This window comes from Mitsuaria sp. RG, from assembly GCF_028369275.1.
In the GTDB taxonomy this organism is placed as follows: domain Bacteria; phylum Pseudomonadota; class Gammaproteobacteria; order Pseudomonadales; family Pseudomonadaceae; genus Aquipseudomonas; species Aquipseudomonas peradeniyensis.
Window position 1 is genome coordinate 1 of record NZ_JAQMYQ010000032.1, and the last position, 57,671, is coordinate 57,671.

Sequence of the window (57,671 nt, forward strand, 5' to 3'; positions counted from 1 at the left end):
CGGCGCGCGCCTCCCCCTGGACCAGGTCGAGCGGGTGCAGGTGGCCCGAGCCCATGTCCACCAGGCCGCCGGCGTACAGGTCGCTGGCGACGATCTCGCGCATGCGTTCGGGGTTGACCAGGCGGGTCTCGTGGCGATAGCCCAGCTCGGCCAGGTCGCGCTGCTCGTCTTCGAAGGCGGCGAACTGGGCGGGGGTGTTGGCCAGCTCGCAGAAGCCCCAGCGCAGGTCGCATTCGATACCGTACTGTTCGATGCGCCGGGCCACCAGCGCCACCGAATCGATGCCGGCCTGCTTGAGGTAGCGCACGCCGTCCTGGCCGACGTGACGGGCGAAACCGGACACGTCATGGCCGATGCCGCGGATCAGCTGGCCGCCGTTGCGCCCGCTGGCGCCCCAGCCGATGCGGCGGGCTTCCAGCAGGATCACCGAGAGGCCGCGCTCAGCCAGTTCGAGGGCGGCGTTGACCCCGGTCAGGCCGCCGCCGACCACGCAGACATCGGCCTGCAGGTCCTGGTCGAGCGCAGGGTAGGTGGCCGCCAGGCGCGCCGAGGCGGCGTAGTAGGAGGCGGTGTGTTCGTTCATCTGTGGCATGGGCGGGCTCGGCTCAGCGGTTGGACTTGATCTTGCTCCAGGAGCGGGTCATCTGCCGCAGGATCCCGGGGCTCTGCATGGTCGAGACATACAGGTTGTCCAGCACGTCCTGGGGCGGGTAGATCTCGGGGTTGTTCACCAGCGCCGGGTCCATGTCGGCCTTGGCATCCGGGTTGGCGTTGGCGTAGCCGACCGTGGCGCTGACCTTGGCGATCACCTTGGGGTCGAGCAGGTAGTTGATGAAGGCCAGGGCCTGCTCGGGGTTCTTGGCGTCCTTGGGGATGGCCAGCAGGTCGAACCACAGGTTGCTGCCTTCCTTGGGAATGCTGTAGGCGACCTTGACGCCATTGCCGGCCTCCTCGGCGCGGTGGGCGGCCTGCAGCACGTCGCCGGAATAGCCGAAAGCAATGCAGACGTCGCCGTTGGCCAGGTCCGAGACGTACTTGGAGGAGTGGAAGTAGGTGATGTACGGGCGCAGTTCCAGCAGGCGGGCCTCGGCCTTGCGGTAGTCGTCGGCCTTCTCGCTGCGCGGGTTCATGCCCAGGTAGTTGAGCATGGCCGGGAACAGTTCGTCCGGCGAGTCCATGAACGCCACGCCGCATTGCTTGAGCTTCTTCAGGTTCTCGGCTTCGAACAGCACCGCCCAGGAGTCAATCCGGTCGATGCCCAGCACCGCCTTGACCTTGTCGACGTTGTAACCGATGCCGTTGGTGCCCCAGAGGTACGGCACGGCGTACTGGTTGCCCGGATCGTTCTGCTCCAGCTGCTTGAGCAGTTGCGGGTCCAGGTGCTGCCAGTTCGGCAGCTTGCTGCGGTCCAGCGGCAGGAACGCGCCGGCCTGGGCCTGGCGCGCGAGGAAATGGTTGGAGGGCACGACCACGTCGTAGCCGGTGCGCCCGGCCAGCAGCTTGCCCTCCAGGGTCTCGTTGGAGTCGAACACGTCATAGACCACCTTGATCCCGCTGCTGGCCTGGAAATCAGCCAGGGTGGTGTCACCGATGTAGTCGGTCCAGTTGTACACGCTGACCGTCGGCTGGGCCTGGACGGCGGCGCCGAACAGCAGGGCGAAGGTTGCGGGGATCAAAGCTTGCGGATGACGCATGTCGACACCTCGTTGGTCTTGTTCTTCGAATTCGGTGGTGTAGGGGCTGCTGCGCAGCCCATTCGCGGTACAAGGCCGCTCCTACTGAACGCGCGCAGCCCCTGTAGGAGCGGCCTTGTGCCGCGAAAGGGGCGCAAAGCGCCCCCGAGGGGGCTTAAACGCTCAGCAGCAGGAACTCCCGCTCCCACGAGCTGATCACCCGCTTGAAGTTCTCATGCTCGGCGCGCTTGACCGCGACGTAGCCCTGGACGAACTGCTGCCCCAGGTACTGCTGGACCTTCTCGCAGTCTTCCATGTGCTGCAGTGCGTCCTCGATGGTGATCGGCAGGCGCAGGTTGCGTCGCTCGTAGGCGCGGCCCTGCACCGGGGCGCTGGGCTCCAGTTTTTCGACCATGCCGATGTAACCGCACAACAGGCTCGCGGCGATGGCCAGGTAGGGGTTGGCGTCGGCACCCGGCAGGCGGTTCTCCACGCGCATCGCTTCGGGGCTGGACGTTGGCACGCGCAGCCCGGCGGTGCGGTTCTCCTCGCCCCATTCGACGTTCACCGGCGCCGAGGTGTCGGGCAGGAAGCGGCGGAACGAGTTGACGTTCGGCGCGAACATCGGCAGCAGCTTGGGGATGTACTTCTGCAGGCCGCCGATATGGTGCAGGAACAGTTCGCTCATGCTGCCGTCGTCATTGGCGAAGATCGGCTTGCCGGTGGCGATGTCGACCACGCTCTGGTGCAGGTGCATGGCGCTGCCCGGTTCGTCGGTGATCGGCTTGGCCATGAAGGTGGCGGTGACGTTGTGCTTGAGCGCCGCCTCGCGCATCGTGCGCTTGAACACGGTGATCTGGTCGGCCAGGTCCAGGGCGTCGCCATGACGGAAGTTGATCTCCATCTGCGCCGGGCCGTCCTCGTGGATCAGCGTATCCAGGTCCAGGCCCTGGATCTCGCACCAGTCGTAGACGTCCTCGAACAGCGGGTCGAATTCGTTGGCGGCGTCGATGGAGAACGACTGGCGGCCACTCTCGGCGCGCCCAGAGCGGCCCAGCGGCACCTGCAACGGCAGGTCCGGGTCTTCGCAGCGCTGGGTGAGGTAGAACTCCATCTCCGGCGCGACGATCGGTTGCCAGCCCTTGTCGGCGTAGAGTTTCAGGACCTTCTTCAGCACGTTGCGCGGCGACAGCTCGATGGGGTTGCCCTGCTTGTCGAAGGTATCGTGGATGACGATCGCGGTCGGTTCGATGGCCCAGGGGATCTGGTACACCGCCGTGGGGTCGGGGCGGCAGACCATGTCGATGTCGGCGGCGTCGAGCAGGCTGTAGTAGATGTCGTCATCGACGTAGTCGCCGGTGACGGTCTGCAGCAGCACGCTCTCGGGCAGGCGCATGCCGCGCTCGTGGAGGAACTTGGCGGTCGGGGCGATCTTGCCGCGGGCGATGCCGGTCAGGTCGCTGATCACGCATTCGACTTCGGTGATCCGGTGTTCTTTCAGCCAGGTGGACAGCTGATCGAAGGGGGCGTTCATACAAACCTCTTGGTTGGGTAGTTGTGGTGGGACGCAAGGCGTTCATCGCCGCAGGGCACTTCCCACAGGTGACGCTGAGGACTATCTTGGTCGCTGCCCCCCGGGGTGATCTATCCACTTTCTTCAGCTATCAATGCACCAAAAGAGTGCAACTAGGACAGCGCGTGACAACGCCAACCGCCTTGCAGGTCCAGGACATCCGCACCACCGACGTGACCGAACAGACCCGCGCCACCCCTGGATGGCAGCAGCAGTACCGGCAGATGTCCCCCGGGCATTTCAACGGCCAGCTGCGCTGGCTGGGGCTCGACGGCGTCGAGGTGTACGAGGAGCGCCTGAACACCCGGGTCGAGCAGTTCTTCCGCGCCCCCAGCGGTGCCCTGGCGTTCTGCTTCGACCGTAGCGAGAACAGCCTCTACCTGCTCAACGAAGACAGCCGCAACATCTGGATCACCCCGGAGAACTACCAGGAAGTGGCGGTGGTGTTCGAGCAGCCGTTCCTGGCCAGCCATGGCCTTGACCTGGAGCGTCTGCGCGGCCTGTTCATGGTGCCGCTGACCTGCCAGCAGAATGCCCTGTTCGGCAACTGGCTGAGCGCCACCCTGACCCGGCTGGGCCAGGCCGATTGCCCGCTGGAGGGCAGGGCGCTGGCCGAGCAGTTGCTGGAGGACTGCCTGTTCATCCTCGACAACGCTGGGCAGCGTCTGCAGGGCGAGGCGCTCGGACGGCGCGACGAGGAGCGGGCGATCATGCGCCGGGTCAGCGAATGGGCCGCCGACTGCCCCGACGAGACCCTCAACCTGGTGGAGCTGGCCAAGGTCGCCGGGGTTTCCGTGCGTCAGTTGCAGCAAGCCTTCAAGGGCTTCACCAACCTGCCGCCGGCACACTGGTTGCGCCTGCGGCGGCTGAACGGCGCGCGGCGCGACTTGCTGGCAGGCGACGCGACCGTGGCCGAGGTGGCTATGCGCTGGTCGTTCTGGCATCTGGGGCGGTTTTCCGAAAGCTACCGCCAGCTGTTCCGCGAACTGCCGAGCGAGACGCTCAGGCGTGGTCGGGGAAACTGATTACGAAAGGTCTGCTTGGGCGGTTTCCGGCAGTTGCCGAACTTCCTGTGTAGGAGCGGCCTTGTGCCGCGAACGGGCCGCAGAGCGGCCCCGGCGATCTGTCTTGTGGCGCAGGCCCTGGGGGCGCTACGCGCCCCGTTCGCGGCACAAGGCCGCTCCTACACAGGGATCGCGCAGGGTTTGAGGCAGAGGGTCAGTTGCGGTCCAGCCACACCGTCTGGGCGTTGGTGAACTCGCGCACGCCGAAGTGCGACAGCTCACGGCCGAACCCGCTCTTCTTCACACCGCCGAACGCCACGCGAGGGTCAGAGGCGCAGTAGCCGTTGATGAACACGCCACCGGTGTCCAAAGTCGCGGTCATGCGCTCGGCCAAGGCATAGTCAGCGGTGTAGATCGTTGCGGCCAGGCCGAATTCACTGTCGTTGGCCAGCTCCACCGCGTGGTCTGCATCGCGGGCGCTGATGATCGCCGCCACCGGGCCGAACAGCTCTTGCTTGAAGGCGGTCATGTCCGGGGTGACGTTGGCGAACACGGTAGGCGCGTAGAAGTTGCCCACGCCTTCGATCTTGCTGCCGCCCAGCAGCAGGGTGGCGCCCTCGGCCAGGGTTGCCTGGACCTGGCCGTCGAGTTCGTCGCGCAGGTCGTAGCGGGCCATCGGGCCGATGTAGGTGGCGTCGTCCAGTGGGTTGCCGATGGTCAGCGCGCGGGTGGCCGCGACGAACTTCTCGGTGAACGCTTCGACGATGCTTTGCTCGACGATCAGGCGCTTGGCGGCGGCGCAGACCTGCCCGGTGTTCTGGTAACGGCCGATCACGGCGGCCTTGACCGCGGCATCGAGGTCGGCGTCGGCCAGCACGATGAACGGGTCGGAACCGCCCAGTTCGAGCACGCACTTCTTCAGTGCGGCGCCGGCCTGCGCGCCGATGGCCATGCCGGCGCGCACGCTGCCGGTAAGAGTGATGGCGGCGATGCGCGGATCGTTGATGGCGCGGGTGACGCCTTCGGGGGTGACGTTGAGCACCTCGAACACGCCTTCAGGCAGGCCGGCGCGCTTGAACAGGTCGGCCAGCAGATAGGCGCTGCCCATCACGTTGGGCGCGTGCTTGAGCACGTAGGTGTTGCCCGCCAGCAGCGCCGGTACCGCGCCGCGCAGCACCTGCCAGACCGGGAAGTTCCACGGCATCACGGCGAGGATCGGGCCCAGCGGGCGGTATTCGATGCGGGCCTTTTCGACCTGGGTCGGCTCCGGCGCCAGCATGGCCGGGCCGTGTTCGGCGTACCACTGGCACAGGCCGACACACTTGTTGACTTCGCCGCGGGCCTGGCTGATCGGTTTGCCGATCTCGCGGGCGATCATCTGGGCGAAGGCCTCGGCGTTGACCTGCAGGGCTTGCCCGAGCGCGACCAGATACTCGCTGCGCTGCCCCAGCGACACTTTGCGCCACTGGTTGTAGCCCGCCTTGGCGCGTTGCAGCGCCGCGTCCAGTGCGGCGTCGGTGTCGAAGGCGTAGTGGCCGATCCGTTCGCCGCTGTAGGGGTCGACGGAAATGGCGTGGGTCAGGCTGCTGATCTCGCTCATGGCAGGACTCTCATTGTTTTGATCGGGTGAGCCCAGACTAGGGGTAGCGTGCTTTAATGAAAACTGAATAATAATGAGCGAAACATTCACGTTTGGAGAATGACCGTGGACCTGGTGCAACTCGAGATGTTCAAGGCCGTGGCCGAGCACGGCAGCATCAGCGCCGCCGCCCAGCAGATCCATCGGGTGCCGTCGAACCTGACCACCCGCATCAAGCAGCTGGAGGAGGACCTGGGCGTCGAGCTGTTCATCCGCGAGAAAAGCCGCCTGCGCCTGTCGCCGGCCGGCTGGAATTTCCTCGAGTACACCCGGCGCATCCTTGACCTGGTGCATGAGGCGCGGCTGACCGTGGCGGGCGAGGATCCCCAGGGCACCTTCGCCCTGGGTTCGCTGGAAAGCACGGCGGCGGTACGCATCCCGGCCTTGCTGGCGGCGTACAACCAGCGCTACCCCAAGGTTGACCTGGACCTCTCCACCGGCCCGTCGGGGACCATGCTCGAAGGCGTGCTGTCCGGGCGCCTGGTGGCGGCCTTCGTCGATGGCCCGGTGCTGCACCCGACGCTCGAGGGCATGCCGGTGTTCGAAGAAGAGATGATGGTCATCGCGCCGCTCAACCACCCACCGGTCACCCGTGCCCGTGATGTGAACGGTTCGAGCATCTACGCGTTTCGTGCCAACTGCTCGTACCGCCACCATTTCGAGAGCTGGTTCGTCCATGACCAGGCGGTGCCGGGCAAGATTCACGAGATGGAGTCGTACCACGGCATGCTGGCCTGCGTCAGTGCCGGCGCGGGCCTGGCGATGATGCCGCGCAGCATGCTCGACAACATGCCGGGGTGCAGCACGGTCAGTGCCTGGCCGATGGCCGAGGACTTCCGCTACCTGAAGACCTGGCTGGTGTGGCGGCGGGGCACGGTGTCGCGCAGCCTGAGCATGTTCATCAAGCTGCTGGAAGAGCGTCGAGAGCTGCCTACGCCCTGACGGACTAACGGTGCGCCGGGATGCGAACCCCAGCCTCGGAAAATCCTCCAAATTGTGTAGACCATCCCCCAAGCGGGAGGAATGCACCATGTGTACCCATCATTACGGCCTGTGCGCGGCGCTGTTGCTGGCCTTGGCCATGCCCTGGACATTGGCGGCGGCCGCCGACCTGAACGCGCCCATCGATTCGCAAGGCGTGCAGCTGCAGCCCCAGGAACAGAACGGCATCCGTTACCTGCAGGGCGGCATCGGCCAGGACGAGGCCAATGCCCTGCGCCGCACGCCCGGCTATGACTTGCACATCACCCTCTCGACCGGCCCGGACGGCAAGTTCCAGAGCGGTGCCGCGCTGGATATCCAGTCGGCCCAGGGGCAATCGGTGCTGGCGCTGCAGGACGTCGGGCCGCTGATCTTCGTGCAGTTGCCTGCGGGGCACTACCGGGTGATCGGCAATGCCGATGGCCGTACCGTGCAACAGCAGGTGACGGTGGATGGCAAGGCGCCGGCGCGGGTTGATCTGAACTGGCGCTGAGGGCCAGCCCTTTCAAGGTCTTTTGGGCGCCAGGCGATAGACCGATTGAGGGCTACCACGTGTCCGCCGTCAGGCTGGCAGCGCCTGTGAGATCGAGCGCCGCCCGCGCGGCACAAGGCCGCTCACACAGGCATAGCGCGTGGCTTGAGGGCCGCGCGGTCGCTGTGGGAGCGGCTTCAGCCGCGAACACCGGCGCAGCCGGTGCCAGGCACCGCGTCGCCTGCTTCGCGGGTAAACCCGCTCCCACAGGGATCGCGCCAGATTCTAAAAATTGAGCAAGACAGTTGCTCCCACATTTGTTTCGGGCCCATTTCTCCTGTGCCATTACCTGGTCCGCTCTGTTGGTACGACGCGGTTTCAGCGTGGTCGCTACCGCCGCTCCACATGGCTCAAGACATGCGCCAAAGCGGGCAGCGGTACCCTTACAGGACTCACTGGCCCGAAACAGATGTAGGAGCGGCCTTGTGCCGCGATGCGCCGCGCGGGCGGCGCTCGATCTCATAGGCGCAGGAGCCTTCGCGGCGAACACCAAGACGAATGAACCCTTGAATGGAACGCAGTGTCCTTAGCCAATAGTGGCAAATCACTTTTCACTTTCAGAGCATTCGGACAATAATCGAGGAAGTATTACCACTTGTAACCCGGTTGGATGTGCCGGGGCGCTGGTGCACAACGAGGGGCGCAGCCCCCACTTGCCCGCAGGCACGCGCCAGGTCGCGCGCCTGCCCGTGAAGACCATCAGGAGAAGTCATTTGATGAAGACCCGTCTCGCCACTACGTTGGCTGCCGCTGTGCTGGCATTCGCCGGCGCCAACCTGGCCCAGGCCGCCCAGGTGTCCGGTGCCGTCGGCGCCACTGGCCAGGGCGACATGACCTACCGTATCGGGATGTCGTTCGACTGGGACAAGAAATGGCTGGAAAGCAGCACCGGCCACCTGACCGGTTACTGGGACGCGGCCTACACCTACTGGGAAGGCGGCGAGGCCAGCGGCGCTCACTCGCTGTCGTTCAGCCCGGTGTTCGTCTATGAGTTCAGTGGTTTCACTTACACCCCGTTCATCGAGGCCGGTATCGGCCTGGCGGCATTCTCCAAGACCGACGTGGGCGACCAGCGCCTGGGCTCGTCGGTGAACTTCGAGGACCGGATCGGTTTTGGCCTGAAACTGCCGGCGGAGCAGAAGGTTGGCATCCGTGCGATGCACTATTCCAACGCTGGGCTGAAGCAGCCTAACGATGGGATCGAGTCGTACTCGCTGTTCTATAGCAAAGGGTTCTGAACCGAACAAACCCGCTCCCGCAGCGTGGGAGCGGGCTTGCCCCGCGATGCTGCCTCAACGCACCGCCTTGATCGCCAGCACATTGCACAGCGGGTGCTCCAGCACATGCGCCGTGGTGCCGCCGAGAAACGCCTGCAAGGCATCGTGCCGGTGGTTGCCCATGACGATCACATCCACCCGGTGGGCGGCGATGTACTGGGTGATCGCCTTGACCGCCGGGCCTTCGAGGAAGTGACGACGCTCCAGGTCAATCTGGTAGTGGTCGCCCAAGCGGTTGAATGCCGTGCGCTGGGCCGTGCGCACGCTGGTGTCGAACCCGGGCATGGTCACGGTGCCGGCGCCGAAGTCGGCGATATGGGTCCTGGTCGCATCACACACGTGCAACAGGTGCAGCTCGGCATTGCACTGCAGGGCCAGGGCGTGGGCGCTGCGGATCACCTGGTCGTCCAGATGCTCGCCGCTGCCATGGCTGTTGAGGTCGACCGCTGCGGCGATCTGTCGGGGCAGGGGCAGGCGGATGTCGCTGACCAGGTGCACCGCCACCGGGCTGTCCTTGAGCAGTTGCCAGTCCAAAGGGGTGACCAGCAGGCGCTTGAGGATGGGTTCGTGCTGCACGTCCTTGACCAGCAGGTCGCAGCCCAGGCGCTCGATCTGCTCCAGCACGCTGCTCAATGGATCGCGGGTCAGCAGCAGTTCGGTGGAGACATCCAGGCCGGCGTTGCGCAGTCGCTCGGCCTCGTCGGCCAGCCACTGGCGGTTGTCCTCGAGCAGGCGTTCGCGCTCGCGGCTGTCGCTCATCAGGCCGAAAGTGTCGACATCGTCGACGAAGACATTGAGGTCCAGCAGGGCCCCGCTGGATTCGGCCAGCGCCGCGGCGCGCTGCAGGGCAGGCGTATGGCGCATCTGCGGGCCGAGCATGACCAACAATCGCTTGAACTGGCTCATCTCACACCTCCACGTGTGGCAGCCCCCTGTTCAGTCTAGACCCGCCGCCGGTGAAATCCTGCGCAGCGACGGCGGGTCGTCTTTCAGTGCGGCGCGCGCGGGATGGTCTTGAGCAGGTCTTCCGGGCTGATGTGCCCGACTACCTGGGCCACCGCGCTGCCCGGGGTCGGCAGGTCGATGATGTGGCTCTTCATCTTGCCGATCACGTGCATCTCGCAAGGCTTGCAGTCGAACTTCAGGGTCAGCACTTCATCGCCCTGGATCAGCTGCATCGGCGCCACCTTGGTGCGCACGCCGGTTACGCCCTTGGCCTGCTTGGGGCACAGGTTGAAGGAGAAGCGCAGGCAGTGCTTGGTGATCATCACCGGCACTTCGCCGTGCTCCTCATGGGCCTCGTAGGCGGCGTCGATCAGCTGCACGCCGTGGCGGTGGTAGAAGTCGCGGGCCTTCTGGTTGTAGACGTTGGCCAGGAACGACAGGTGCGACTCGGGGTACACCGGCGGTGGCGTGGTCTCGGCCTTGCGTCCGCCCCGTGGGTGCGCCTGGATCCGTGCTGCGGTCAGCGCCTCGATGGCTTCGCGGCGCAGGGCCTTGAGCTGCGAGTTGGGGATGAAGTAAGCCTGTGGTGCATCGAGCTCGATGGCCGTGGCGTGGTACATCGTGGTCCCCAGCTGACCAAGCAGGTCGTGCAGTTGGTCCAGGGCCTGCTGTGGCTTGTTGGCGGCACCGAACGGCCCGTCGAGGGCCACTTGCACACTGACACCCTCTTCACTGCTGAGGGTGAGCATCAGGCGCTGTTCGCGCAGTACCGCATGCCACTCGACACCGACCCGACGCTCGGCGGAGGTGCGCTGCAGCGCCTGCTGCCAGTTGTGGTCGAGGTTGCGCGACAGCGGGTGGTTGGGGCGCAGCTTGTACAGGCCCTCGGGCATCTCGTTGGGCTCGACGCGGTAGCGGTAGCGTTTCTGGCCGTCTTCCTCGGATTCGCTTTTCAGCTCGGCGATGTTGGCGCGGAAACCCACGACCTCGCGCTTGACCAGCACGTTGAGGCCGTCGCCGTTGGTCAGCGGGACATCGGTGGCCACCAGCAGGTCGCGTTTGCCGACTTTCTCCACCACGCCCACCGGCAGGCCGGTGAAGGTCGGCGAGTCAAAGGCGCCGATGTCGATCTTGCGATCACTGACGAAGTAGTCGGTGCTGCCACGGTGGAAGGTCTTGTCCGGGTCCGGCACGAAGAAGTGCTCGGTACGCCCGCTCGAGGCGCGGGCCAGTTCAGGACGGTCCTCGAGGATGGCGTCGAGTTCCTTGCGGTAGTGGGCGGTGATGTTCTTCACATAGCCCACGTCCTTGTAGCGACCCTCGATCTTGAACGAGCGCACGCCGGCATCGACCAGGTCGCGCAGGTTGGCGGTCTGGTTGTTGTCCTTCATCGACAGCAGGTGCTTCTCGAAGGCCACCACGCGGCCCTGGTCGTCCTTGAGGGTGTAGGGCAGGCGGCAGGCCTGGGAGCAGTCGCCACGGTTGGCGCTGCGACCGGTCTGGGCGTGGGAGATGTTGCACTGGCCGGAGAAGGCCACGCACAGCGCACCATGGATGAAGAACTCGATGGCCGCGTCGGTCTCGGCGGCAATGCTGCGGATCTGCTGCAGGTTCAGCTCGCGGGCCAGCACCAGCTGGGAGAACCCGGCCTGGTCAAGGAACTTGGCCCGCTCCAGGGTACGGATGTCGGTCTGGGTGCTGGCGTGCAACTCGATCGGCGGGATATCCAGTTCCATCACCCCCAGATCCTGCACGATCAGCGCATCGACACCGGCGTCGTACAGCTGGTGGATCAGCTTGCGGGCAGGCTCCAGCTCGTTGTCGTGGAGGATGGTGTTGATGGTGGTGAAGACGCGGGCATGATAGTGCCGGGCGAACTCTACCAGTTCGGCGATATCGCTGACTTCGTTGCAGGCGTTGTGGCGCGCGCCGAAGCTCGGGCCGCCGATGTAGATGGCGTCGGCGCCATGCAGGATCGCCTCGCGGGCGATGCTCACGTCACGGGCAGGGCTGAGCAGTTCCAGGTGGTGCTTTGGAAGGGACATGTCGTTATAGGTTCGGGCTGTCACGGTAAGGCGGGCATTGTAGCGGTGAATCGGGGCGGGGGCATCCCATAACCGATGAACTTGCCCGGAACGACGGTCAGGAGCTTGTTAACCCTTGGAGAAGAGGTGGCGACTGACATTTTTGCCAGTTTTGCGGGCCAGGTAACGGTGATAGCCTCATGGCCACCATTTCCTGGCAAAAGGTATTGCCATGACATCCACATGTTCGTTGGCCATGGTCGATCAGCAGCGATCGGTATTGGGTGGCTCCGGTCCGGCCAGGGCCTATACGCCCTATGGAGGACATTCCGACAAGCGGGGAGCCGTGTTGGCTTATTGCGGCCAGGCTCGTGATCAGTTGACGGGTCATTATCATTTGGGGAATGGGCATCGGACCTTCAGCCCGTTCGTGATGCGGTTCAACTCACCTGATCGGTTGAGTCCTTTTGGTATGGGAGGTATTAATGCCTATGCCTATTGCCATGGGGATCCTGTAAATTTTTATGATCAAAACGGTAAGGATGAGACCCGGTTGGGCTTTGCGATTTCAGCCGTGGCCTTAGGTGGATGGGGGGCAGAGAAGTTCTTTAATCATATTGAAATGGCATCAAAGTTAAGTAGGGTCGAGGCGCTTCAGAGGATATTAACGGAAAATGGAGTTCCGGCAGGGCCAAAAGTCCTTCCTTGGGAAAAAAGTGACCGCATTAAGGGCGCCGTATCAAGCAGTATGGCGGCGATTGGAGGCGTGGCGGCGGCTGCATATTTCTACACTGTGCCGGCTAGTTGGTCTGGGGCGAAGTACACTGATGTTGCTGCGGGAGGTGCAGTGACAGTTTTGACTATTGGTTCCAAAGCACACGACCGAATAATCGGTAATAATGGCGCTGAAATTGACAAGAAGTTGGAGTTCTTAATGAGGAGCTTCGAAGGTATGGATGACAGTCTAGTGGAGGTCGTTACAGTATCTCGCACTGAACAAGCCTCGCAACGTGCAGCTGAGTGGGTAGCAACTCAAACCAATACACTAGTGCGCAGTATGAGTGAGCAGACGTCATACGGAAGTTTCCAGAACATACCGGGTAGTGAATCCTAAAAGGGCCGCATTATAGGTGCGGCCCTTGAGCGACCAATCAGCCTTTTGCCGCCATCGCCGTCACTTCCACACGCATCCCCTCGACCGCCAGCGAAGCCACGCCCACCGCCGCGCGCACTGGCCACGGCTTTTTGAAGAACCGCTGGTACACCTCGTTGAACGCCGCCCGGTCGGCCATGTCGGTCAGGTAGATGGTCAGGTGCAGCACCCGGTCCATCGAACTGCCGGCCCGTTCCAGGGCGACCTTGAGCGCCTGCAAGGTACATTCGCATTGGGTGGTGATGTCGCCCAGTTCGAGGCTGCCGTCGGCCTGCACGGGGATCTGGGTGCTGACCAGGACGCCGTTGTACTCGGCAACGTCCGAGGAGATCGAGTCGGCGTCCGGGTCGGGGGTGTAGATGATGTCGCTGTTAGCCATGGGGTTTCGCCTTGCAACGGAAGGAAACCGCCAAGCCTACGCGAGCGGGTCAAGCAGGTCGAGGCGTGGCGGCCGGTCGCGGGCATTTGAAATGCGCGGCGCGGGCGGTCAGAATCGCGCCCCGACCCGGCCACAGGCGCCGGGCCTAGGTTGTCAGAAGAGGCTTGCGTTGAACGAACACACATTGTCCATGCGTCTGGAGCGCGTGGCCGCCCATGTGCCGACCGGGGCGCGGTTGGCCGATATCGGCTCGGACCATGGCTACCTGCCAGTGGCGCTGGTGCGCCGCGGTGCGATTGCCGCAGCGGTGGCCGGCGAGGTGGCGCTCACGCCCTACGAGGCCGCACGGCGCACGGTGCGCGAGAACGGCCTGGAGGATCGCATCACCGTGCGTCATGCGAGTGGCCTTGCGGCGATCGAGCCGGGCGATGGCGTCACCGCGATCAGTATCTGCGGCATGGGCGGCGAGACCATTCGCGACATTCTCGAGGCTGGCAAGCAGCATCTGGGCGGGCACGAGCGCCTGGTCCTGCAACCCAACGGCGGCGAGCCGGCGTTGCGCCAGTGGCTGATGGACAACGGCTACCGGATCGTCGGCGAGGAAGTGCTGCGGGAAAACCGCTTCGACTACGAAATCATCGTCGCCGAACGTGCCGAGGCGGTCGCCTATACGGCCGAGCAGCTGTACTTCGGCCCGCTGCTGATGCAGGCACGCAGCCCGGCTTTCCTGTTCAAGTGGCAGCGCATGCTGCGCCAGAAGCAGCAGAGCCTGGACAACTTCGCCCGGGCACGCCAGCCGGTGCCCGAGGACAAGGTGCGCGACATCACCCGCCAGGCCGGCTGGATCCGCGAATTGCTGGCCTGAGCCTAATGCCAGTCAGTTAGTGCTTCATCGTAGTTATTGGGGCTGCTTTGCAACCCTTCGCGGGTAAACCCGCTCCCACAGGATCGCGCAAACGCTGAATAGAGCGCTGTACTTGTGGGAGCGGCTTTACCCGCGAAGGGGCGCGGAGCGACCCCAATTGGCTTTACTGACTGGCATCAGGCCTGAGCCCATTCATTTCGGGTTGACCACGCTGGCCGGCACCTTCAGCACCAACATGCCACCGAAGACGATGGCCACGGCCAGCACCTGCAGGGCCAGGCCAGGGTTGGCGGTGCTGTCGCGCATCCAGCCGATCAGGTAGGGCGCGGCGAACGAGGCAATGCTGCCGAACGAGCTGATCATGGCGATACCGGCGGCCTGGGTGTCACTTGCCAGGAACGCCGGCGGCAGTTGCCAGAACATCGGCAGCGCGGCGCTGGCGCCCATGCCGGCGATCACCAGCCCGGTCATTACCAGCAAGGCATTGCCCGGCGCCGACCCGGCCAGGGCGATGCCGGCGGCGGCCATCAGCAGCGGCACGCACAGGTGCCAGCGGCGTTCGCGCTGGCGATCCGAGGAGCGCCCGCAACCGAGCATGAACAGGCATCCGGCCAGATAGGGGATGGCGCTGAGCAGGCCGACCTGGCCATCGCTGCCGATACCGGCGCCGTGGATCAGACTGGGCATCCAGAAAGCCAGGGTGTTGACCGCCAGCATCACCGCGCAATACACCGCCACCAGCAGCCAGACCTGCGGGTCGCCGAGCAGGCCGCGCAGCGAGCTGATCGGCTTGTGCCGCTCCTCGCCGGCCATCTCCTCGCGCAGCGCCCGCTTCTGCCCGGCGTCGAGCCAGGCGACCTGCTCGAAGCTGTCCGGCAGGCACTTGAGCACCACCAGTCCGAGCAGCACCACTGGCAGGCCCTCGATCAGGAACATCCATTGCCAACCGCGCAGGCCGCCCTGGTCGTGGAAGGCCTGGAGAATGCCGCCGGACAACGGCCCGCCGACCACGCCGGCCAAGGGCACGGCAATGGCGAACAGCGCGGTGACCTGGGCGCGGCGCCGGGCCGGGTACCAGCGGTTGAGCACCACGAGGATGCCGGGGAAGAAACCCGCTTCAGCCACCCCCAAAAGAAACCGCAGGGCATAGAAACCGGCGGCGTCCTGCACCCACATCATGCCGGTGGACAACAGGCCCCAGACCACCATCAGGGTGGCGATCCAGCGGCGCGGCCCGATCCGCTCCAGCGCCAGGTTGCTGGGCACGCCGAACAGCGCGTAGGCGATGAAGAACAGGCCGGCGCCCAGGCCGTAGACCGTGTCGGAAAAGCCCAGGTCGGCGCTCATCTGCATCTTGGCGAAGCCGATGTTGATGCGATCCAGATGGGCGAACAGGTAGCACACCAGCAGCAGCGGCATCAGCCGCCAGGTGATGCGGGCATGGGTGGCGTCGCAGGCGCGCACGGACGTGGCCGTGGAGGTTTCTATCGTATTCATGGTCCGGGACGTTCTTGTTGTTGTCCCGGCAGATCATGCGGCGGTGTCGCGGGCGGGCAAATGCACTTTCAGCAAGATGGCTGGTATTTTTCCCAGGGCTTACAGCTGCGAGCAGTTGCCCATCTGGCGATAGTCGACTTCGCGGGTCTGGCCCTGGTGGTCGACGTAGACCATGTGCGCGGTGCCCACCTGGCAGTCGGCGTCATTGCTGGCCGGGGTGATCGAGATGACCTTGGCGATGTCCAGCGGCATGCCGTATTCGTAGGTGCTGGCAGTGGTGTCGGCCAGTGCGCCAAACGAGGCGAGGGTGGCGCTCAGGGCAAGCAGGGCGATCGAACGTTTCATGACAGGCTCCTCATTTATTGCGGATAGCTAATGATCCATTCATTTGTGTTTCACAATAAATGGGCTATCACGTGATAGATTGCTGCCTTTCATGTATGAATGAGGCTGCCTGCCCATGGACATGCTGCATGCGATGCGAACCTTCGCCCGGGTAGTGGAGTGCGGCAGCTTCGCCGCGGCGGCCCAGGCCCTGGATATCTCTGCGGCGCAGGTGTCGCGGATCGTCGCGGAGCTGGAGAACCAGTTGCAGACCCGCCTGCTGCACCGCACCACCCGGCGCCTGCGCATGAGCGAGGCGGGGGAGCGGTTTCTCGAGCGCACCCGGCAGATCATGCTGCTCACCGAGGAGGCGGTGGACGAGGCCCGTGGCGCCCACCTCACGCCTCGCGGCCACCTGCGTTTCCATTGCACCCATGGCCTGGGGTTGCTGATGATGCCGCTGGTGGCACGCTACAACGCCACCTGCCCGGAAGTGGTGATGGAACTGACCCTGTCGCAGCGCAACCCCGACCCGCTGGCCGAGGGGCACGATGTGGTGATCACCATCGGCCAGGGCCTGCCGGACTCGCAACTGATCGCCATCCCGCTGGGCAGCATCCACAGCATCCTCTGTGCCTCCCCGGAGTACCTGGCCCGCCACGGCGTGCCCGAGCGGCCTGAGGATTTGCACGACCACGTCTGCCTGCGCACGGTCGACCCGCTGTTCGAGGAGGACTGGTCGTTCGAGGGCCATCCCGACAACTGTGTGATCGTGCCCCAGGACACCTTCCTCACCAACGTCGCCGACGCCATGCTCAAGGCCACCGAACTGGGCATGGGCGTGGGGCTGCTGCCGTACTACTCGGCGAGCCAGGCCATGGAGGAGGGGCGCCTGTGCCGGCTGCTGGCGCCGCACCGGCTGCGCCAGCGCGAGATCTATGCGATCTATCCGTCGCGGCATTACCTGGATGCCAAGGTGCGTACCTGGCTGGACTTTCTCAAGGAGCAGTTGCCGTTGCTGTTTGCCGAGCACCAGCGGGTGGTGGATGAGCCTCGCTACTGGCGTTGACGCATATCGCGGGGCAAGTCCTTTCAAGGTTTTTGCAATTTTTGCATATGACCGCTCCAACTCAGGATTGCTGGGGTCGCTTTGCGACCCTTTCGCGGCACAAGGCCGCTCCTACAGGATCATGCGGTCGCCTGTAGGAGCGGCCTTGTGCCGCGAAAGGGCTGCAAAGCAGCCCCGGCAAATCCAAGTCGGACGCCAATTATCATCACCTTGTCAACGGCTGTCCTGATCCTCGGCACTGCCACCTGACGCCCCGGCCCCGGAGCCTGTGGCTTCACCGGTGCTGTTGGAGCCTCCGGCAGCGCCGTCGGCAGCATCGGAATCGCTGCCGGTGTCACTGCTGTCGTTGTCCTTGCTGCCACCGGGGTTGTTGATGCTGCCGTCTTCACCGGCGGTCTTGCCTTGGTCCGTGGCCTGTCCGCTGTGACCGTTGCCATCGTTCATGTCGGTCGCGGCGAGGCTGAGGGTGGCGCCGCCACCGAGCAGCAGCGCCAGCATCAATGCGAGGGGGCGTGGATTGACCATGATGAATCTCCTGTCGAATGACCTGTCATCGTTGGGCTGCCACGGTGGCGCCAAGGTGCCCGTCAAGCGACGGGCGGTTCTTGGCGCGGGCTTTCAGTGGGCGTCGGGACGCGGCGACTGCTGGCCGTGCGTGGCGTCCATTGCCTCCAGCGTCGGGTGCTCCTGGGCCGCGTGCATCAGGTCCTCGGTCACCCGCAGTTCCGCGCCGGTCGGCGAGAAGGTCGCGGTCGGCGCGAACGGCGCCGGGTGCTCCGGTGCCGGGCGCTTGCCACGACGCCAGAGGAAGAAGCCGACCATGGCCAGGTTGATCACCGCGAAGGCCCAGAACAGTCCAGCCTCGCCGTAAGCGGTCATCATCGGCGAAATGGCCAGCGGCGCCATGGCCGAGCCCAGCGAGTTGATCAGCAGCAGCCCCTGGATCATCGGCACCAGCGCATCGGCCGGGGCGCGGTCGGCGGCGCTGCTGACGGCCACCGGATACAGGGCGAACACGCCGCCGCCGAGCAGGAACAGCAGCGCCGGCAGCAGCACGGTGTCGGCCGGCAGCAGCACGATCAGCACCGACAGCACGGTGCACAGGGCGGCCAGGGCGATCAGCACGTCCTGGCGGTCCTTGCGGTCCGACCAGCGCCCGACCGGGTACTGCAGCAGCATGGCGCCAAGAATGACCCAGGCCATCATGTCGCCGACCTTGCCCACATCCAGGCCGATGCGCTGCAGGTACAGCGGCAGCAGGGCGTAGATGCCGGCGATGGCGACCCCCGAGCCGAAGCAGCCGACCAGCCCGGTCGGTGCCACGCCCAGCAACTGCCGTGGCTTGAGCGGCTCGACCTGATCCAGCAGCGGCGACACCCGTGGCAGGATCACGATCGGCAGCACCGACAGCGTGGCGAGCATGCCGGCGACCATGAACGGCGCGGTGTCGCCCCAGCCGGTAACCTCGCCCAGGCCGGCCTGGGCGATCACCCCGGCGCCGTAGAAGGCAATCATGTACAGCGCCAGCAGGCGTCCGCGGATCTTGGCGTCGCCGGCCAGCAGCAGCCAGCTCTCGATCACCAGGAACACCCCGACCGCGGCCCAGCCGTTGATCAGGCGCAGGGCGAACCACCAGGTGGTGTCGTAGAACAGGCCCTGCAGCAGGATGGTCGCGCCGATCAGCGCGGCGAAGCTGCTGTAGGCGCGGATATGGCCGATGCGCAGGATCAGGCGGTCGTTGAAGATCGCCCCCAGGGTCAGGCCGATGAAGTAGGCCGAGGACACCACGCCGATGGTGGTCGCCGATTCGCCGGCGGCGCCCAGGCGCAGGGTGGTCAGGGAAGACAGCACGCCATTGCCCAGGGCAATGATGAACAGGCCGAGCAGGGGTGCCAGCGCCATCGCCAGCAAACGCACAGACATAGTTACCTCAAGGTTGAAAAGAGCTCAGATGCACCTTTTCGGCTGCACGGGCCGGGTCGTGGCGGCGTGCAGTACGGCCTGGGCGGGCTGCGACCTTGGCAAGATTCAACCGCGGACCTGATGCAGGCAGGTCGGGCGGGGGCGGTTGAGCCTGTGGCACATGCGCGATGTGATGAGGCACGGACGCTGTCTTTGCGGGCGGTTGCCACCGGCTGGGGCGACGGGCGAAAAGGAGGCGGGATTTTAAGGCCTGTGCAGGATTTGCCAAGTAGGAAAAGGCTGCGACGAGTGGCCGCAGGGGCGTCAGTCCAGCCTCTGTGCCGCCAGCAGCAGGGATTGTGGTACCTGGCTCTGCGGATGTTGCGGCTCCTGTAACTCCAGCAGGCCGAACCCGGCCAGCTCCAGCGCCTTCAGCCAACTGCCCAGGGTGCGGAAGTACCAGGGCATGGGGCGCCAGTCACCGGTGAATCCGGCAAACGATTCCTCGCGCCAGCCGTCCTGGTAGTGGCCGGCAGCCGCCGTCCACGGGTGCAGGGTCTGGATCAGCAGCGTGCCGTCGGGCAGCAGCAAGGTCCGCATGGCGCAGAGCAGGGGGATGATGTCCTGTTGCAGCAGGGCGAAGTTGGCGCACACCAGGTCATAGCCATGGCCGATGTCCACCGCACCTTCGGCCAGCTGCTGGTAGCTGGCCAGGTGTACTTGGGGCGAGCCCGCCGAGTGCGCGGCGGCGACCAGCGTCGCATCGCCATCCACGCCGACCGTGTCGATGCCCCGTGCCGCCAGGGCACGCAGCAACCAGCCCTCGCCGCAACCCAGGTCGAGCACCCGCGCAGGCTGACGGCCCAGCACGGCCAACAGTATCGCCTGGTCGGTGACCTCGCGGCGGGAGGCGATGGTGCCGGAGCGTACGGCTTCGATCCAGGCCTGGGCGTTGTGCTGCCAGCTGTCCAGCAGGGGATCGGTGGTGGGCATGCTCGGGTCCGATAAGGGCGGGTGGTTCTGGTGTGATGGTTTGCAAATACGACCAATAAATCGCGAGCGATTTTTGCGCTCAGGCAAGTCGTCGCGACGAGTCGTAGCCCAGCTACGGCGAGTAGCGACAACGCCGCATGAGCGCAAAAAGTGTCGCGAGTTATGGTCGTTATTTGTGAAACACCACACCAGCATAGGCCAGTCTTGTGTCCGGGGGGCTTTGCTCTGCACACTGGCGCACCTGCGAAGGAGCATGGCATGGCACTTGCGAAAGCGGATTTCACCACGCGCCTGCTGGTCGAGGCCGGTATCGGCCCGGGCATGCGCGTGCTTGACGTCGGGTGTGGCAGCGGTGATGTGAGCTGGCTGCTGGCTCGCCTGGTGGACGGCGATGGCGCGGTGGTTGGCGTTGACCAGGCGGCTGATGCCCTGGAGCTTGCACGTTCTCGTGAGACACCCAAGGGCGCGGCGATACCTGAGTTCGTCCAGGCTGACCTGCAGGCACTGCCCGAGTCCCTGGGGTTGTTCGATGCCATCGTCGGGCGGCGGGTGCTGATGTACCAGGCGGAGCCGGTCAAGGCTTTGCGTCTGCTGGCCCGGCATCTGTTGCCAGGTGGGCTGATGGTCTTTCAGGAACACGACAGCAGCCTGACCCCGGCCAGCCTGGAACCCTTTGCGTTGCATCGCAAGGCCCAGCAGTGGCTGCAACGCATGCTGGCCCATGAGGGGGCTGATCTGCATATCGGTTTCAACCTGCATCGACTGTTCAGCGAGGCGGGGCTGGCGGTCGAGGACCTGCGGGCCGAAGGCCTGGTGCAGACGCCCGACAGCGCCTATCCCCTGGCCGATATCATTCGTGCCTGCCTGCCGCGGATCATCAGCCATGGCGTGGCTACGGCCAGGCAGGTCGGGATCGATACGCTGCACGCGCGGCTGGAGGCCGAGCGGCTTCAGTCCCGGGGCGTCTATATAGGCGACATGGCCTTTGGCATCTGTGCGCGCAAGCGCTGAACAATGTGTTTATTTGATCAAGGAGGTATCGGATGGCGCAGTACACCGCACAAGTGACCTGGAATCGTGACGGGCAGGATTTTCTCGGTAACCGCTACAGCAGGCGGCATTTGTGGCGTTTTGATGGTGGGGTGGAGGTGCCGGGCTCGTCCTCGCCCCATGTGGTGCCCTTGCCGATGTCGGATGCCTCGGCGGTGGACCCGGAGGAGGCGTTCGTCGCGGCGTTGTCGAGTTGCCATATGCTGTGGTTCCTGTCGTTGGCGGCCAAGCAGCGGTTTTGTGTCGAGCGGTATGTTGATGATGCCCTGGGGGAAATGGCGCTTGATGGGGCTGGGCGGATGGCCATGACCGTGGTCACCTTGCGGCCTTTGGTTGAATTTTCCGGGGAGCGGAGGCCTGACTTTAAGCAACTGGAGCGGTTGCATCATCTGGCGCATGAAGAGTGTTTTATTGCCAATTCGGTGAAGACTGAAGTGCGGTGTGAGCCGGTGGTTTCTGGGTGAGGCTTTGGTGCGGTTATTGATTGTTGATTGTTTAGAGAGCTGTATGCGCATTCATTTGCGATGTTGACGCTTATTCACCTTTCCGCCCTTACGGCGGGTTACTTTGGTCTTGGCCAAAGTAACCAAAGCCGCCTCGCTCCATTCATCCGGCCCTCCGCTTCGCTCCGGGTTCCCTCACTCCGGCCTTGCTCCCGGGAGGACCGCGCTGCAGGGCCCATCCTGGGCCCCAGCGCTTGACGGGCATCCATGCCCGTCACCTCCCTCCGCAAGACCTCCGTTCGGCCTCCTGAAGTCGCGAAGTTACGAGCGGCGCCTGGACTGGCGCAGCTGTCGCTAGTTGGAGCTTAATTAATCTCTCGATCGCATCGCGGGGCAAGCCCGCTCCTACACGATAGTCGCCGTTATATAAATCCCTGTAGGAGCGGGCTTGCCCCGCGAAAGGGCCGGAAAAGCCAATACATAACTAACTGTAAAACAACTGACTTCGCATTTCTTGCTCTTGCTCTTGCTTCTAAGCGCGCGATAGCTCAGGCAACACCAATTGCGACTTCAGGAGGCCGAGCGGAGTTCTTGCGGAGGGAGGTGACGGCCATGGATGGCCGTCAAGCGCTGCGCCCCAGGATGGGGCGTTCAGCGCGGTCCTCCCGGGAGCAAGAACGGAGCGAGGGAACCCCGGAGCGAAGCGTAGGGGCCGGATGATGGAGCGAGGATTTTTTGGTTCCTTTTTGATCCTTCAAAAAGGGACCCGCCGTAAGGGCGGAAAGGTGACGATGCGTCACCATCGCCAATGAATGCGCATGCAAAGATAAAAACAAACCTCAAAACTATAGGCGCATTTAATTGAGATGCCAGCAGTCACCGGTTCCACTTTTAAAACCACCAGCCCCGATTGACGCCACCCCCCGCCTGGGTAAGGCTACCCTTTCCCCCAAACCAAGAGACCACCAATGCTGATCGATCCCCGCAAGGCCACGCTGCTGGTCATCGACATCCAGGAAAAACTGATAGGCGCCATGAGCGACCCCGAAGGCACCACAGCCCGCGCCCGCTGGCTGCTCGCGGCAACCGCCGAACTAAAACTCCCCACGGTGATCTCCGAGCAGTACCCCAAGGGCCTGGGCCACACCCTGGCCGCCCTCAAGGCCGCAGCGCCAGCCGCCGAGATCGTCGAAAAACTGCACTTCTCCTGCGTAGCCGCCGAATGCCTGCCCAACAGCCTGCTTGAACGCGAACAGGTAATCGTCTGCGGCATGGAGACCCACGTCTGCGTGCTGCAGACCGTGCTCGGCCTGCGCACCCTGGGCAAGCAGGTGTTCGTGGTCGAGGACGCCTGCGACAGCCGCACCCCACAGAGCAAGGCTGCGGGCCTGGCGCGCATGCGTGATGCCGGGGCGCAGGTGGTCACCCGCGAGATGGTGCTGTTCGAGTTGCTGGGCAGCTCCAGCCACCCGCTGTTCCGCCAGATCAGCAAGACCTACCTGGTCGGTGAACAGCCCTGAACGCCCGCCTGCTGACCACCGCGCTGCTGACCCTGGGCCTGCTCCAGGGTTGCGCCGGGCGACGTGAGGAAGCCGCCGAGGCCGACCCGGCCAAGGTTCGCGCCCAGCTCGTGCGCCTGCTGCCGGCCCAGGTCAAGGACCGCCAGGGCTGGGCCGAGGATATCCAGGTGGCGTTCCAGGCCCAGGGCATCAGCCCGAGCAAGAGCAACCTGTGCGCGGTGCTGGCGGTGACCGAGCAGGAATCCACCTTCAACGCCGACCCGCAGGTGCCAAACCTGGGACGCATCGCCCGGGAGGAGATCGACCGCCGGGCGGCGCGCCTGCATGTGCCCCGGCTGCTGGTCGATAGCGCCCTGAGCACGCCCTCGGCCAACGGCAAGACCTACCAGCAACGGCTGCTCGCCGTGCGCAGCGAGAAGCAGCTCAGTGCCCTGTACGACGAGGTGATCGGCGGCCTGCCGCTGGGGCGCTCGCTGCTGGGCGGGTTGAACCCGGTGCGCACCGGCGGGCCGATGCAGGTCAGCGTGGACTTCGCCGAGCGGCACGCCAAGGGCTATCCCTACGACCACTCGGGCAGCATCCGCCAGGAGGTGTTCAGCCGCCGTGGCGGGATGTACTTCGGCATCGCCCACCTGCTCGGCTACCCCACCCACTATGAACGCCAACTGTACCGCTTCGCCGACTTCAACGCGGGCTGGTACGCCAGTCGCAATGCGGCGTTCCAGGCGGCCTTGAGCCGGGCGAGCGGGGTGGCGCTGGCGCTCGATGGCGACCTGATCGCCCCCGGCGCCATACTGCCCGGCACCACCGAGCAGGCGGCGCGCAAGCTGGGGACGAAGCTGGGGTTGCGCAATCCGCAGATCAGGGCTCAGCTGGAGAAGGAGAATGGCCTGGAACTGGAGGACACCACGCTGTATCGCGGGGTGTTCGCCCTGGCCGAAGCGAAGGCGGGCAAGGCGTTGCCACGTGCGGTTTTGCCGGGGATCGAGCTGAAGAGCCCGAAGATCACCCGCAAGCTGACCACGGCGTGGTTTGCCGGCAGGGTGGATGAGCGGTATCAGCGGTGCATGAAACGCTGAGGTGGTCCTATGGTATTGAACATGACTCATTGATTTAGTCGGGGCCTGTGGGAGCGGCTTTAGCCGCGAACACCGGCGAAGCCGGTGCCATGCACCGTGTTGCTTTCTTCGCGGGTAAACCCGCTCCCACAGGGTATTTGTTCCCTTCGCGATTTCCTGCAAAGGCGCTCAACTGTCGCCGAGTGCCTTGACCACCTGCTCGACACTGGCCTTGAGCCCCGCCACGGTGTCGTCCGGATCGCTGTCCAGCACCAGCAACTTCGCCCCGGAAGCGGCGATCATCTCGGCCACCTTTGCGTCCGGCTGACGATGATGCAGCACCAGCGCCACATCCTGCGCCTTGAGGTGCTCGCCCAGCGCCTTGAGCGCCGTCTCGTCCCATTTGTCGTCGGCGGGCAGTGGCTGTTCGACCACATCCAGGTTCAACCCGCTGGCCAGGTAGCCCAGGCGCTCGGACAGGCTGACCACAGTCAGGTTGTCGACCTCGGCCAGGCGTGTCTGGCTGTTGGCGGTCAGCTCCAGCATCTGCCGCTTGAGGCCGGCCAGGTTGCCCTGGATCTTCGCCTTGTCGGCTGGCGCAAGTCGTTCCAGGTCGTTGGCGACGACATCGGCCATGCGCCCCAGGTTGGTCGGGTTCAGCCAGGGGTAGGCGGTAAACGCCTCATCCCCCTTGACCGCGATACCAGGCAGGGCGCCATCCACCGGCCGCGCGGCGTCGATCTCGACGATGCGGATATTGCTGCGCCGGGCCGTGGGATAGAGCGGGTCGTCACGCCAGATCGAGCGCACGCCGATCACCGCGTCGGCCTTCGACGCCGCCTTGTGCAGGCCGGCGCCGCCACGGCCGCTGAAGTACGACGGCTGGCGGCTGGCCGGCAGATTGGCCGGGGCGGCGCGCTTGAGCTGCACCGAGGTGCCGTCAAGCAATACGCTGGCCAGGCTGTGGGTCACCGGCAGGGTGGTCAGCACTTCAGTAGCATTGGCCAGCAGCGGCAGGCCACTCAGGGCCAGGGCCAGGGTCAGTTTCTTCAGGGTCATGCCGGGTTTCCTTGCAGGCGGGGGACGAGGGCGCGGGCCAGGGCGGCGAGGGCGAAGCAGATCCCGGCGACCAGGATGATCGCCGCGCCCGAGGGCACCGGCAGGTCGAAGACGATCGGCAGCAGGATGCCGAGCAGGGTGCTCAGGGTGGCGATGATCACCGAGACGAAGAAGAAGCCCTTGAGCGACTGGCTGACCAGCCGCGCCGCCGCCGCCGGGATCACCAGCAGGGCGCCGACCAGGATCGCGCCGATCACCTTCACCGAGGCCACGGTGACCAGGGTCACCAGGACCACGAACAGGTAGTCCAGGGTCTTCACCGCCACCCCGCGCACCGCCGCCAGCTGCGGGTTGAAACTAGCCAGCATGATGCGGTTGTACAGCGGCAGGGCCAGGGCCAGCACCAGCACGGCGACGATACCCAGCACCAGCAGGTCGTGGGCGCTGACGGTGAGCACCGAACCGAACAGCACGTTCTCGAGGATGTGCACGTTGATCTTGCCGGCCAGCATCAGCAACAGGCTCGCGCCCAGGGCCAGCGACACCGAGAGGAACACGCCGATCAGCGTATCCGGGGACAAGCCGGTGCGGTTGCGCAGGAAGTTGAGCAGGATGCCGAACAGCAGGCAGTAGCCGAACAGGCTGCCGTACGGGCCGGTGTAGGGCTCGCCGAGCAGGATGCCGATGGCCACGCCGGTCAGCGCGGCATGGCCGACCGCCTCGGAGAAGAAGGCGAAGCGCTTGACCACCACCAGGGTACCCAGCCCGCCCAGCACCGGGCCGATCATCAGGCCTGCCAGCAGGGCGTTGACCACGAAACCGTAGGCCAGCGCCTCCGGCAGGTAACCAGCGGTGGCCCAGTCCTGGACCAGCTGGCGGAAGGATTCGAAACTCATCAGGCAAGGCTCTCGCTGCGCGGATGGACGGAGAACAGCCCAAGCAGGCGCTCGGGAGTCAGGGCCTGGGCTGGCGGGGCGTCGAACAGCACCTGGCGGCTCAGCCCGGTGACCCGGTCGGCCAGGCGCAGCACCGCTTCCAGGTCGTGCTCGATCCACAGAACGGTGGTGCCGGCCTGGCGCCAGCCGTGCAGCAGTTGCTCGAACACCTGGATGCCGGCCTCGTCGAGGGCCGACATCGGCTCGTCCAGCACCAGCAGCTGTGGCTCGGGGATCAGCCCCTGGGCCAGCAGCACGCGCTGGCGCTCGCCGCCGGACAGCGCGCCCATGCGCCGCTTGCGCTTGTCGAGCATGCCTACCCGCGCCAGCGCCGCGTCGATCGCCGGGCGCACGCGTCGGGACAGGCCGAGGAATGCCGGGCGGCGCTGGCACATGGCGGCCATGAAGTCGTCCACGGTCATTGGCAGGCCACGGTCGAATTCCAGGGCCTGGGGCACGTAGCCGATCACTTCACGCTCGGTGGGCCAGTGCAGGGTCAACAGGCCCTGGTGCGGCATCTGCCCGAGCAGGGTCTTGATCAGCGAACTCTTGCCGCCACCGTTGGGGCCGACGATGGCGTGCACGCTGCCGGGGGCGACGCTGAAGCGCACGTTCTCGAGGATGCGTGTGCGGCCAAGGGTGAGGTCGATGCCGTCGAATTCGATACGCGGCCCGCTGGCGGTTGTGAGGTTGGCGGCGGCGGTCACGTGCGGTTCTCCTGGATGGCCTGGACCACCGTGTCGAGGTTGCGCTTCATCTCCACCTCGTACTTCTCGGTGGTGTATTCGCCGTAGGAGATGTGCGTGAGCGGGTAGATGCGCACGCCGGACTCGCGGTGGATGGTGTCGACGTAGGCCGAGGGGAAGTCCATCTCCGAGAAGATCACCTTCACATCCAGGGCCTTGAGCTGGTCGATGGTCTTCTTCAGCTGCGCCGGGCTCGGTTCGATGCCGTGGGCTGGTTCCACCACGGCGGTGACTTCCAGGCCGAAGTCGCGCACCAGGTAGTCGTAGGCGGCGTGGATGGTGGCGACACGGAAGGTCGCGTCCGGTGCCTCGGTGACCTTGGCCAGCGCCTCGGCACGCAGGGCACGCAGGCGCTTGGCGTAGGCCCGGGCGTTCTGCGTGTAGAACTTGGCGTTGTCCGGGTCGAGCTTGCCCAGTTCGCGGGCGATGTTGTTGACCTGGGCAATGGTGGCGCTGATCGACAGGAAGGTGTGGGGGTTGACCACCTTGCCGGCGCCGCGGGCGGCGATGCCGGTGGCCGCCAGCAGCGGCACGTTGGCGTTGGACTCGATGGTCTTGATGTCGGGCTTTTCGCTGGCGGCGATCATGCGGTCGGCGAAGTCGTCGTGGCCGACACCGTTGAGCACGATCACGTCGAGGCTGCCGATGCGCTTGATGTCCTCGGCGCGGGGCTCGTAGGCGTGGGGATTGAAGCCGGCCGGGATCAGCGGCACCACCTCGGCCTTGTCGCCGACGATGTTGCTCACGTAGCTGTAGTAGGGGTGCAGGGTGATGCCGATGCGCAGCGGCTTGCCATTGTCGGCGAGGGCCACGGCGGGCAGGGCGCAGGCCAGGAGCAGCGCCAGGGTGCGGCGGGCGAAGCGGAGCATGGGCAGGTCCTTAGTGACGGTGTTGGCGGGTGACCCCGGCGTCGTAGTGGGTGACGATCTGCTGCCAGCCGGCGGCGATCAGCGCATCGCTGTCCAGCGCGTCCGGGGGCAGGGCGGTGCTGTCGCGGCGCAGCCAGACATCCGGCTGGGCGTCGCTGGCGGCGGGCAGGATCACCAGGAAGCTGCCGGCCACCTGGGTGTCCTGACTGCGGCCCAGGTAGGCGCCGTTGGCCAGCAGCGACCACTGGTGGCTGCCGCGGCTCTGGCTGCTGGCGTCGTTGACGAACGGCGGCAGCCCCTCGTCGGCCAGGGCCTGGGCGTCCGGGGCGGTGCCGTTGTCCTCGCGCAGGGCGCGGATCTCCTCGACGGCCACCCACAGGTCGGTGTGGATGCCCTGTTCGGCGGCATTGAGGTCGCGGCGGGCGTCGAGCTGGTGGGCGGCGATGGCCTGTTCATCCTCGCGCTCGCCGCGCGCGGCCACCACGCTGGCGGCCAGCACCACGATCAGCAGCGCGGCCAGCAGCACATAAAGGGTCTCGTGCCCGGCGCCGGCCGGGCGCACCACCTGGGCGCGGCTCATGGCGCACCGATGTCGGCGTGGTCCACTTCCACCACGTGGCCGGGGCCGGCATCGAACAGCACGTAGAACTCACCGTCGGGGCGCTTGAAGGTCAGGGTCGAGTCGTCGCCGAGCTTGCTCGCCACCAGCACCTGCTCGTCGTAGCCGATCACGTCCAGGGTCACCCCGGGAGCGCCGCTGCCGTCGGAGAAGCCGCCCTTGCAGGTGATCTGCTCGCCGTGCTCGGTGCACTCGCACATCGGGTTGTGCGCCAGCGCCGGGGTGGCGGCCAGGGCCAAGAGGGGCAGGGCGAGCCTGCACATCAGCTGTTTCATTTGTTGCCTCCTTGTTTCTCGAGCCAGGCCGCGGTGGCGGGGGATGCCTTGGCCAGCGGCACCGCGGCCTGGTACATCTTGCCGTCCCAGCCTTCGATGGTGATCCAGATGTCGGCGTCGGGTCGGGTGCGTGGCGGGATCGGCAGCGAAGTGCCCATGCGCGCCGGCGCACCAAAGAAGATCGTGCCGGCGGCGCGCAGGCTGCGCGGCTTGCCCACCCGCAGGTAGATGGCCTTGGCGCCGTCGTTGCAGTTGCCGCAGGCGGCGTTGAAGGCCTTGAAGTAGCCGGCCGGGCCTTCGGCGCGCGGGGCCTCGTCGCGCAGTTCGGCCAGGTCCAGGGTCCAGCGTCCGACCTGGATATCCTCGACGATGTTGGCGCCCAGGCCGCTGTCGCCGCGGAACAGGCTGGCGTCGGCGAAGTACTTGGGCATGAAGCCCAGCGGCACGAGGATCAGCAGGATGTTCAGGTGGAAGCGCCATTTCAGCCACAGCTGCTTCAGGCCGCTGGGCGGCAGGGTGTCGGTCTGGCTCAAGGTTGGGCCTCCAGGGTGGTTGGGCTGGCCGCAGCGCGCTTGCGTGCCGGACGCTCGCTGCGCTTGAGGGCGGCGAGGGTGGCCTGGGTGGTGCGTTTGGTCCAGATCAGCAGGCCGCTGAACACCATCAGGGTCAGCACCAGGCCGAAGAAGAACCAGATCAGCTTGATCGCCAGGCCACCGAAATCACCGGTGTGCAGCGGGCGCATGGATTCGGTGACGAACTCGAGGGCCGAGCGGTCGCCAAGCAGGAACTGGCTGTCGACGTTGCGTGTATAGGGGTTGACCTCGGCGGTTTGGAACATCAGCGGGTACCAGCCGCGCCCGCCCATGCTGTAGTGGCTGTAGGCGGTGGCGGGCAGCGAGATGAAGCTGATGTCCAGGCCGGGTACTTTCTCGGTGGCGATGCGTGCCGCCTGGTCCAGGTCGATGCGTGGCGCCGGGCTGCCGTCGGCAGTCTGCGGCACCTGCTCACGGGCGATGACCGGCACGATCGGCTCGGTGGAAACTGTCACATGGTTGTCGCCGAGGATCGCCTGGATCAGGAACCAGGTGCCGGTGATGGAAATGACCGCGATGAACCAGATCGACCACACCCCGGCCAGGCGGTGCAGGTCGCCCCAGAAGATCCGTGGGCCGTGGCCGGTACGCACTGGCTTGAAGAAACCGCGCCAGAACTTCTTGTACACCACCAGCCCCGTGACCAGCGAGGCCAGCATCGGCAGCCCGAGCAGCGACACCAGGTACCAGCCCCAGCTGTAGCCGTTGGTGAAGGGCACCAGCCACCAGCCGTGCAGGGCGCGGGTGAAGGCCTCGAAGTCGAAGTCCGGACGCTGCCCCTGTATGGCCCCGCTGTACGGGTTGACGTAGAGCAGCGCATTGGTGCCGTCGGCGCGGGTTACCGAGGCCTGCAGGGCGAAGTGCGAACCGTCCGGCTGGCTGAAGAAACGCACTGCCAGGTCCGGTTCGACCTTGTGCATGGCGTCAAGCACCTGCTGGTAGCTCAGGCGCTGGCTGTCGTTGTCGGGCTTGCTGGCGCGCACGTCGGCGTTGGCCAGCCAGACGATCTCCTGGCTGACCACCGCGAGCATGCCGGTGAAGCAGACGATCAGGACGAAGAACCAGATCGGCAGGGCAAGCCAGCTGTGGACCAGGAACCACAGCTTGGAATTGGATTTCTTTCTCGATTGTCGGGCCATCGCTCGGTCTTCTGCATATAAAAATACGGTCGAGTCTGTGCTCAACCTGGAAGGCTGCATAAGTAAGGACGAATGAGAATCAGAAAGCTGCCAAAGCAAATGAAAGAAAATGTTTCAAGAACTGGACGTGACCTCCGTCGAAACCGGCGCCTTGGCCGCGCGCGCCTGCTTCAGGCTGCGCTTGAGCGCGTTGGCGGTGGCCAGGGCGGTGCGCTTGCTCCAGATCAGCAGGCCGCTGAGCACCATCATGCTCAGTAGCAGGCCGAAGAAGAACCAGATCAGCTTGCTCGTCAGGCCGGCGAACTCGCCGGTGTGCAGCGGGCGCATGGACTCGGTGAAGATCTCCACCGCCTTGCGATCGCCGAGCAGGCGGCTGGCCTCCATCGCCCCGGTATAGGGGTTGATCTCGGCCTTCTGGTACACCAGCGGATACCAGCTCATGCCGCCGATGCTCAGGTGCGCATAGGCGTTGCTGGGAAAACCGACATAGTCGACGGTGAAGCCGGGAATCTCGCGCTGGGTGATTCTCACCGCTTCGTCCGGGCTGATCATCGGCGCGGGGCTGCCGTCGGCGGTCAGTGGCACCGTCTCGCGGGCTATCACCGGAATGATGGGCTGGCTGGAAATGGCGATATGGTTGTCGGCGAGCAGCGCCTTGACCAGGAACCAGGTACCGGTGATGGAAATCACCGCGATGAACCAGATCGACCAGATGCCGCTCAGGCGGTGGAAATCGCCCCAGAAGATCCGTGCGCCCTGGTTGAAGCGCAGGGTCGGCTTGAAGAAACCTTTCCAGAAGCGCTTGTAGATCACCAGGCCGGTGACCAGCGAGGCCAGCATCGGCAGCCCGAGCAGCGACACCAGGTACCAGCCCCAGCTGTAGCCGTTGGTATGCGGCACCAGCCACCAGCCGTGCAGTGCGCGGGTGAACTCTTCGAAGTTGAACTGCGGCGGGACGCCCTGAATATGCCCGGTATAGGGGTTGACGTAGACCCTCAGGGTACGGCCGTCGGGGTAGGTGACATCCGACAGCATGGCGAAGTGCGATTCGCTCAGGGTCATCAGGCTGGCCACGGCGATACCGGGCTGGTCGCGCTGCATGGCCACCAGCAGTTCGTCGTAGTTCAGCCGCCGGGCCTCGTCCGAAGGCGGGTTGGCGCGGGTTTGCGGGTTGGCCAGCCAGACGATCTCGCGGCTGATCACCGCCAGGGTGCCGGTGACGCAGACGATCAGCACGAAGAACCAGATGGGCAGGGCCAGCCAGCTGTGCACGAGGAACCAGATTTTCGAGCGTGACTTTTTCGACATGGGGTACGCAGTGTCAATGGCGAAGTTCAGGGGCAAAAGCCCGGCCGTATCTGAAAGAGACGCATGAGCAGGGCAAAACCTGATGGATCATTTGCAAGCAAGTGTTTCCAGGGTGGCCGTGCTGGCGATGCAGGCCCTCGTGGGAGCGGGCTTGCCCCGCGAACACCGGCAGTGCCGGTGCCAGGCGCCACAGTGCCTGCATCGCTCCTGCAAAGGGACTAATTTGCCTGCCCCTCGAAACGTCCTCCTATCACCGGACGCGAGCGTGCCCCTGGGCCGTCGGTCCCTTTCATCGAATGTGTACAGGAGGCCCGTCATGGGTGTTGCTGTGGGATTTACAGTGCGTCCGCTGTTGCCGGAGCAGGGACGTTTGCCGTTGCTGGTGGAGGCGGGTGACGACGACACCAGCCTGTTGGAGGTGTTCGACGAGCTCAAGGCGCTGGTGGATGAACACCTGCTGCGCGACGGCGGCATCCTGTTCCGCGGATTCCGCCTGGAGGGCGCCGAGCAGTTCCGCCAGTTCGCCGCCAGCTTCGGTCACCCGCTGCTCAACTACGAGTTCGGCTCGACGCCGCGCACCAACGTTACCCAGGGGGTCTACACCTCCACCGAGTACCCGGCGCACCAGCATATTCCGCTGCACAACGAGCAGGCCTACTCCCGCGACTGGCCGATGAAAATCTGGTTCTACAGCATGATCGCGGCAAAATCCGGTGGTCAGACGCCGATTGCCGACAGTCGCGAAGTCTATCGGCGGGTGCCGGTGCATGTCCGCGAGCGTTTCGTCAGCAAGGGCCTGATGTACGTGCGCAACTTCGGCAACGGGCTGGATGTGTCGTGGGAGGATGTATTCAATACCGATGACCCGCAGGAGGTCGAAGCCTACTGCAAGGCTCACGGCATCACCTGCGAATGGAAGGATGACGGCGAGCTGCGTACCCGTCAGGTGTGCCAGGCGGTGGCCGAGCACCCGGTGACCGGCGACATGGTCTGGTTCAACCAGGCGCACCTGTTCCATATTTCCAACCTGCCGCCCGAGGTGCGGGAAAGCCTGCTGGACATCGTCGATGAGGAAGACCTGCCGCGCAACGTCTACTACGGCGACGGTTCGCCCATCGAGGACGAGGTGCTCGATGAGATCCGTGCGGTGCTGGAGGACTGCAAGATCAGTTTCCTCTGGCAGGAGGGTGACGTGATGATGCTTGACAACATGCTGGCCGCCCATGCCCGTGCGCCGTTCGAAGGCCCGCGCAAGGTGATCGTGGCGATGGCCGAGGGGCGCTCGCTGGATCAGGCCTGACCTGCCGATCGTTCCTGCAGGTCGGCGCGACCTCCTGTAGGAGCGGCCTTGTGCCGCGAAAGGGGCGCGCAGCGCCCCCATCGCTCCCGCGCCGAACGCCTCCGCTAAATCATCCCCCCGCCCATTCGTTCTTGTTGATGCGCCCGGACCTTCCGGTCGCGCCGCCGATCAGCAAGGACCTCACACATGAATGCCGCAGACGCCCAGAAACTTTCCCGCCGTTTCATCGAGTTGCCCCTGGACAAGCGCCGCTTGTTCCTCGAAGGGATGCGACGCGAGGGTATCGATTTCGCGCAGCTGCCCATGTCGTCCTGTGCCGGTCTGAGCGAGCGCGACGGCCTGTCCTACGCCCAGCAGCGCATGTGGTTCCTCTGGCAGCTGGAACCCCACAGCGCCGCCTACAACCTGCCGATGGCCGTGCGCCTCGACGGCGAGCTGCAGGTCGAGGCGCTGGAGCGGGCGTTCAGCCTGCTGGTCGCCCGCCACGAATGCCTGCGCACCACCTTCGCCCAGGACGGCGAGCGGGCGTTGCAGCGGGTGGCGGAGCCTGCGCCGGTGAGCATCCAGCTGTTCGACCTGGCCGACTTACCCGAAACCACGCGCTGGGAGCGCGCGCACCAGCAGATGGCGGCCCAGGCCACCCAGGCCTTCGACCTCGAAGGCGGGCCGCTGTTCGGCATCGCCCTGTTGCGCCTGGCGCCCCAGGAACACGTGCTGTTGCTGACCCTGCACCACATCATCGCCGACGGCTGGTCGATGAACATCCTGATCGACGAATTCATGCGCAGCTACGACGCCCTTGTGGCGGGGCGCGAGCCGCAGCTGGCGGAGCTCAAGGTGCACTATCGCGACTATGCGCTGTGGCAGCGCAGCTGGCTGGAGGCCGGCGAGCGCGAGCGCCAGCTGGACTACTGGCGCGAGCAGCTGGGTGAAGAGCACCCGTTGCTGGAGCTGCCGACCGACCGGCCTTACCCGGCCCAGCCCAGCCACCTCGGCGAGCGTCTGGAGCTGATGCTCGACGCGGGCCTGCGCGAGGATCTCAAGCAGTTGGCCCAGCAGCACGGCGTGACGCTGTCCACGGTGCTGCTGGCCGTGTTCAAGACCCTGCTGTACCGCTACAGCGGGCAAACCGACATCCGTGTCGGCGGCCTGATCGCCAACCGCAACCGCAGCGAGACCGAAGGGCTGGTCGGCTTCTTCGTCAACACCCAGGTGCTGCGCAGCCAGTTCACCGCGCAGACGCCGTTCAGCGACCTGCTGCGCAGCCTGCACCAGGCCTCCGTCGGCGCCCAGGCGCACCAGGACCTGCCGTTCGACGCGCTGATCGAAGCCCTGCAGCCCCAGCGCAGCCAGAGCCATACGCCGCTGTTCCAGGTGATGTTCAACCACCAGCCGCTGGTCACCGACCTCAATGACGTGCGTCTGGACTGCGGCCTGCGCGTGGGCTACCTGAGTGCCGAGCAGCTGGCCGGCAGCCGCCGCCAGCATGCCGCCACCAGCGACCTGATGCTCGACACCCGGGAGGAGGGCGAGCAGCTGTTCGCCGCCTTCACCTATGCCACCGACCTCTTCGACGAAGCCACCATCGCCGCCCTGGCCGGGCACTGGCGCAACCTGCTGCGCGCGGTCTGCCAGGCACCGCGCCAGCGCCTGGGCGAGTTGCCGCTGCTGGCCGAGGCCGAGCGCCAGGCGCTGCTGTGCCCGGTGGCCGAGGTGTCGTCGCTGGTACCGGTGCAACGGCTGTTCGAAGCCCAGGCCGCCCGTAGCGGCGAGGCATTGGCATTGATCCTGGCCGACGGCGCCGCGGCGCCATCCATGAGCTATGCCGAACTCAATGCCCGCAGCAATCGCCTGGCCCATCACCTGCGCCATCAGGGCGTCGGCCCCGATGTGCTGGTGGGCGTGGCCCTGGATCGCTCGCTGGACCTGGCCGTGGCCCTGCTGGCCGTGCTCAAGGCCGGCGGCGCCTATGTGCCGCTGGATCTGCAGGCCCCGGCCGAACGCCTGGGCCATGTCTTCGAGGACAGCGGCCTGCAATGGCTGCTGACCACCACCGCCCAGTTGCCCGGCCTGCCGGCGCAGGATGGGCTGCGTTGCCTGTGCCTGGATCAGTTGGCGCTGGACGATGAGTCGGCGGACGACCTGGCGTTGACCGTCACCCACGACAACCTGGCCTATGTGATCTACACCTCCGGTTCCACCGGCCGGCCCAAGGGCGTGGCCATCAGCCACGGCGCCCTGAGTGAGTTCATCGCCCGCGCCATCGACTACAGCGACCTGCGCGAAGGCGACCGCGTCCTGCAGTTCGCCACCAGCAGCTTCGACGGCTTCGTCGAGCAGTTCTTCCCGCCGCTGTGCCACGGCGCCTGCGTGGTGCTGCGCGATACCCGCCTGTGGGACAGCGCCGCCCTGCATGAGGTGCTGATCAGCCACGGCGTGACCCTGGCCGACCTGCCGGCTGCCTACTGGTACTGGCTGGTGCAAGACTTCGCGGCGCGTCCACCGGCCAGCTACGGCGCGCTGCGCCAGATCCACGTCGGCGGCGAAGCGATGGCGGTGGACGGGTTGCGCCTGTGGCAACTGGCCGGGTTGGGCCATGTGCGCCTGCTCAACACCTATGGCCCGACCGAGGCCACGGTGGTCTCGACCATCCACGACTGCACCGGGCTCGGCCACGAGGCGGTGTCCTGGCGCGGCATCCCCATCGGCCAGGGCCTGGCGCAGCGTCGGCTGTACATCCTCGACGATGACCTCGAACTGCTGCCGCAGGGCGGTGTGGGCGAGCTGTACATCGGCGGTCCGGGCCTGGCCCGTGGCTACCACGGTCAACCGGCGCTGAGCGCCCAGCGCTTCGTCGCCGACCCGTTCGCCCATGGCGAGCGCCTGTACCGCACCGGCGACCGTGCGCGCCTGGGCGCTGACGGCGCCATCGAGTACATCGGCCGTGTCGATCACCAGGTCAAGGTCCGGGGTTTCCGCATCGAGCTCGGCGAGATCGAGGCGCGCCTGCAGCAGTGCCCGGGCGTTCGCGAAGCGGTGGTGCTGGCCCTGCCGATGACCGGCGGCCTGCAACTGGTCGCCTATGTAGTGCCCGACGCCGCCGAGCAGGATGCCGCCGAACAGGCGCGGTTCCGCCAGCAGGTGCGCAGCCTGCTCAAGGCGCGCCTGCCCGAATACATGGTACCCGGCCACCTGCTGCTGCTGCCGCGCCTGCCCCTGACGCCCAGCGGCAAGCTCGACCGCAAGGCCCTGCCGGCACCGGACCCCAGTGCATTACAGGCTGAGTATCGGGCGCCGCAGAGCGCCATCGAGCAGCAACTGGCGCAGATCTGGATGCAGGTGCTGGGCGTGACCAAGGTCGGCCTGGACGATCACTTCTTCGAACTGGGCGGGCACTCGTTGCTGGCCGCCCAGGTATTGGCGCGGATCAAGGACCAACTGGGCCTGGTGCTGCCGTTGCGCAGCCTGTTCGAACACCCCGCGCTGGGCGACCTGGCCGCCGAGCTGGGCCGCCTGGAGGGCGGTGATAAAGATGACGACTGGTCGGATATGGACGCGTTCATGAGTTCCTTGGAAGGGGTTGAGGCATGAGTGGCAATATGGCGGTACGCATTGCAAAACGGTTCGTCAGCCTGCCTCTGGAGCAGCGCCGGCAGTTCCTCGCCAAGCTGCGCGAGGACGGCAAGGACTTCAGCCTGTTGCCGGTGGTCGAGTCGCGTCACGACTTTGCCAGCATCCCCCTGTCCTTCGCCCAGCAGCGCCTGCTGTTCCTCTGGCAGCTGGAGCCGCACAGCGCGGCCTACAACATGGCGGCCGGCCTGCGCCTGAGCGGCCGGCTCGACGTGGCGGCCCTGCAGCGCTCGTTCGAGCACCTGGTGGCGCGCCATGAGGCACTGCGCACGGTGTTCCAGGTCGATGGCGAGCAGCCACGCCAGGTGATCCTCGCGACCCAGGCCGTACCCCTGGCGCAGGTCGATCTCACCGGTGTGGCCAGCGACCGGCGCGAGGCCGAGCTGGCCACGCAGGTGCGCGAGGCCAGCCACCAGCCCTTCGACCTGCTGCACGGGCCGCTGCTGCGCGCCACCCTTTACCGGCTGGCGGCCGAGGACTACGTGCTGCTGGTGTGCATGCACCACATCGTCTCCGACGGCTGGTCGATGGATGTGATGGTCAAGGAGTTCGTGCACAGCTACCAGGCTTTCAGCCAGGGGCAGGCGCCGCAGTTGCCGGCGCTGGAGGTGCAGTACGCCGACTATGCGATCTGGCAGCGCAGCTGGCTGGAAGCCGGGGAGGGCGAGCGCCAGCTCGGCTACTGGCGCCAGCAGCTGGGCGAGGAGCAGCCGTTGCTGGAGGTGGCCGCTGACCATGCCCGCCCGCTGACCCAGAGCTTCGACGGCCAGACCCTGAGCTTCGACTTCGGCGCCGAGCTGTCCCGACGCCTGGGCGGCTACGCCCGCGCCCAGGGCATGACCCTGTTCATGCTGGTGCTGGCGGGCTTCTCGCTGTTCCTCTCGCGCCAGGCCGGGCAGCGTGATATCCGCATCGGCGTGCCCAACGCCAACCGCGGCCGCGCCGAGGTCGAGGGGCTGATCGGTTTCTTCGTCAACACCCAGGTGCTGCGCTGCCAGGTGGACGAGCGCCTGAGCTTCGACGACCTGCTGGCCCGGGTGCGCGAGGCGGTGCTTGGCGCCCAGGCGCACCAGGAACTGCCGTTCGAGCAACTGGTGGACGCACTGGTGCCGGAGCGCAACCTGGGTCACAACCCGCTGTTCCAGGTCAAGTTCAACCAGAACGTCGGCATGCAGCGCCAGCGCTCGCTGGCCCTGCCGGGCCTGAGCGTCGCCGAGTACCCGCTGGACAAGGTCGGTACCCACTTCGACCTGGCGCTGGACATCACCGACGACGGCCAACTGATCCACGGCGAGATGACCTTCGCCAGCGACCTCTACCAGCGCGCCACGGTGGAGGCGTTCATCCCGGCGTTCATCGAGCTGCTGGGCCAGTTGCTCGACGCGCCGCAGCTGCCGCTGCACCGCCTGGCCGCGCCGCTGCCTGTCGGGCAGGCGCCGGAGCGCGAGGCGCCGGCGCTGGTGCTGGAGCAGTGGCAGCAACAGGTACGCCGCCAGCCCGAGGCGCTCGCCGCCCGCAGCCTGGAGCACAGCCTGAGCTTCGCCGCCCTGGACCAGGCTGCCAACCGTCTGGCTCACCACCTGCAACGCCAGGGCGTGACCCGCGGCCAGCCGGTGGCGGTGCTGATGGAGCGTTCGCTGGACTGGCTGACCTGCATGCTCGGCATTCTCAAGGCCGGCGCCGTGTACATGCCGTTGGACACCAAGGCGCCTGAAGCGCGTCTGCGGCAGATGCTCGATGCGGCGCAGGCCAAGGTGCTGTTGTGCGCCGCCGGCGATGCGCGCCTGACCAGCCTGGCCGCCGCCGATCGCCTGACCGTGGGCTATGTGCCCGAACAATGGCAGGACCTGCCGGCCAGCGCGCCGGCCATCACGCTGTGGTCTGAATCGCCAGCCTATGTGATCCACACCTCCGGCTCCACCGGCCAGCCCAAGGGCGTGCTGGTCAGTCATGGCGCCCTGGCCAGCTATGTCGCCGGCCTGCTCAAGCGCCTGGCGCCAGCACCGGAGGCGAGTATGGCGCTGGTCTCGACCATCGCCGCCGACCTGGGCCACACCGTGCTGTTCGGCGCCCTGTGCGCCGGGCGCCTGCTGCATGTGCTGCCCGAGGCGCTGGGCTTCGACCCGGACGCCTTCGCCCGCTACATGGCCGAACACCGGGTTGGCGTACTGAAGATCGTCCCTGGCCACCTGGCGGCGCTGCTACAGGCCGGCAACCCCGCCGATGTGCTGCCCGAGCAGGCGCTGATCGTCGGTGGCGAGGCCTGCACGCCCGCCCTGGTGGAGCAGGTGCGCCGGCTCAAGCCGGGCTGCCGCCTGATCAACCACTATGGCCCGAGCGAGACCACGGTCGGCGTGCTGACCCATGAGGTCTCGACCCTGGCCGCCGAGGCCCGTGCCGTGCCGGTGGGCACGGCTCTGCCGGGCGCCCATGTGCTGCTGCTCGACGATGTGCTCAACCCGGTGGCCGACCAGGTCGCGGGCGAGCTGTACATCGGCGGTGCCAGCGTCGCTCAGGGTTACCTCGGCCAACCGGGCCTGACCGCCGAACGTTTCGTGCCGGACCCTACGCAGCCGGGCCAGCGCCTGTACCGCAGCGGCGACCGTGTGCGACGCAACCGCGCGGGCCAGGTAGAGTTCATCGGTCGCGCCGACGACCAGGTCAAGGTGCGCGGTTATCGTGTCGAACCAGCCGAAGTGGCGCGGGTGCTGCTGGGGCTGGACGGGGTCGCAGAAGCGGTGGTCCTGGCCCAGCCGGTGGACGGTGACGAGACCCGCCTGCAACTGGTGGGCTGGTGCGTGGGGCAGGGGCTGCAGGGTGAAGCCTTGCGCCAGCAATTGCAGGACCGCCTGCCGGACTACATGGTGCCATCACAGATCCTGCTCCTGGAGCGCCTGCCGCTGACCGCCAACGGCAAGCTCGACAAGCGCGCGCTGCCGGCACCGGGTGTCGCCCGGCGCCAGTACACAGCGCCAGTCGGCGAGATCGAGCAGGCCCTGGCGGCGATCTGGGCCGAGGTGCTCAAGCTCGACCAGGTCGGCAGCACCGACAACTTCTTCGAATTGGGCGGCGACTCGATCCTCAGCCTGCAGATCATCGCCCGGGCCAAGCGCCAGGGCATCAAGCTCAGCCCCAAGCAATTGTTCGAGAAGCAGACCATCGGCCAGTTGGCGGCGGTGGCCAAGCGTATCGAGAAAAAGGCCGCGACAGTCGAGCAGGTCAGCGGCACGCTGGCATTGTTGCCGATCCAGTCACGCTTCTTCGAAACCGACATCCCTGAGCGCCAGCATTGGAACCAGGCTTTGCTGCTCAAACCGACCCAGCCGCTGCGCGCCGACTGTCTGACGGGCGCGTTGCAGGCGCTGGTCGACCAACACGACGCACTGCGCTTGCGCTTCTCCCAGCGCGATACCTGGCAGGCCGAGTTCCAGGCCGGCAAGGCCGACGACATGCTCTGGGTTCGTGAGCTGAACGATATGGCCGAGCTGCCGGCCCTGGCCGAGCAGGCCCAGCGCAGCCTCGACCTGGCCAAGGGGCCGCTGCTGCGAGCGCTGTTGGTGGACCTGCCCGAAGGCCAGCAGCGTTTGCTGCTGGTGATCCACCACCTGGTGGTCGACGGGGTGTCCTGGCGGGTGCTGCTCGAGGACCTGCAACTGGCCTACACGGCCCTGGTCGCGGGCAAGCCGCTGGCGCTGGCGGCCAAGAGCAGTTCGCTCAAGGCTTGGGCCGAGCGCCTTGGCGCCTATGCCCGCAGCCCCGAACTGCTGGCCGAAGCCGATTACTGGCTGGACGGCCTCGCAGCCGCTGGCGATGAATTGCCACGGGACAATCCGTCGGGCGCCCAGACCAACCGTCACGTCGCCCATGCCTCGTCGCGCCTGGACACCGCGCTGACCCGCAAGCTGCTGCAGGTGGCGCCCGCCGCCTACCGCACCCAGGTCAACGACCTGCTGCTGGCGGCCCTGGCGCGGGTGCTGTGCGACTGGACCGAAGAGGAATCGGTACTGATCCAGCTCGAAGGCCATGGCCGCGAGGACCTGTTCCCGGAACTGGACCTAAGCCGCACCCTGGGCTGGTTCAGCAGCCTGTTCCCGGTACGCCTGACGCCAGCTCATGGGCTGGGCGCGGGATTGTGCGCAGTCAAGGAGCAGTTACGTGCGGTGCCGAACAAAGGCATCGGCTACGGCGTGCTGCGCTACCTCGGCGAGCCCGACCTGCGCGCGCGCCTGGCGGTATTGCCGCAGCCACGGGTGACCTTCAACTACCTGGGGCAGTTCGACGGCAGCTTCGCCGAGGCCGAGGGCGCGCTGTTCACTCCGGCCAGCGAGGCCAGCGGTGCTACCCAGGATATGGACAGCCCGCTGGGCAACTGGCTCGGTATCACCGGGCAGGTCTACCAGGGCGAGCTGGAGCTGGACTGGAGCTTCAGCCGCGAGGTGTTCCGTCCCGAGACCATCGAGGCCCTGGCGCGCCGCTACGAGCAGGTGCTGGCCGAGCTGGTCGAGCACTGCGCCCAGGCGCCGCACCAGGGCGTCACGCCATCGGACTTCCCGCTGGCCGAGCTGACCCAGGCGCAACTGGACGGCCTGCCGCTGGCGGCCGGGGAAATCGAGGACCTCTACCCGCTGTCGCCGATGCAGCAGGGCATGCTGTTCCACAGCCTCTACGAGCAGGCGGCGGGCAACTACATCAACCAGTTGCGCGTGGATGTGCGCGGGCTGGACATGGCGCGCTTCCGGGCGGCCTGGCAGGCGGTGGTGGACAACCACGAAGTGCTGCGCAGCTGCTTCCCGCAGGATCTGCCGGCACCGGTGCAGGTGGTACGGCGCCAGGTGCAGGTGCCTTTCGTCGAGCTCGACCAGTCCCAGGATCCGGATGCCGTGGCCCAGGCCGAGCGCCAGGCCGGTTTCGACTTGGCCAGCGGTCCGCTGCTGCGCCTGACGCTGATCCGCACAGGCGATGACAGTCATCACCTGATCTACACCAGCCACCATATCCTGATGGACGGCTGGAGCAGCTCGCGCTTGCTGGGCGAAGTGCTGCAGCGCTACAGCGGCGCGACGCCGGGCGGCAAGACCAGCCGTTATCGCGACTATATCCAGTGGCTGCAAGGCCAGGACCAGCAGGCCAGCGAAACCTTCTGGCGCGGGCAGGTGGCCGATTTGCAAGAACCGACCCGTCTGGTCCAGGCGTTCAAGTCCTCGGCCCAGGGGCAGGGCCATGGCGTCCTGGCGCTGCGTTTCGAGGCGCAGCAGACCCGGCAGCTGGCGGACTTCGCCCGGGACCAGCGCGTTACCCTCAACACCCTGGTCCAGGCCGCCTGGCTGCTGCTGTTGCAGCGCTACACCGGCCAGGCCAGCGTGACCTTCGGTGCCACCGTGGCCGGTCGCCCGGCCGAATTGCCGGGCGTCGAGGAGCAGCTGGGGTTGTTCATCAACACCTTGCCGGTGGTCGCCAGCCCGCGCCCGGAACAGACCGTGGGCGACTGGGTGCAGCAGGTCCAGGCGCTGAACCTGGCCTTGCGCGAGCATGAGCACACGCCGCTGTACGAGATCCAGCGCTGGGCCGGCTGGAGCGGCGAGGCGCTGTTCGACAACATTCTGGTGTTCGAGAACTACCCGGTCGCCGAGGCGCTGCAACAGGGCGCGCCGCAGGGGCTGCAGTTCGGCGAGGTGCTCAATCAGGAGCAGACCAACTACCCGCTGACCCTGGTGGTGCAAGTGGGTGAGCGGCTGGAGGCGAGCTTCAGTTTCGATCGCCAGTGCTTCAGCGAGCAGGCCATCGACCAGTTGGCGGGGCACTTCCAGCACCTGCTTGCGCAGTTGGCGGCTGACGCACAGCGTGCACTGGGTGCGCTCAGCCTGCCGGTGGAAGACCAGCAGGTAGTGGCCAGCTATCCGAGCACGGCTTGCACCCATGAGTTGATCGAGGCGCAGGCGGTGCGTACGCCTGAGGCGATCGCCGTGACCTTCGCCGGGCAGGCGCTGAGCTACGACCAGCTCAACCGCCGTGCCAACCGCCTGGCTCACAAGCTGCGCGAGCAGGGCGTGGGGCCGGATGTGCTGGTGGGCATCGCCGTGGAGCGCGGCTTCGAGATGATCGTCGGCCTGCTGGCGATCCTCAAGGCGGGTGGCGCCTATGTGCCGCTGGATCCGGAGTACCCGCAGGACCGCCTGAGCTACATGATGGAAGACAGCGGCATTCAACTGCTGCTGACTCAAGGTCACTTGCTGGCTGATTTGCCTGTGCCATCGCAGGTTCGCAGCCTGAAGCTGGAAGATGATCTGGCCGGTTACAGCGATGAGAATCCCGAGCACCTGAGCCAGCCGGATAACCTGGCCTATGTGATCTACACCTCGGGCTCGACCGGCAAGCCGAAAGGCACGCTGCTGCCGCACCACAACCTGTTGCGCCTGTTCAAGGCGACCGACGCCTGGTTCGGCTTCGGGCCGCAGGATGTGTGGACGTTGTTCCACTCCTATGCATTCGACTTCTCCGTCTGGGAGATCTTCGGTGCGCTGCTGCACGGTGGTCGTTTGGTGATCGTGCCGCGTGAAACCACGCGTTCGCCGGAAGACTTCCACCAACTGCTGGTGGAGCAGGGTGTCACCGTGCTGAACCAGACCCCATCGGCGTTCAAGCCGCTGATGCGGGCGGCCTGTGACAGCGCTGATGATCTGGCACTGCGCTACGTGATCTTCGGCGGCGAAGCCTTGGATGTGGCGGCACTGCAACCCTGGTTCGAGCGTTTCGGCGAGGACTGCGACAACCTGATCAACATGTACGGCATCACCGAGACCACGGTCCACGTGACCTACCGGCCGATCCGCTTCGCCGATACGCAGCAACCGGGCAGCCCGATCGGTGCGGCGATCCCGGACCTGTCGATGTATGTACTGGATGCCGATTTCAATCCGGTGGCCAAGGGCTGCACGGGCGAGCTGCACGTCGGCCAAGCCGGCCTGGCGCGCGGTTACCACAACCGTGCCTCGCTGACCGCCGAACGCTTCGTACCGGATCCGTTCTCCAGCGAAGGCGGACGTCTGTACCGCACCGGCGACCTGGCCCGTTATCGCGGCCAGGAGGTGATCGAATACGTGGGCCGGATCGACCATCAGGTGAAGATCCGTGGCTTCCGTATCGAACTGGGCGAAATCGAGGCACGCCTGCAAGAACATGCCGCCGTGCGCGAAGTGCTGGTGCTGGATATCGACGGGGCAGGGGGCAAGCAACTGGCTGCCTATCTGATCGCTCAGGATCCATCCGCCGATCACGCAACGCTGCGTGACACGCTGAAACAGCACCTGAAAGCCAACCTGCCGGACTACATGGTCCCCACGCACTTCCTGGTGCTGGACCAGTGGCCGCTGACGGCCAACGGCAAGCTGGACCGCAAGGCCCTGCCGAAGCCGGACGCCAGCCAACTGCAACAAGGCTACGTGGCGCCACGCACGGCGCTGGAACAACAACTGGCCGCGATCTGGAGCGAAGTGCTGAAGGTCGAGCAGGTGGGTCTGCACGACAACTTCTTCGAGCTCGGTGGCCACTCGTTGCTGGCCACCCAAGTGACCTCGCGGATCCGCCAGCGCTTGGAGCTGGAAGTCCCGCTGCGCAGCCTGTTCGAGTCCGCCGACCTGCGGGCCTTCGCCCAGGCTGCCGGCCAGGGTTCGGCCAGCCAGGCGCCGGCGTTCACTGTCGTGGACCGCAGCCAGCCGCTGCCGTTGTCCTACGCCCAGCAACGCCAGTGGTTCCTCTGGCAGCTGGAGCCGGACAGCGCCGCCTACAACATCCCTTCGGCCCTGCGTCTGAAGGGCGAGCTGAACATCGAGGCCCTGCGCAGCAGCTTCGCCGCGCTGATCGCCCGTCACGAAACCCTGCGCACCACCTTCAGGCAGCAGGGCGATAGTGCCGAACAGGTTGTGCACCCGACGCTCGATGTTCCGCTGCAGGTCGCGTCGGCTGCCCTGGATGAGACGGCGCTACAGGCCTGGGTCGAGGCCCAGGTGCGCGAGCCGTTCAACCTCGAGCACGGTCCGCTGCTGCGCGCCCGCTTGCTGCGCCTGGCCGCCGACGACCACGTGCTGGTGCTGACCCTGCACCATATCGTCGCCGACGGCTGGTCGATGCCGATCATGGTCGACGAACTGGTGCGCGGCTATGAAAGCCATCTGCAGGGTAAGGCCCCGCAGCTGCCGGCCCTGGCGTTCCAGTACGCCGACTACGCCGCCTGGCAGCGCCAGTGGATGGAGGCTGGCGAGCAACAGCGCCAGCTGGACTACTGGCAAGCGCGCCTGGGCAGCAGCCAGCCGATCCTCGAGCTGGCCACCGACCACCCGCGTCCCGCCGTGCAGCAATACGACGGCGCTCGCCTGCAGGTGAGCCTGGAGCCGGGCCTGGTTGCCCAGCTCAAGGCGCTGGCCGGGCAACAGGACGTGACCCTGTTCATGCTCCTGCTGGCGTCGTTCCAGGCCTTGCTGCATCGTCATTCCGGTCAGGCCGACATCCGCGTCGGCGTGCCGGTGGCCAACCGCACCCGGGCCGAGACCGAAGGGCTGATCGGCTTCTTCGTCAACACCCAGGTACTGGATGCCCGCTTCCAGCCGCAACTGCGCTTCGACGAATTGCTGCAACAGGTCAAGCACACCGCCCTGGGCGCCCAGGCGCACCAGGAGCTGCCCTTCGAACAACTGGTCGAGGCCCTGCAGCCGGAGCGCAGCCTGAGCCACAGCCCGCTGTTCCAGGTGCTGTTCAACCACCAGACCCAGGTGCTGGGCGAATCCCGCGAGCTGGCGGGCCTCAGCCTGCAGGGGCTGGTCTCGGACAAGCAGACCGCGCAGTTCGACTTGACCCTGGACACCGCCGAGCACGAAGGCGGCCTGAGCGCGACCCTGACCTACGCCACCAGCCTGTTCGAGGCCGCCAGCGTGGCGCGCATGGCCCAGCACTGGCGCAACCTGTTGCAGGGCATCTGCCAGGACGCCGGGCAGCGGGTTGCCGAACTGCCGCTGCTGAACCGCGAGGAGCGCGAACGCACCCTGCACGCCTGGAATGACAGCGCCGCCGACTATCCACGCGGGCAGACCGTCCAGCAGTTGATCGAGGTGCAGGCCGCACGCACGCCGCAGGCCATCGCTGCGGTGCTGGGCGAGCAGTCGCTGAGCTATGAGCAGCTTAACCGTCGCGCCAACGCCCTGGCCCATCACCTGCGCAGCCTGGGCGTCGGCCCCGATGTGCTGGTGGGGATCGCCGTGGAGCGCAGCCTTGACATGCTGGTCGGCCTGCTGGCGGTACTCAAGGCTGGTGGCGCCTATGTGCCGCTGGACCCGCAGTTCCCCGAGGACCGCCTGGCTTACATGATGGAGGACAGCGGCATCCCGCTGCTGCTGACCCAGTCCAGCCTGCTGCAGCGCCTGCCGATTCCGCCGCAGGTGCACAGCCTGTGCCTGGACCAGCCGCTGCCAGCCGAGCACGGCGGGGACAATCCGCGCCAGCTGGCACTGCCGGAAAACCTCGCGTACGTGATCTACACCTCCGGCTCCACCGGCAAGCCCAAGGGCGTGACCATCCGCCACGACGCGCTGGTCAACTTCCTGTGCAGCATGGCGCGCCAGCCGGGCATCGACGCCCAGGACAAGGTGCTGTCGCTGACCTCGCTGTCGTTCGACATCGCCGGCCTTGAGCTGTACCTGCCGTTGCTGCGCGGCGCCAGCGTGGTGCTGCTGGGCGAGCAGGTGAACAAGGACCCGCAGGCCCTGATGGCGGTGATCCACGCCCAGGCGGTCAGCGTCGTCCAGGCCACGCCATCGACCTGGCGCATGCTGCTGGATGCTGCGGCGCCCGGTGCCTTCGCCGGCAAGAAGGTGCTGTGCGGCGGCGAGGCGCTGAGCGCCGAGCTGGCCCAGCGCCTGATTGCCCAGGCCGGGCATGTGTGGAACGTCTACGGCCCGACCGAGACCACCATCTGGTCGGCCTGCCACTACCTGACCGCCAGCGACGATGTGTGGCTGGGCCGTCCGCTGGCCAACACCCGCCTGCACGTGGTCAGTGACGAGCTCGACGTGTTGGCGCAAGGCGCGCGCGGCGAGCTGCTGATCGGCGGCGATGGCTTGGCGCGGGGCTACCACAACCGTCCGGGCCTCACCGCCGAGCGCTTCGTGCCGGATCCGTTCGCCAGCGAGCCGGGCGCGCGCCTGTACCGCACCGGCGACCTGACCCGCTACCGCGACGACGGCGTGATCGAGTATGTCGGGCGCCTGGACCACCAGGTGAAGATCCGTGGCTTCCGCATCGAGCTGGGCGAAATCGAGGAGCGCCTGCTGTTGCACCCGGCGATCCGCGAGGCCGCGGTGATCGATATCGACGGCCCGACCGGCAAGCAGCTGGTGGCCTACCTGGTGCTGCACGACGCGCAGCAAGGCGTGGAAGCGCTGCGCGGCGAGCTGCGCGCGCACCTGAAGGCCGGGCTGCCGGACTACATGGTGCCGAGCCACCTGGTGGGCCTGGCGCGCATGCCGCAGACCCCCAACGGCAAGCTGGACCGCAAGGCCCTGCCGCTGCCGGACGCCAGCCAGCTGCAGCCGGCCCATGTGGCGCCGGTCACGGAGCTGGAGCGCAAGCTGGCGGCGATCTGGGCCGAGGTGCTGCATGTCGAGCGGGTGGGGCTGCAGGACAACTTCTTCGACCTGGGTGGGCACTCGCTGCTGATTGTCCAGGTGATCGGCCGGGTGCGCGAGCAACTGGGCGTCGACCTGAGCCTGAACGAGCTGTTCGAGCAGGCCACCCTGGCCGATTTCAGCCAGGTGGTCGAGCGCAAGTCGGGGCAGGTCGCCAACGCCCATGACGAACTGACTAAATCCCTGGAGGCCTTGAAACGTCTTACTGCACAGGAAATAGATAATCTGATCGCTTAGCGGGAGACATTCAAAGTGCAAGAGCTGCTCGACTCCGTAAAGTCGCTGTCCACCAGGGAGCGCAAGGCATTGGCAGCCTTGCTCAAGCGCCAGGGTGTCAACCTCTACGGGGTCACCCCGATCTTCAGAAGGGACTCTGCGGACGGGGCAGCGCTTTCATACGCACAGCAGCGCCAGTGGTTCCTCTGGCAGCTCGATCCGCACAGCGCCGCCTACAACATTCCGGCGGCGCTGCGGCTCAAGGGCGCGCTGGATATCGAGGCGTTGCAGCGCAGCTTCGACAGCCTGGTGGCGCGCCACGAGACCCTGCGCACCACCTTCCGCCAGGAGGGTGACGGCGCGGTGCAGGTCGTCCATCCGCCCTTGCCGCTGGCATTGGCGGTTGAGCCGTTCGCGGTTGCCGATCCGGCAAATCTGGAAGCGGCCATCCGTGCACGGGTGGAGGCCGAGGTGCAGCAACCCTTCGACCTGCAACAGGGCCCACTGCTGCGGGTCAGGCTGCTGGTGCTGGGGTCTGATGAGCATGTGCTGATTCTCACCGTGCACCATATCGTCTCCGATGGCTGGTCCACGCCGATCCTGGTGGACGAGCTGATCCGTCTTTACCAAGGCTTGCGCCAGGGCTCGCCGGTTACCCTGGCTGAGCTGCCGATCCAGTACGCCGACTACGCGTTGTGGCAGCGCGACTGGATGGAAGCGGGCGAGCAGGAGCGCCAGCTCGGCTACTGGCGCCAGCAGCTGGCCGGCGAGCAGCCGCTGCTGGAGCTGCCCGTCGACCGTCCGCGGCCGTCGGTGCAGAACTTCCACGGCGCGCGCCTGGCCATCGATATCGATGCCTCCCTGGCCCAGGCGCTCAAGACCTTGGCGCGTCAGCAGGGGGTGACCCTGTTCATGCTGTTGCTGGCGTCGTTCCAGACGCTGCTGCACCGCTACAGCGGCCAGGCCGATATCCGTGTCGGCGTGCCGGTGGCCAACCGTGCCCGGGCCGAAACCCAGGGGCTGATCGGCTTCTTCGTCAACACCCAGGTGCTCAAGGCCGAGTTCGCGCCGCAGACCACCTTCACCGTGTTGCTGCAGCAGGTCCGCGAGGCCGCGCTGCAGGCCCAGGCGCATCAGGACCTGCCGTTCGAGCAACTGGTCGAGGCGCTGCAGCCCGAGCGCAGCATGAGCCACAACCCGCTGTTCCAGGTGCTGTTCAACCACCAGGCCGAAAGCCCGGGCATGGCCCGTCAGCTCGGCGAGCTGCAGGTCGAGGGCTTGAGCTGGGAAGGGCAGACCACCCAGTTCGACCTGATCCTCAACACCGCCGAACACGACGGCGGGCTGATCGCGGCACTGACCTACGCCACCTCGCTGTTCGACCCGGCCACGGTCGAGCGCATCGGCCGGCATTGGCGCAACCTGTTGCAGGGCATTTGCCAGGACCACGCGCAGCGTGTGGCGCAGTTGCCGTTGCTCGATGTGGCAGAGCAGGGCGAGTGGAAAGCTGATGTGCAGCAATATCCAGGCACGGCTTGTGCCCATGAGCTGATCGAGGCGCAGGCGGCACGTACGCCTGAGGCGGTCGCCGTGACCTTCGCCGGGCAGGCGCTGAGCTACGACCAGCTCAACCGCCGTGCCAACCGCCTGGCGCACAAGCTGCGTGAGCAGGGCGTGGGGCCGGATGTGCTGGTGGGCATCGCCGTGGAGCGCGGGTTCGAGATGATCGTCGGCCTGCTGGCGATCCTCAAGGCGGGTGGCGCCTATGTGCCGCTGGATCCGGAATACCCGCAGGACCGCCTGAGCTACATGATGGAAGACAGCGGTATTCAACTGTTGCTGACGCAAGGTCACCTGCTGGCGAATCTGCCCGTGCCGACGCAGGTCCGCAGCCTGAAGCTGGAAGACGATCTGGCTGGCTACAGCGATGAGAACCCTGCGCACCTGACTCAGCCGGACAATCTGGCCTACGTCATCTACACCTCGGGCTCGACCGGCAAGCCGAAAGGCACGCTGCTGCCGCACCACAACCTGCTGCGCCTGTTCAAGGCGACCGATGCCTGGTTCGGCTTCGGTCCGCAGGATGTATGGACGCTGTTCCACTCGTACGCCTTCGACTTCTCCGTCTGGGAGATCTTCGGTGCGCTGCTGCACGGCGGTCGTCTGGTGATCGTGCCGCGTGAAACCACGCGTTCGCCTGAAGACTTCCACCAGTTGCTGGTGGAGCAGGGCGTGACCGTGCTGAACCAGACCCCGTCGGCGTTCAAACCGCTGATGCGGGTGGCTTGTGACAGCTCTGCCGATCTGGCGCTGCGTTACGTGATCTTCGGCGGCGAAGCCCTGGATGTGGCGGCGTTGCAACCGTGGTTCGAGCGTTTCGGCGAGGACTGCGACAACCTGATCAACATGTACGGCATCACCGAGACCACGGTCCACGTGACCTACCGGCCGATCCGCTTCGCCGATACGCAGCAACCGGGCAGCCCGATCGGTGCGGCGATCCCGGACCTGTCGATGTATGTACTGGATGCCGATTTCAATCCGGTGGCCAAGGGCTGCACGGGCGAGCTGCACGTCGGCCACGCCGGCCTGGCCCGCGGTTACCACAACCGCGCTTCGCTGACTGCCGAACGCTTTGTGCCGGATCCGTTCTCCAGCGAAGGCGGGCGCCTGTACCGTACCGGCGACCTGGCGCGCTATCGCGGCCAGGACGTGATCGAATACGTGGGCCGGATCGACCATCAGGTGAAGATCCGTGGCTTCCGTATCGAACTGGGCGAGATCGAGGCACGCCTGCAAGAGCACGCTGCCGTGCGCGAAGTGTTGGTGCTGGATATCGACGGGGCAGGGGGCAAGCAACTGGCCGCTTACCTGATCGCCCAAGATGTAAATGCAGACCACGCAACGTTGCGTGACACGCTGAAACAGCACCTGAAAGCCAACCTGCCGGACTACATGGTCCCGACCCACTTCCTTGTGCTGGACCAGTGGCCGCTGACGGCCAACGGCAAGCTGGACCGCAAGGCCCTGCCGAAGCCGGACGCCAGCCAACTGCAACAAGGCTACGTGGCGCCACGCACGGCGCTGGAACAACAACTGGCCGCGATCTGGAGCGAAGTGCTGAAGGTCGAGCAGGTGGGTCTGCACGACAACTTCTTCGAGCTCGGTGGCCACTCGTTGCTGGCCACCCAAGTGACCTCGCGGATCCGCCAGCGCTTGGAGCTGGAAGTCCCGCTGCGCAGCCTGTTCGAGTCCGCCGACCTGCGGGCCTTCGCCCAGGCTGCCGGCCAGGGTTCGGCCAGCCAGGCGCCGGCGTTCACTGTCGTGGACCGCAGCCAGCCGCTGCCGTTGTCCTACGCCCAGCAACGCCAGTGGTTCCTCTGGCAGCTGGAGCCGGACAGCGCCGCCTACAACATTCCTTCGGCCCTGCGTCTGAAGGGCGAGCTGAACATCGAGGCCCTGCGCAGCAGCTTCGCCGCGCTGATTGCTCGTCATGAAACCCTGCGCACCACCTTCCATCAGGAAGGCGACCAAGCCTGGCAGCGCATCCACCTGGCCAGCGACTTCGACCTGGCCGTCGAAACGGTAAACGCCGAAGCCCTGCAGGCACGTATCGTCGAGGAAACCGCCCAGCCATTCGACCTGGAGCACGGCCCGCTGCTGCGCGCCCGCCTGCTGCGCCTGGCCGCCGACGAGCATGTGCTGGTGCTGACTCTGCACCATATCGTCGCCGACGGCTGGTCGATGCCGGTCATGGTCGATGAAGTGGTGCGCCTGTATGCCGCCCATTGCCAGGGCATTGCCCCGCAACTGCCGGCCCTGGCGTTCCAGTACGCCGACTATGCGGCCTGGCAGCGCCAGTGGATGGAAGCCGGCGAGCAGGCTCGCCAGCTCGACTACTGGCGCCGGCAGTTGGGTGATGAGCAACCGTTGCTGGAGCTGCCGACCGACCGTCCGCGGCCCCTGCAGCAGAACCACGCCGGCGCACGCCTGGACATCCGTCTGGAGCGCGAGCTGGTCGAGGCCCTCAAGGCTACCGCGCGGCAACAGGGCGTGACCCTGTTCATGCTGCTGCTGGCTTCGTTCCAGACGCTGCTGCACCGCCTCAGCGGGCAATCGCAGGTGCGCGTCGGCGTGCCGGTGGCCAACCGCAACCGGGCCGAGACCGAGGGCCTGATTGGCTTCTTCGTCAACACCCAGGTGCTCGACGCCCGCTTTGACCTGCGCACCACTTTCGCCGAGCTGCTGCAACAGGTCCGCCAGACCGCCGTGCAGGCCCAGGCGCACCAGGACCTGCCGTTCGAACAACTGGTCGAGGCGCTGCAGCCCGAGCGCAGCATGAGCCACAGCCCGCTGTTCCAGGTGTTGTTCAACCACAAGGCGGAAAATCCCGGCATGGCCCAGGAGCTGGCCGGGCTTCGGATCGAGGGGCTGGACTGGGAAGAGCGCACCGCCCAGTTCGACCTGGTGCTCAACACGGTCGAGCATGGCGCCGGGCTGAGCGCCATCCTGACCTATGCCACCGCGTTGTTCGACCCGGCCACGGCCGAGCGTCTGGGTGGGTACTGGCGCAACCTGCTGCAGGGCATCTGCCAGGACAGCGGCCAGCGCGTGGCGCAGTTGCCGTTGCTCGATGCGGCAGAGCTGGTCGAGCTGCAAGCGGATGTGCAGCGTTATCCAAGCGCCGAGTGCGCTCATGTGCTGATCGAGGCGCAGGCGGCACGTACGCCTGAGGCGATTGCCGTGGCCTTCGCCGGGCAGGCGCTGAGCTACGACCAGCTCAACCGCCGCGCCAACCGCCTGGCCCACAAGCTGCGCGAGCAGGGCGTGGGGCCGGATGTGCTGGTGGGCATCGCCGTGGAGCGCGGCTTCGAGATGATCGTCGTCCTGCTGGCGATTCTCAAGGCCGGGGGCGCCTATGTGCCGCTGGATCCGGAGTACCCGCAGGATCGCCTGAGCTACATGATGGAAGACAGCGGTATTCAACTGCTGCTGACTCAAGGTCATCTGTTGGCCGATCTGCCTGTACCGGCGCAGGTCCGCAGCCTGAAGCTGGAAGACGATCTGGCTGGCTACAGCGATCAGAACCCTGCGCACCTGACGCAGCCGGACAACCTTGCCTATGTGATCTACACCTCGGGCTCCACCGGCAAGCCAAAAGGCACCTTGCTGCCGCACCACAACCTGCTGCGCCTGTTCAAGGCCACCGATGCCTGGTTCGGCTTCGGTCCGCAGGATGTATGGACGCTGTTCCACTCGTATGCCTTCGACTTCTCGGTGTGGGAGATCTTCGGTGCGCTGCTGCACGGCGGTCGCCTGGTGATCGTGCCGCGTGAGGTGACCCGTTCGCCGGAAGACTTCCACCAGTTGCTGGTGGAGCAGGGCGTGACCGTGCTCAACCAGACCCCGTCGGCGTTCAAGCCGCTGATGCGAGTGGCCTGTGACAGTGCTGATGATCTGGCCCTGCGCTACGTGATCTTCGGTGGCGAGGCCCTGGATGTGGCGGCACTGCAACCGTGGTTCGAACGCTTTGGTGAAGACTGCGACAACCTGATCAACATGTACGGCATCACCGAGACCACGGTCCACGTGACCTATCGGCCAATCGGCTTTGCCGACACGCAACAGGCGGGTAGCCCGATCGGTGCGGCGATCCCGGACCTGTCGATGTATGTACTGGATGCCGATTTCAATCCGGTGGCCAAGGGCTGCACGGGCGAGCTGCACGTTGGCCATGCCGGCCTGGCCCGCGGTTACCACAACCGCGCTTCGCTGACTGCCGAACGCTTCGTGCCGGATCCGTTCTCCAGCGAAGGCGGGCGCCTGTACCGCACCGGTGACCTGGCGCGCTATCGCGGCCAGGAGGTGATCGAGTACGTGGGCCGGATCGATCATCAGGTGAAGATTCGCGGCTTCCGTATCGAACTGGGCGAGATCGAGGCACGCCTGCAAGAGCATGCCGCCGTGCGCGAAGTGCTGGTGCTGGATATCGACGGGGCAGGGGGCAAGCAACTGGCTGCCTACCTGATCGCTCAGGATCCATCCGCCGATCACGCAACGCTGCGCGACACGCTGAAACAGCACCTGAAAGCCAACCTCCCGGACTACATGGTTCCGACTCATTTCCTGGTGCTGGAACAGTGGCCGCTGACCGCCAACGGCAAGCTGGACCGCAAGGCCCTGCCCAAGCCGGACGCAAGCCAACTGCAACAAGGCTACGTGGCCCCGCGTACGGACCTGGAACAACAACTGGCCGCGATCTGGAGCGAAGTGCTGAAGGTCGAGCAGGTGGGGCTGCACGACAACTTCTTCGAACTCGGCGGCCACTCGCTACTGGCCACCCAGGTGACCTCGCGCATTCGCCAGCGCCTGAACCTGGAAGTTTCGCTGCGCAGCCTGTTCGAGTCCGCCGACCTGCAGGCCTTCGCCCAGGCTGCCGGCCAGGGTTCGGCCAGCCAGGCACCGGCGTTCACTGTCGTGGACCGCAGCCAACCGCTGCCGTTGTCCTATGCCCAGCAACGCCAGTGGTTCCTCTGGCAGCTGGAGCCTGAAAGCACCGCCTACCATATCCCCGCAGCCCTGCAACTGAAGGGCCGGATCAACCTGGAGGCGCTGCGCCAGGCCTTCGAAGCCCTGGTCGCGCGGCATGAGAGCCTGCGCACCACCTTCGAGCAACGGGGTGGCGAGGCACTACAGCATATCCAGGTGCCCACGACCTTCACCCTGGTGATGGAGTCGCTGCAGGACACCTCCACCGAGGCGGTCCGCGAACGCGTTGCCCGTGAGATCCAGCGCCCGTTCGACCTGACCCAGGGGCCGCTGCTGCGGGTACGCCTGCTGCGCCTGGCCGAGGACGAGCATGTGCTGGTGCTGACCCTGCACCATATCGTCGCCGATGGCTGGTCGATGCCGATCATGGTCGATGAGGTGGTGAGCGCCTACCTGGCCTTGAGCCAGGGCCGCCAGCCCGAGCTGCCGGCCCTGGCCGTGCAGTACGCCGACTATGCCGCCTGGCAGCGCCAGTGGATGGCGGCCGGCGAGCAGGCCCGCCAGCTCGATTACTGGCTGGCCCAGCTGGGCGGCGAGCACTATGTGCTGCAACTGCCCACCGATCACCCGCGCCCCACCGTGCAGAGCCACGCCGGACGCAGCCTCGCCATCGAGGTACCGGCGCCGCTGGTCCAGGCCCTGAAGGCCCAGGCGCGACAGCAAGGGTTGACGCTGTTCATGCTGCTGCTGGCCTCGTTCCAGAGCCTGCTGCACCGCCAGACCGGGCAGGCCGACATCCGCGTCGGCGTGCCGATCGCCAACCGCACCCGGGCCGAGACCGAGGGGCTGATCGGCTTCTTCGTCAACACCCAGGTGCTCAAGGCGCAGTTCGAGCTGCACACGACCTTCAGCGAGCTGCTGCAGCAGGTCAAGCACACTGCGCTGCAGGCCCAGGCCCACCAGGACCTGCCGTTCGAGCAACTGGTCGAGGCGCTGCAGCCAGAGCGCAGCCTGAGCCACAACCCGCTGTTCCAGGTGATGTTCAACCACCAGGCCCAGCGCCCGGACCAGGCCCGCGAGTTGCCGGGCTTGAGCATCGAAGGCCTGAGCTGGGGCAACCCCACGGCGCATCTGGACCTGGCCCTGGACACCTTTGAAAGCGAGGATGGCCTGGGCGCGACCCTGACCTACGTCAGCGACCTGTTCGAGCACGCCACCATCGAGCGCATGGCCGCGCACTGGCTCAACCTGCTGCAGGCGGTCAGCACCCAGCCGGCCCAGCGCATCGTCGAGCTGCCGCTGCTGGACGCGGCGCAGCGCCAGACCATCCTTGAGCAATGGAGCCGACACGAGGCGGTCTACCCCGACCAGCGCACCGTGCAGCAGTTGATCGCCGACCAGGCCGCGCGCACGCCGCAGGCCACGGCGCTGATCTGCGAAGGGCAGCAGCTCAGCTACCAGGCCCTGGACCAGCGCGCCAACCAGCTGGCCCACCGCCTGCGCCAGGAAGGCATCGGCCCGGACGTGCGCGTGGGCATCGCCCTGCCGCGCAGCCTGGACATGGTGGTCGGTCTACTGGCGGTGCTCAAGGCCGGCGGCGCCTATGTGCCGCTGGACCCCGACTACCCGCACGAGCGCCTGGCCTACATGATGGAGGACAGCGGCATCGTCCTGCTGCTTGGCCACAGCACGCAGTTGCAAGGCCTGGCGGTGGCGCCGCAGGTGCGCTGCCTGTGCCTGGACAGCGAACCCCTCGACGCCTGGCCAAACCATGCGCTGCCTGAACTGGGCGACCCCGACAACCTGGCGTACATCATGTACACCTCCGGCTCCACCGGCCGCCCCAAGGGCGTGGGCATCAGCGCCGCGGCCCTGAGCCGGCACGCCCATGTCGCCAAGGGCTTCTGCGGGCTGTCGGCGGCCGACCGGGTGCTGCAGTTCTCCACCTTCAACTTCGACGCCTTCGTCGAGCAGCTGTACCCGGCGCTGATCTGCGGCGCCAGCGTGGTGGTGCGTGGCCCGACGCTGTGGGACAGCGAGACCTTCTACCGCGAACTGGTGACCCAAGGCATCACCTTCGCCGACCTGCCGACCGCCTACTGGCACCTGCTGGCCAAGGACTTCGCGGCCAAGGGCCCGCGGGACTACGGCCAGCTGCGGCGCATCCACATGGGCGGCGAGGCCATGGCCGCCGATGCGGTGCTGGCCTGGCAACAGGCCGGGCTTGGCCATGTGCGCCTGCTCAACACCTACGGGCCGACCGAGGCCACCGTCAGTGTCATGAGCCATGACTGCAGCGCCTATGTCACCGGCGAGCAGCCCCTGCCGGTGCAGATCCCGATCGGCAAGGCCCTGGCCGGCCGCTCGATCCACCTGGTGGACGCCGACGGTGACCTGGCCCTGCCTGGGGCCATCGGCGAACTGCTGGTCGGTGGCGAATTGCTTGCCCGCGGCTATCACAACCGCCCGGGGTTGACTGCCGAGCGCTTCATCCCCGATCCGTTCGCCAGCACACCGGGTGGGCGTCTGTACCGTACCGGCGACCTGGCGCGCTACCGCGAGCAGGGTGTGGTCGAGTATGCCGGGCGCATCGACCATCAGGTGAAGATCCGCGGCTTCCGTATCGAACTGGGCGAGATCGAGGCACGTCTGCGCGAGCACCCGGCAGTGCGCGAGGTGCTGGTGGTCGATATCGACGGCCCGGGCGGCAAGCAGCTGGCCGCCTACCTGGTGCCCGACGCGATGCCCGAGGAGGACGCTGGCCTGCGCGCCGAACTGAAGGCGCACCTGGGTGCCAGCGTGCCGGACTACATGGTGCCGATGTACCTGGTGCTGCTCGAGCGCATGCCGCTGCTGCCCAACGGCAAGCTCGACCGCAAGGCGCTGCCGGCCCCCGATACCCGTCAGGCGCAGTCGGCCTACGTGGCCCCGGTCAGCGAGCTGGAACAGCAGCTGGCGGCGCTCTGGGCCGAGGTGCTGGAGGTCGAGCGGGTGGGCCTGATGGATGACTTCTTCGAGCTGGGCGGGCATTCGCTGCTGGCGGCCCAGCTGATTTCCAAGATCAACTCGGGCCTGGGGATCGACATCCCGCTGCGCCTGCTATTCGAGAAACCGCAATTGAATGATTTTGCCCAGGCCTGTGCCTCCACCGGCCTGTCGTTGAGCGAGGACGGCTTGTCCGATATCGAAAGAATGATGAATGAAATGGCGGGCGTCTGAGATGGACAAGAGCACAGCAGAACGTATCGCCAAGCGCTTTGTGGGCCTTGCCCTGGAGCAGCGTCGGCAGATCCTCGACAAGATGCGCGAGACCGGGCAGAGCTTTCGCCTGCTGCCGATCGCCGTCACCCGCCACGACAGCCCGCGCATCCCGCTGTCCTATGCCCAGCAGCGCATGCTGTTCCTCTGGCAGCTGGAGCCGCAGAGCAGTTTCTACAACGTGCCGATGGCAGTGCGCCTGAGCGGCTCGCTGAACCAGCAGGCCCTGGCCGAGGCCCTGGACGCGCTGGTGCGGCGTCACGAAAGCCTGCGCACGCGTTTTGTCTCTGAAGAGGGTGAGTTCCACCAGCAGGTCCTTGAGCAGTCGGGCGTGAGCCTGGAAGTGCGTGAGGTGCAGGCCGGGCCGGGCGAAGATCTCGAACAGTGCCTGCGCGGCGCGGTGCGCGAGGCGCTGGATGCGCCTTTCGACCTGCTCGAAGGGCCGCTGCTACGGGTCCGCTTGCTGCGCCTGGCGCCCAGCGAACATGTGCTGACGGTGTGCATGCACCATATCGTCTCCGACGGCTGGTCGGGCGAGCTGATGGTGCAGGAGTTCGTGCACCTGTACGAAGCGCTGTCCCAGGGTCGCGCTGCCGACCTGCCGCCGCTCGAGGTGCAGTACGCCGACTATGCCATCTGGCAGCGCGCCTGGCTCGAGGCC

The 57,671-nt window shown here is 66.2% G+C and carries 37 protein-coding genes (1 of these 37 running past the window's edge); 16 read left to right on the plus strand and 21 right to left on the minus strand.

Annotation, left to right across the window (positions count from 1 at the left end):
• From POF53_RS17705 to POF53_RS17715, 3 genes are all read right to left on the minus strand, one after another.
• Positions 1 to 592 (minus strand): NAD(P)/FAD-dependent oxidoreductase (locus tag POF53_RS17705; RefSeq protein ID WP_498968754.1); only part of this gene is annotated, 592 nt, incomplete at its 3' end.
• A gap of 13 nt (positions 593 to 605) precedes the next feature.
• Positions 606 to 1,694 carry a polyamine ABC transporter substrate-binding protein gene (locus POF53_RS17710; protein WP_203652404.1) on the minus strand — a complete coding sequence of 363 codons (1,089 nt, stop codon included), beginning with the start codon at positions 1,692 to 1,694 and terminating at the stop codon, positions 606 to 608.
• 154 nt (positions 1,695 to 1,848) lie between these two features.
• A complete protein-coding gene (locus POF53_RS17715; RefSeq protein ID WP_028689491.1) occupies positions 1,849 to 3,207 on the minus strand; it encodes a glutamine synthetase family protein in 1,359 nt (452 codons plus the stop codon).
• Positions 3,208 to 3,371: 164 nt separating this feature from the next.
• Here POF53_RS17715 and POF53_RS17720 point away from each other — a divergent pair, with 164 nt between their 5' ends.
• The gene (locus tag POF53_RS17720; protein ID WP_050705595.1) at positions 3,372 to 4,271 is read left to right on the plus strand and encodes a helix-turn-helix domain-containing protein; all 900 of its coding nucleotides are present in this window, start codon (positions 3,372 to 3,374) and stop codon (positions 4,269 to 4,271) included.
• A 193-nt stretch (positions 4,272 to 4,464) separates the two neighbouring features.
• Here POF53_RS17720 and POF53_RS17725 read toward each other — a convergent pair whose 3' ends face one another.
• The gene (locus tag POF53_RS17725; protein WP_232855513.1) at positions 4,465 to 5,850 is read right to left on the minus strand and encodes an aldehyde dehydrogenase family protein; all 1,386 of its coding nucleotides are present in this window, start codon (positions 5,848 to 5,850) and stop codon (positions 4,465 to 4,467) included.
• Positions 5,851 to 5,949: 99 nt separating this feature from the next.
• Here POF53_RS17725 and ptrR point away from each other — a divergent pair, with 99 nt between their 5' ends.
• The 3 genes from ptrR to POF53_RS17740 all read left to right on the plus strand — a co-directional run bounded on the left by ptrR (position 5,950) and on the right by POF53_RS17740 (position 8,640).
• Positions 5,950 to 6,831 (plus strand): putrescine utilization regulator PtrR, encoded by an 882-nt coding sequence (ptrR, locus tag POF53_RS17730; protein ID WP_189657320.1) that lies wholly within the window; start codon positions 5,950 to 5,952, stop codon positions 6,829 to 6,831.
• A gap of 88 nt (positions 6,832 to 6,919) precedes the next feature.
• The gene (locus tag POF53_RS17735) at positions 6,920 to 7,363 is read left to right on the plus strand and encodes a carboxypeptidase regulatory-like domain-containing protein (protein WP_203652406.1); all 444 of its coding nucleotides are present in this window, start codon (positions 6,920 to 6,922) and stop codon (positions 7,361 to 7,363) included.
• A 755-nt stretch (positions 7,364 to 8,118) separates the two neighbouring features.
• On the plus strand, positions 8,119 to 8,640 hold the full coding sequence (locus tag POF53_RS17740) for an acyloxyacyl hydrolase (protein ID WP_203652407.1): 522 nt from the start codon (positions 8,119 to 8,121) through the stop codon (positions 8,638 to 8,640).
• Between the two features lie 54 nt (positions 8,641 to 8,694).
• On the opposite strand, the gene POF53_RS17745 is transcribed toward POF53_RS17740, so the two are convergent.
• Entirely contained in the window at positions 8,695 to 9,585 is an 891-nt protein-coding gene (locus POF53_RS17745) for a universal stress protein (RefSeq protein ID WP_232855512.1), read from the minus strand.
• A gap of 83 nt (positions 9,586 to 9,668) precedes the next feature.
• Positions 9,669 to 11,669, minus strand: a complete 2,001-nt coding sequence (locus POF53_RS17750) for a peptidase U32 family protein (RefSeq protein WP_232855511.1) — start codon at positions 11,667 to 11,669, stop codon at positions 9,669 to 9,671.
• 235 nt (positions 11,670 to 11,904) lie between these two features.
• Here POF53_RS17750 and POF53_RS17755 point away from each other — a divergent pair, with 235 nt between their 5' ends.
• The gene (locus POF53_RS17755; RefSeq protein ID WP_232855510.1) at positions 11,905 to 12,762 is read left to right on the plus strand and encodes an RHS repeat-associated core domain-containing protein; all 858 of its coding nucleotides are present in this window, start codon (positions 11,905 to 11,907) and stop codon (positions 12,760 to 12,762) included.
• Between the two features lie 37 nt (positions 12,763 to 12,799).
• Here POF53_RS17755 and POF53_RS17760 read toward each other — a convergent pair whose 3' ends face one another.
• Positions 12,800 to 13,180, minus strand: a complete 381-nt coding sequence (locus POF53_RS17760; RefSeq protein ID WP_232855509.1) for a RidA family protein — start codon at positions 13,178 to 13,180, stop codon at positions 12,800 to 12,802.
• 169 nt (positions 13,181 to 13,349) lie between these two features.
• Here POF53_RS17760 and POF53_RS17765 point away from each other — a divergent pair, with 169 nt between their 5' ends.
• Complete coding sequence (locus tag POF53_RS17765) at positions 13,350 to 14,045, plus strand: tRNA (adenine(22)-N(1))-methyltransferase (RefSeq protein WP_332880049.1); 696 nt, start codon at positions 13,350 to 13,352, stop codon at positions 14,043 to 14,045.
• Between the two features lie 192 nt (positions 14,046 to 14,237).
• Here POF53_RS17765 and POF53_RS17770 read toward each other — a convergent pair whose 3' ends face one another.
• Together POF53_RS17770 and POF53_RS17775 are read right to left on the minus strand one after the other, a co-directional pair.
• Entirely contained in the window at positions 14,238 to 15,542 is a 1,305-nt protein-coding gene (locus tag POF53_RS17770; protein ID WP_232855507.1) for an MFS transporter, read from the minus strand.
• Between the two features lie 99 nt (positions 15,543 to 15,641).
• Complete coding sequence (locus POF53_RS17775; RefSeq protein WP_110738166.1) at positions 15,642 to 15,887, minus strand: DUF2790 domain-containing protein; 246 nt, start codon at positions 15,885 to 15,887, stop codon at positions 15,642 to 15,644.
• A 115-nt stretch (positions 15,888 to 16,002) separates the two neighbouring features.
• On the opposite strand from POF53_RS17775, the gene POF53_RS17780 reads away from it, so the two are divergent.
• Positions 16,003 to 16,935, plus strand: coding sequence for a LysR family transcriptional regulator (locus POF53_RS17780; RefSeq protein WP_232855506.1), 933 nt, complete (start codon positions 16,003 to 16,005; stop codon positions 16,933 to 16,935).
• 213 nt (positions 16,936 to 17,148) lie between these two features.
• On the opposite strand, the gene POF53_RS17785 is transcribed toward POF53_RS17780, so the two are convergent.
• The 3 genes from POF53_RS17785 to POF53_RS17795 form a co-directional block, all read right to left on the minus strand.
• Positions 17,149 to 17,460: a hypothetical protein gene (locus tag POF53_RS17785; RefSeq protein WP_203652415.1), complete on the minus strand. Its 312-nt coding sequence runs from the start codon at positions 17,458 to 17,460 to the stop codon at positions 17,149 to 17,151.
• A gap of 93 nt (positions 17,461 to 17,553) precedes the next feature.
• On the minus strand, positions 17,554 to 18,858 hold the full coding sequence (locus tag POF53_RS17790) for an MFS transporter (protein ID WP_232855505.1): 1,305 nt from the start codon (positions 18,856 to 18,858) through the stop codon (positions 17,554 to 17,556).
• Positions 18,859 to 19,161: 303 nt separating this feature from the next.
• The gene (locus POF53_RS17795; protein ID WP_232855504.1) at positions 19,162 to 19,830 is read right to left on the minus strand and encodes a class I SAM-dependent methyltransferase; all 669 of its coding nucleotides are present in this window, start codon (positions 19,828 to 19,830) and stop codon (positions 19,162 to 19,164) included.
• Between the two features lie 258 nt (positions 19,831 to 20,088).
• Here POF53_RS17795 and POF53_RS17800 point away from each other — a divergent pair, with 258 nt between their 5' ends.
• The 4 genes from POF53_RS17800 (at position 20,089) to POF53_RS17815 (ending at position 23,922) form a co-directional block, all read left to right on the plus strand.
• Positions 20,089 to 20,841: a methyltransferase domain-containing protein gene (locus tag POF53_RS17800; RefSeq protein WP_232855503.1), complete on the plus strand. Its 753-nt coding sequence runs from the start codon at positions 20,089 to 20,091 to the stop codon at positions 20,839 to 20,841.
• 32 nt (positions 20,842 to 20,873) lie between these two features.
• On the plus strand, positions 20,874 to 21,344 hold the full coding sequence (locus POF53_RS17805; RefSeq protein ID WP_232855502.1) for an OsmC family protein: 471 nt from the start codon (positions 20,874 to 20,876) through the stop codon (positions 21,342 to 21,344).
• Positions 21,345 to 22,291: 947 nt separating this feature from the next.
• Positions 22,292 to 22,843 (plus strand): hydrolase, encoded by a 552-nt coding sequence (locus POF53_RS17810; RefSeq protein WP_498968764.1) that lies wholly within the window; start codon positions 22,292 to 22,294, stop codon positions 22,841 to 22,843.
• Positions 22,844 to 22,953: 110 nt separating this feature from the next.
• Complete coding sequence (locus POF53_RS17815; protein ID WP_498968766.1) at positions 22,954 to 23,922, plus strand: DUF1615 domain-containing protein; 969 nt, start codon at positions 22,954 to 22,956, stop codon at positions 23,920 to 23,922.
• 168 nt (positions 23,923 to 24,090) lie between these two features.
• Here POF53_RS17815 and POF53_RS17820 read toward each other — a convergent pair whose 3' ends face one another.
• The 9 genes from POF53_RS17820 to POF53_RS17860 form a co-directional block, all read right to left on the minus strand.
• Positions 24,091 to 24,960, minus strand: a complete 870-nt coding sequence (locus POF53_RS17820; RefSeq protein WP_498968768.1) for a metal ABC transporter solute-binding protein, Zn/Mn family — start codon at positions 24,958 to 24,960, stop codon at positions 24,091 to 24,093.
• The gene (locus POF53_RS17825; protein WP_028692191.1) at positions 24,957 to 25,856 is read right to left on the minus strand and encodes a metal ABC transporter permease; all 900 of its coding nucleotides are present in this window, start codon (positions 25,854 to 25,856) and stop codon (positions 24,957 to 24,959) included. Before POF53_RS17825 ends, POF53_RS17820 begins: the two co-directional genes overlap by 4 nt.
• Complete coding sequence (locus POF53_RS17830; RefSeq protein ID WP_232856164.1) at positions 25,856 to 26,602, minus strand: metal ABC transporter ATP-binding protein; 747 nt, start codon at positions 26,600 to 26,602, stop codon at positions 25,856 to 25,858. Before POF53_RS17830 ends, POF53_RS17825 begins: the two co-directional genes overlap by 1 nt.
• Complete coding sequence (locus POF53_RS17835) at positions 26,599 to 27,510, minus strand: metal ABC transporter substrate-binding protein (protein ID WP_198745327.1); 912 nt, start codon at positions 27,508 to 27,510, stop codon at positions 26,599 to 26,601. Before POF53_RS17835 ends, POF53_RS17830 begins: the two co-directional genes overlap by 4 nt.
• A gap of 10 nt (positions 27,511 to 27,520) precedes the next feature.
• Positions 27,521 to 28,090: a DUF6162 family protein gene (locus tag POF53_RS17840; protein ID WP_232856163.1), complete on the minus strand. Its 570-nt coding sequence runs from the start codon at positions 28,088 to 28,090 to the stop codon at positions 27,521 to 27,523.
• Positions 28,087 to 28,404, minus strand: coding sequence for a hypothetical protein (locus tag POF53_RS17845; protein WP_232856162.1), 318 nt, complete (start codon positions 28,402 to 28,404; stop codon positions 28,087 to 28,089). Before POF53_RS17845 ends, POF53_RS17840 begins: the two co-directional genes overlap by 4 nt.
• Positions 28,401 to 28,937, minus strand: a complete 537-nt coding sequence (locus POF53_RS17850) for a PA2404 family protein (protein WP_232856161.1) — start codon at positions 28,935 to 28,937, stop codon at positions 28,401 to 28,403. Before POF53_RS17850 ends, POF53_RS17845 begins: the two co-directional genes overlap by 4 nt.
• Complete coding sequence (locus POF53_RS17855) at positions 28,934 to 30,136, minus strand: PepSY-associated TM helix domain-containing protein (protein ID WP_498968773.1); 1,203 nt, start codon at positions 30,134 to 30,136, stop codon at positions 28,934 to 28,936. The genes POF53_RS17850 and POF53_RS17855 overlap by 4 nt, the downstream gene beginning before the upstream one ends.
• 114 nt (positions 30,137 to 30,250) lie before the next feature.
• On the minus strand, positions 30,251 to 31,444 hold the full coding sequence (locus POF53_RS17860; protein WP_232856159.1) for a PepSY-associated TM helix domain-containing protein: 1,194 nt from the start codon (positions 31,442 to 31,444) through the stop codon (positions 30,251 to 30,253).
• Positions 31,445 to 31,760: 316 nt separating this feature from the next.
• On the opposite strand from POF53_RS17860, the gene POF53_RS17865 reads away from it, so the two are divergent.
• From POF53_RS17865 to POF53_RS17885, 5 genes are all read left to right on the plus strand, one after another.
• Positions 31,761 to 32,744: a TauD/TfdA family dioxygenase gene (locus POF53_RS17865; RefSeq protein WP_498968775.1), complete on the plus strand. Its 984-nt coding sequence runs from the start codon at positions 31,761 to 31,763 to the stop codon at positions 32,742 to 32,744.
• 186 nt (positions 32,745 to 32,930) lie between these two features.
• Positions 32,931 to 36,335, plus strand: a complete 3,405-nt coding sequence (locus POF53_RS17870) for an amino acid adenylation domain-containing protein (RefSeq protein ID WP_498968777.1) — start codon at positions 32,931 to 32,933, stop codon at positions 36,333 to 36,335.
• Positions 36,332 to 47,284, plus strand: coding sequence for an amino acid adenylation domain-containing protein (locus tag POF53_RS17875; RefSeq protein WP_498968779.1), 10,953 nt, complete (start codon positions 36,332 to 36,334; stop codon positions 47,282 to 47,284). Before POF53_RS17870 ends, POF53_RS17875 begins: the two co-directional genes overlap by 4 nt.
• Positions 47,285 to 47,299: 15 nt before the next feature.
• Positions 47,300 to 56,971 (plus strand): amino acid adenylation domain-containing protein, encoded by a 9,672-nt coding sequence (locus POF53_RS17880; protein WP_498968781.1) that lies wholly within the window; start codon positions 47,300 to 47,302, stop codon positions 56,969 to 56,971.
• Position 56,972: 1 nt separating this feature from the next.
• A protein-coding gene (locus POF53_RS17885; RefSeq protein ID WP_498968783.1) for an amino acid adenylation domain-containing protein crosses the window boundary here: on the plus strand, positions 56,973 to 57,671 show its 5' portion. It continues 7,944 nt past the right edge of the window; only the first 699 of its 8,643 coding nucleotides appear in the window; the start codon lies at positions 56,973 to 56,975; its stop codon lies beyond the right edge, outside the window.

Coding starts and splice junctions, on each gene's coding strand:
- POF53_RS17710 (WP_203652404.1), bottom strand. CDS start 1,694: ATGCGTCATCCGCAAGCTTTGATCCCCGCAACCTTCGCCCTGCTGTTC.
- POF53_RS17715 (WP_028689491.1), bottom strand. CDS start 3,207: ATGAACGCCCCCTTCGATCAGCTGTCCACCTGGCTGAAAGAACACCGG.
- POF53_RS17725 (WP_232855513.1), bottom strand. CDS start 5,850: ATGAGCGAGATCAGCAGCCTGACCCACGCCATTTCCGTCGACCCCTAC.
- ptrR (WP_189657320.1), top strand. CDS start 5,950: ATGACCGTGGACCTGGTGCAACTCGAGATGTTCAAGGCCGTGGCCGAG.
- POF53_RS17735 (WP_203652406.1), top strand. CDS start 6,920: ATGTGTACCCATCATTACGGCCTGTGCGCGGCGCTGTTGCTGGCCTTG.
- POF53_RS17740 (WP_203652407.1), top strand. CDS start 8,119: ATGAAGACCCGTCTCGCCACTACGTTGGCTGCCGCTGTGCTGGCATTC.
- POF53_RS17745 (WP_232855512.1), bottom strand. CDS start 9,585: ATGAGCCAGTTCAAGCGATTGTTGGTCATGCTCGGCCCGCAGATGCGC.
- POF53_RS17750 (WP_232855511.1), bottom strand. CDS start 11,669: ATGTCCCTTCCAAAGCACCACCTGGAACTGCTCAGCCCTGCCCGTGAC.
- POF53_RS17755 (WP_232855510.1), top strand. CDS start 11,905: ATGGTCGATCAGCAGCGATCGGTATTGGGTGGCTCCGGTCCGGCCAGG.
- POF53_RS17760 (WP_232855509.1), bottom strand. CDS start 13,180: ATGGCTAACAGCGACATCATCTACACCCCCGACCCGGACGCCGACTCG.
- POF53_RS17770 (WP_232855507.1), bottom strand. CDS start 15,542: ATGAATACGATAGAAACCTCCACGGCCACGTCCGTGCGCGCCTGCGAC.
- POF53_RS17775 (WP_110738166.1), bottom strand. CDS start 15,887: ATGAAACGTTCGATCGCCCTGCTTGCCCTGAGCGCCACCCTCGCCTCG.
- POF53_RS17780 (WP_232855506.1), top strand. CDS start 16,003: ATGGACATGCTGCATGCGATGCGAACCTTCGCCCGGGTAGTGGAGTGC.
- POF53_RS17785 (WP_203652415.1), bottom strand. CDS start 17,460: ATGGTCAATCCACGCCCCCTCGCATTGATGCTGGCGCTGCTGCTCGGT.
- POF53_RS17790 (WP_232855505.1), bottom strand. CDS start 18,858: ATGTCTGTGCGTTTGCTGGCGATGGCGCTGGCACCCCTGCTCGGCCTG.
- POF53_RS17795 (WP_232855504.1), bottom strand. CDS start 19,830: ATGCCCACCACCGATCCCCTGCTGGACAGCTGGCAGCACAACGCCCAG.
- POF53_RS17800 (WP_232855503.1), top strand. CDS start 20,089: ATGGCACTTGCGAAAGCGGATTTCACCACGCGCCTGCTGGTCGAGGCC.
- POF53_RS17805 (WP_232855502.1), top strand. CDS start 20,874: ATGGCGCAGTACACCGCACAAGTGACCTGGAATCGTGACGGGCAGGAT.
- POF53_RS17810 (WP_498968764.1), top strand. CDS start 22,292: ATGCTGATCGATCCCCGCAAGGCCACGCTGCTGGTCATCGACATCCAG.
- POF53_RS17820 (WP_498968768.1), bottom strand. CDS start 24,960: ATGACCCTGAAGAAACTGACCCTGGCCCTGGCCCTGAGTGGCCTGCCG.
- POF53_RS17825 (WP_028692191.1), bottom strand. CDS start 25,856: ATGAGTTTCGAATCCTTCCGCCAGCTGGTCCAGGACTGGGCCACCGCT.
- POF53_RS17835 (WP_198745327.1), bottom strand. CDS start 27,510: ATGCTCCGCTTCGCCCGCCGCACCCTGGCGCTGCTCCTGGCCTGCGCC.
- POF53_RS17840 (WP_232856163.1), bottom strand. CDS start 28,090: ATGAGCCGCGCCCAGGTGGTGCGCCCGGCCGGCGCCGGGCACGAGACC.
- POF53_RS17845 (WP_232856162.1), bottom strand. CDS start 28,404: ATGAAACAGCTGATGTGCAGGCTCGCCCTGCCCCTCTTGGCCCTGGCC.
- POF53_RS17855 (WP_498968773.1), bottom strand. CDS start 30,136: ATGGCCCGACAATCGAGAAAGAAATCCAATTCCAAGCTGTGGTTCCTG.
- POF53_RS17860 (WP_232856159.1), bottom strand. CDS start 31,444: ATGTCGAAAAAGTCACGCTCGAAAATCTGGTTCCTCGTGCACAGCTGG.
- POF53_RS17865 (WP_498968775.1), top strand. CDS start 31,761: ATGGGTGTTGCTGTGGGATTTACAGTGCGTCCGCTGTTGCCGGAGCAG.
- POF53_RS17870 (WP_498968777.1), top strand. CDS start 32,931: ATGAATGCCGCAGACGCCCAGAAACTTTCCCGCCGTTTCATCGAGTTG.
- POF53_RS17875 (WP_498968779.1), top strand. CDS start 36,332: ATGAGTGGCAATATGGCGGTACGCATTGCAAAACGGTTCGTCAGCCTG.